Consider the following 57671-nt stretch of genomic DNA (forward strand, 5'->3'; position numbering starts at 1 on the left):
ACAATACACATTTGATTTTTTTAGAAGCATTTGTAAAACCTACGTTCTCCATAAAATGTTTATAAGCAACTTCCTCTTGAATATATTCAAATGATGTTTCAAGTTCGTATAAACTGGGACAAATAACATCAAACCCTTTTTCTGATAATGTACGACAAATATAATTCATATGCTGATTAATTCCGTAAATTTCATGAACTACAATAATTAAAGAATTTGATCTATTTTGTATGTAAATCTAATACATCCCCCTTCTAGACTAAAATTAGCTGTAGCATCTTTTACTAAACTCTATTAAATATTTAAGTAGTAGTTCTCCTTAAACCCAACAAAATCTTTCTTCTAGCAGCCGTCTTCTTAAGACTTTTTTCTATCCTACCAATATTATAGAATATTTGCGATAATATGAAATAATAGTTTAAGAATAGGAGGTAAGAAAGTGCTTGAGATGTTTTTGTATAATTGGCAAATAAGGAATGATTGGTTTGAATGGTGTCTCGATTTATCTTTTGAAGAGCTAACAAAAAAACGTATAGGTGGGATGGGTAGTATTTTACATAATTTATACCATGTAATAGATTGTGAACAACTATGGATCAATCAAATGAATGGTACACCTGTTATAGAGAGTAATATTGACTTAATTACCAACCTTGAAGACGTAATTAATTTTTCGAATGAAACAAAGCAAAATACTTATGATTTTATCCAAAGGTGGATTTCTAATCAGGACAATCAAGTATTAAAAATTACTAATAAAAAGGGTATTACTTATTCATTTTCTTACGATAAAATTTTGCATCATATCATTTCACACGAAACGCATCATATAGGACAATTATCTATTTGGTCTAGGGAAATCGGCATTAAACCTGTATCTAGCGATATATTATTTAGAGAACCAAACTATTGATATGGACCTCTTCTTTGAGTCACTTTTAAAGAAGAGAGTTTACTAGATCTATATTTTCCTGTTTAACTTCTGTACAAAATCTGGTTTTGTTACATATTCCATATAATTTACAGTACCATTAAAATCTAAATAAGCTTGATAACGTGCAAGTATAGCTGGAGCAGTAATTAAATCTAACACTTTATTTTTTGCCACCCAGCCACTTTCTGTTGTTTCATCAGAAGTACAAAGTTCTCCGCTAGTTTGCTTGCACAAAAAATCTACTATCAACTTAGTAGGGACATCCGTTTTATTGTCATACCATTTATGAATACCAGTATTTGAATAAATACCAATCATGCGAGAAACAACTATATCTATTCCGCTTTCTTCTTTTATTTCTCTACATAAGGCATCCATTAGATTTTCGCCTATTTCCACTTGACCGCCAGGAAAAACCCATCCCCCATGAAGTGTTCTCACTAACAGAATATCTCCCTTTTCGTTCTCTACTATTCCCCCAACTGCTAATATATGTGTTGGCATTTTCATTTTAAATTCCTCCTAAAATTTAATATGCTGTAAAAAAACTGTAGACTAAAGCCTACAGTTTTGTTGATTTTTGTTTTTCAGTTTGATGTAGCAAACGCAACTTTTCTTTTAACTGACGTTGATTCCATTCAATTGTGTCATCCGAAACAAATACAGCTTTTCTTCGTTTCGGAATGATTACTTGCCCACTCACTGCTCGCGTATAGCCCTCGATCATAGTGGCAACAGCTAATATAACGAGTGCGAAACAGATTGCTGGAGCAAGGGGCAGCCATGGAACACCTTGTAAATATCGAAACGAAGAACCAAATAGTCCAGCCCATTCATACGCTATCGATTTAGGTGGATCTCCAAACATCGGATCATAGCTCACATTTGTCCCCCCAATAAATAATTGAAGAAGTCCTAAATGTGTAAAAACAACTAATGTTTCAACCACTTGCTGACCATAAAGTACAAACAATTTTTCCCGCATCATTGGAAAGAGATGTCTCGTTATTATTCTTCGACGACTCGCTCCAAGTGTTCTTGCAGCTAAAATGTATTCCTGCTGATAAAGTAAATTCGCTTCATTCCCAATTAAAGCGGACACAATAGGAACGGTTATAATAGCCATTAACACAACTTGAATAACAATACGTTCCCATACCGTTGTAGAGAACCCTTCCATCGGCTCCCATAATACGGGAAACAACATGAGATAGGAAAATATGGTCATTGGCACATAATGTAGCGGATCAATAAAACTATTCAATAATGAACGTTTCTTTTGCCAATACGTACCTATGACAAAACCTAGGGGTACTGCAATAAACATACGGACTGCAGCAACTCCCATTGCAGCAATAATAGTATATTTTGCACCTAGCATAATTTTTGCAAACATATCATAACCGAACTGGTCTGTCCCAAAAGGATTAGCCCAACTAGGTGAAAGTGGGGCTGCTTCTACTAATTTACCTTTTTCGTATATAAAAAATGTTTGCTTAGGATCCGGTCCATTAATCCATTCGAATACAAAACTTCCTATTAAAAAGAATGCAAGAATGATAAATCCAAAAACAAAATAAGGTTGCTTCCAAACAGACTTCATAAGATAGCACCTCCCCGATTCAAACGGCGTAAAAAGTACCACTCACCAAAGCTGTACAGTATGAAAACAGGTAAAAAGAAACTGCAAACTGTAATTAAAAAAAGCTCGCCAGACATGTTTTGGCTCAAGTGAAACATAATACCTGGCATATTGAACATTCGTTCTAAAATAAATAAATTAGAAAGCATAAACCACATCGTCTTTTTCGATTGAAAAAATATACTAACAATTGCATTCCTAAATATATGTATAATTAAAATAATTAATTTATTAAAACCAAGCGACTTTGAAAGTTCTACATACATTTTACGTTCCTCTGCCTCAAATGTCAGCATGCTTAAGCGATACAGCTGTACCATCGGTAAAATCATCAAACAAAAAACAGGAAGCATATAAATCTTTTCTCCACCAGTGACGGCTATTTTAGAAAGAAAAATACCTGTATTTCTATGAATCATAATTACCGTTAACTGAACAAGCAAGATCACTAATATGTCTGGAAAGGATTCCAAAAAGAAAAAGATCGTTTTAATTCGCTGTCTTGTTCGTTCTTTAAACAGCATTGTTAGAATCGTAAATAATAATGCTAAAAATATTGCAACTAGTAATGCCAAAAATAATATCTCTAAGGAATAGGTAATATACTCCCCTATATGTGGACCATAGTATTGATCCATAAAATTAGAAATTGGAAATAGTGCAAGTATATGTTGCGAATATTCCTTTCCCCTAAACTCCCCTTGTTGTATACCTGTGATCAATATAGGTAAGCCACTTATCAGTAAAATACCTATAAAAGCTACCGTCAATTGAAGCAACCATTTTGATAATTTCTTCACAAAAAATCCCCCTGCTGTCTGAAAACTAAGATGAAAATATCATAACATAGTAAAATATAAAAAAAAGAGAATTTTAAGTAATTTGAGACATTTCTCCATTTAATCCAATTTTCAGCCCTCTTAAATCGATTGGAACAAGCGAATATAAAAAAACAGGCTAATGATAGCCTGTTTTTTATGTCTATTAAAATAAACGGCTTAAATTCGCCATTTCAATTGCAGATACTGCTGCATCATAACCTTTGTTACCAGCTTTTGTACCAGAACGTTCAATAGCTTGCTCGATTGTTTCCGTTGTCACAATGCCGAACATAACTGGCACACCCGTTGTTAACCCCACACTTGCAATACCTTTTGCTGTTTCGTTACATACATAATCGTAATGTGTAGTAGAGCCTCGAATAACAGTTCCTAAACCGATAATTGCGTCATACTTTTTTGTTTCCGCCATTTTTTTCGCTAAAAATGGTACTTCAAATGCTCCAGGTACCCATGCTACATCTACATTATCCAAAGAAACACCGTGACGTTTCAACCCGTCCATTGCACCATCTAATAATTTTCCATTGATAAACTCATTAAATCTACCAACTACAATACCTATTTTCAAATCTGTTCCGATTAATTGTGCTTCAAATATTTGTCCCATTCTTTATCTCTCCTAAATTTTTAATTTTATAAGTTAATATTTCCTCTTAATTAAAGCTATTCACCCATCACTAATTTTTCATGTGCATTTCGATAATTTACTAATGCTTCAATAGTGACAAATTTCAATCCATGAAGATTTGCTATTTCTTTTAATTCTGGTACTCTAGCCATTTCCCCATTTTCACTCATAATTTCGCAAATGACACCAGCGGGTTTAACTCCGCAAAGTTTTGCAAAATCAACCGCTGCTTCCGTATGACCCGGACGTTCAAGTACACCATTGTCTTTTGCTATTAGTGGGAACACATGACCAGGTCGACGGAAGTCAGAGCCTACTGACTCAGCATTCAAAAGTTGTAATATCGTTTCAGAACGTTCAAATGCACTAATACCGGTCTCTGTTGTTTTATAATCTATACTAACAGTGAAGGCTGTTTGATGGTTATCCGTATTATTTTCGACCATAGGAGATAAATTTAGATAATCAGCTAAATTCTTCGTAATAGGTGTGCATATTAATCCACGACCATACGTTGCCATAAAGTTAATATTTTCGGGTGTAGCGTAATCTGCCAATACTAGAAAGTCTCCTTCATTTTCTCGACTTTCGTCATCCACTACAATAATGACTTTACCTTTTTTTAAATCATCTATTGCTTCCTCAATTGTATGAAACATAGTAAAAGCCCCTTTATTAAAATCCATTTTGTCTTAAGAAATCCATCGTTATTGTTGAGTTCGTTGATTTCTCTTGTTTTTGATCTAATTGTTGAATAACATATTTCCCCAATAAATCATTTTCAATATTTACAATGTCTTGCTCTCTTTTAATACCTAAGATTGTCTCGCTGAATGTATGTGGAATAAGCGATACTGTTATTTGTGTGGGCTGCACTTCGAAAATAGTTAAACTAATTCCATCGATCGCTACCGAACCTTTTAGCATGCAATATTTACTGAGTTCTCTATCAATACCGATATCTACGTACACCGCATTTTCCAGTTTTCTTTTTCTTAAGATGACACCCGTTCCATCCACATGACCAGAAACAAAATGTCCACCAAACCTTCCATTTGCCGCCATCGCTCTTTCTAAATTGACTTCATGGCCAATTTGCAGTGAACGAATATTTGTTGACTTAACAGTTTCTGGCATTATTTCTACAGTGAAATGATTATTAGAATAAGCAATAACTGTTAAACAAACACCATTAACAGCAATACTGTCACCTAAATGAATGTCTTCAACTATTTTAGAAGATTCCAATGTTAACTTCATACTGTTCGCACCACTTTTAAGGGCCTTAACTTTTCCTAAGTCTTCTATAATTCCAGTAAACAACATAAACACCTCTATTCAGAAATATTTTATTTAATTCAGAAAACCTCCTGTCTTGACAACAAAATTCTCTGATAAACAAAAGAAAACCCCTTAGAAATTAAGGGGTTTTGGGATTATGTAATTTAAGCAATACTTAATAAACCTTTTTAAATCCAGAAAATTTAAAAGGCTTCTTGCTCTTACATCCTTCTCCCATCCAGACTTTAACTGTCGGCTTTGGATTCGCACCAAATCCTGCCTTAAAAAAGGCTCACGGGCTTAGAATTTCTTCATCACCGTCGATTGGGAATTTCACCCGACCCCGAAGGAATATAATATAAAGTTGTAATTGGTTTTTCATTTTAAAAAAAGAAAAACCCATAGAGAATCTCTACGGGGTCGTTAGAAAAGTTATTTTCATCAACAAATAAACCTATAGAAGAAGTTTTTCTCCATAAGTAAATAAAGTTGTTCAAACGTCCTTCTCCCATCCAGACTATACTGTCGGCTTTGGATTCGCACCAAATCCTGCCTTAAAAAGGCTCACGGGCTTAGAATTTCTTCATCACCGTCGATTGGGAATTTCACCCGACCCCGAAGGACTATTCATCTATGCAATTATAATACCACGTAAAGAATAATTATACACGTAACTTGTCTTTCCTATATTTGTTAATATATCAGATTGCTCAATCAGTCAAGTATACACAAGTGTATATTCTGTATTATATCTACTTTAATACCAGTAGAGAATTACTCTATAAGTTGTGTTTTAAACAGTTTCTTATTGGTCTATTTGTTTAAATGTTTAAAGAAGGGATATATTTTTTATTTAAAGAATAATATAAAAGGATTCTGTACATTTACTTCCACTTTACTTATGAGTATTAAAGAAATTAATAATAGCAACATTTTGTATCAGATCTTAGAAAGGAGACCTTATGAAAATGTATAAATCTATAATTTTAGAAAAGGTTTTTAATAAAACTATGGTTAATAAGCGCATTCATGAAGGAATTGTTTATATGGAAGATACAAGAGGTGAATTTTCTTGGTACAAAGGCTATGGTGGTAAGGAATTAGATTCACCATTGCTTATGGCAAGCATAACAAAGCTTTTGACCACTGCTTGTATCTTAATTTTGCAAGAACAAGGAAAGCTATCATTGAGGAATAAAATATCTGAATTTATTGACCAAGAACATTTAAGCGGACTGCATATATACAAGTCAAAGGAATATTCATTTGACTTACTTTTATACGACTTGTTGTTTCAAATTAGCGGATTACCTGATAAATTTGAAGAGAAGAAGAGTTCAACTAAAAGAAAAGTTATTAATCAAGATTTCAGCTTTTCTTTTCATGAACTTTTAAATTGGGCAAAAGAACTAAAACCACATTTCATTCCGCGTACTAATGGAAAAGCCTATTATTCTGACCTCAACTTTGATTTACTTGGTGAAATTATTGAAAACGTAAATGGAACGACACTGGCAGAAGCCTACCAGCAATTAATTTTTATTCCACTAGAGCTTAAGAATACTTATCTTCCACAAAGTGAAAATGATTTTATACCACATATTTACTATAAGGATAAAGTATTGAACCGCCCTATGTTTATTTGTAGTTGTCGTGCGAGTGGCGGTGCTGTTACTACTGCTAGAGAAATGATGATATTTATTAAAGCATTTTTTGGCGGTAAGTTGTTTAATAAAATTGTATTTGACGAACTAGCTAATTATAACAAGCTTCAAATCACAATGGGACCGATTAGCTATGGGGGAGGATATATGAGAATTACTCTTGGTGGATTATTAATGCCGTTTATGGAAAAGGGAGAATTACTGGGTCACTCCGGCTCATCTGGTTCCTTTGCATTTTACTATCCCCAGAAGGACATTTTTTTTGTCGGGGATGTTAATCAATTTGCTAACCCTAGTCTGCCGATTCGACTTTCTATAAAGTTAGCAATGGGAGTAAAGTAAGATATTTCACAAGCACTGATATGCTTAAAAACCAATAAACTGTAGAAAACTCACACGAATGTGAGTGGTTTCTACAGTTATTATTATGCTAAACGATTTTTAGCTTCATTAATTTGTATTTTAACTTGCTCAAATCCAGTTCCACCTAATGAATTTCTTCTTTTTACGGCCGCTAATGGTGAAAGGACATCGTAAATATCAGACTCGATTAGATTGCTTGCTTCTTGTAAATCTTCTAGTGGAAGATCCAATAAGAAATAGCCTCGTTGGATACATAGGAAAACCAACTTTCCTGTCACTTCATGTGCTTCTCTGAATGGAAGCCCTTTTGAAGCAAGATAATCAGCAAGTTCTGTTGCGTTAGAAAAATCTTTATGAACAGTATCGTGAAGTCGCTCTGTATGAACCGTCATTGTACGAACCATACCTTCAAAAATTTTCAACGATCCAACAATTGTATGAACTGTATCGAACATACCTTCCTTATCTTCTTGCATGTCTTTGTTATAAGCAAGGGGTAATCCTTTAATTACAGTCAGCAAGCCCATAAGATTTCCATACACACGCCCTGTTTTTCCCCGGATCAACTCGGCCATATCTGGATTTTTCTTTTGAGGCATAATACTAGAACCAGTAGAGAACGAATCATCCAGTTCAATAAAATTGAATTCTGAACTAGACCATAGAATAATTTCTTCGGCAAATCTTGACAGGTGTGCCATCAGCATCGAGGAGTTACTAAGGAATTCCACGATAAAATCTCGGTCACTTACAGCATCCATACTGTTAGCATATACATTTGAAAAGCCTAAATAATCAGCGGCCAATTTTCGGTCGATTGGAAAAGTAGTACCTGCAAGTGCACCTGCTCCTAGCGGAGAGATATCAATACGTTTAATCGAGTCATGAAAACGATCTTTATCGCGTTCTAGCATCCAGAAATAAGCCATTAAATGATGTGCAAACGAAATTGGTTGCGCTCGTTGTAAATGGGTGTAACCTGGTGCAAGAGTCTCCACATGTTTTTCTGCTTGTTCCACAAGTGTTTTTTGGAAGAGGTCAATTAACTCAATGATTTCACCTACTCTATTTTTCAGGAATAGATGCATATCAGTAGCTACTTGATCGTTTCGACTACGGCCAGTGTGTAGCTTACCGCCAACTGGACCAATTAGATCAATTAACATTTTTTCTAAGTTTAAATGAATATCTTCATTTGCAACAGAAAACTCTAACTCGTTTTCTGCTGCACGTTTTTTTAACTCTTCTAGACCAAACAATATTTGTTGGACATCTTTAGAAGGAAGGATTTTGCAATCTCCAAGCATTTTAACATGCGCGATACTGCCATCTAAGTCTTCCATTACTAGTGTTTGGTCAAAGCCAATGGAAGCACCAAATTCATCTACCCATTGCTCGGCAGATTTTTGGAATCTTCCGCCCCACAATTTGGTCATGATTGCACCTTCTCTGCTCCCTTATTCACCATAGCGTGAACTTTAGTTGGAAGACCCCAAAGTTCGATAAATCCAACTGCAGAAGCATGGTTAAATTCATCATCTTTTGTATATGTTGCAAGCTTTTCATTGTATAGAGAGTTTGGAGATTTACGCCCTTCGACAATTGCATGGCCTTTGAAAAGCTTCACGCGAACTGTACCATTTACATATACTTGTGTTTCTTTTAAGAAAGCCTCTAGTGCAGTTCTTAGTGGAGAGAACCAAAGTCCTTCATAAATAAGCTCTGTTAATTTTTTCTCCATCACTGGTTTGAAGTGAGCCAACTCTTTTACTAGAGTAATATCTTCTAACTCTTTATGGGCAAGTAATAGAGTATGAGCTCCTGGAATTTCATATACTTCACGTGATTTAATCCCAACTAATCGGTTTTCTACATGGTCAATACGTCCAACACCATGTTTACCAGCTAAATCATTTAATTTTAGGATTAACTCATATAATTTATATTCCACACCATTAAGAGCAACTGGGACTCCATTTTTAAACTCAATTTCAATAATATCTGGAGTATCAGGTGCATCCTCTAATGCAACTGTTAAATCATATGCATCAACTGGAGGTGCTGCCCACGGATCTTCTAGAATTCCACATTCATTTGAACGCCCCCAAAGGTTTTGGTCAATAGAAAATGGACTGTCTAAGTTAATAGGAATAGGAATATTTTTCGTCTTTGCATATTCAATTTCTTCCTCACGACTCCAGCTCCATTCACGAACTGGTGCAATTACCTCTAAACTTGGATTCAAAGCTTTAATCGAAACCTCGAAACGTACTTGGTCATTCCCTTTACCTGTACAGCCGTGAGCTACTGCAGTTGCACCTGTTTGTTCTGCAATTTCTACTAATTTTTTCGAAATCAACGGACGCGATAAAGCGGAAACAAGTGGGTATTTATTTTCATACCATGTATGAGCTTGAAGTGCTATAAGAGCGTATTCATTTGCAAATTCTTCTCTTGCATCGATCATATAGCTCTCGATAGCTCCAACTTGTAGGGCTTTGTTTTTAACAAACTCTAAATCTTTTCCTTCACCAACATCTAGACAAACAGCAACAACATCATATCCTTCATCCTTTAACCATGTGATTGCTACAGATGTGTCCAAACCACCTGAATAAGCTAAAACGACTTTTTTGTTCATTTTATATTCCTCCAATGTATGTTTATACGTTTTTTTAGTATTAATATACATAATGTAACATGCTTAATGTATAAATACAACTAATATTTTATGATTATGAGGAATATATTTCATTTTTTTATTTTACTAAAGTATCTTCTATTGTAGGTTTCTATACTTTATTCTTAATCATATTTCAAATAAAAGTATATGTGATTTGAGTTGTATTAAGCTGTCTTTCAATTTCGTCAATTGTATTCTTTATAACTTCTACCTGTGTATGCTAAATAAACTTTTGGATAGCATCTTTATTACCTTCATTTGTAATATACCGGTTATTTCATCTCAAAGTGAATACCCTAGGTTTAGGAAATGATATTATTTTGTATACCCCTAACTTTCCCCTCCATCTAGATATATTAAAATTTAAAAGCACATGATTTGATTACCAGAGAAGAAACAAAGATAATAATACGAAAGGAGTGTGTTAGAATGAGTCATTTATTTTCACCTATAAAGCTAAAAGGGCTTGAAATAAAAAATAGAGTTGTAATGCCACCAATGTGTCAATATTCCGTTGAAGCTAAGGACGGCATTCCAAATGATTGGCATTTTGTTCACTATGTTTCAAGAGCTGTCGGTGGGTCAGGTTTAATAATAGTTGAAATGACTGATGTGGAGCCTGATGGGAGAATTACGGACAATGATTTAGGACTGTGGTCTGATGAACAGATTCCTGCTTATGAAAGAATTGTCTCAGAAGTACATAAATATGGCTCGAAAATAGGTATTCAAATTGCTCATGCCGGCAGAAAAGCAACAGACGCCAAAGAACCTGTTAGTTCATCTGATATTCCAGTAGATAGTAAGTGGAAAAAACCGAGAGCTCTTTCAACTGATGAAGTGAAAGAAATGGTCAATAAGTTTAAAGATGCAGCAAAACGAGCAATTGTAGCCGGTTTCGATACAATTGAAATTCATGGGGCACATGGTTACCTAATTCATCAATTCCATTCACCTGCTATTAACAATAGATCAGATGATTATGGAAAAGATTTATCTAAATTTGGCGTAGAAGTTATTCAAGCAATTCGAAGTGTTATGCCTGATGGAATGCCGTTAATCATGAGAATTTCTGCTGTTGAATATATGGATAATGGATATGGTCTACAACATTCTTTAGAACTTGCTAAAAAATATAAAGAAGCTGGTGTTGATGTTTTCCACGTTTCAAGTGGCGGTGAGGCACCACCCGGTAAAGTAAAACCTGCAAATACACCGGGCTATCAAGTTCCATTTGCTCGTGCATTTAAACAAGCACTGGATTTACCAGTCATTGCTGTTGGTATATTAGAAGATGTTAATCTAGCGGAAAAAGTTATCGAAGAAGGCGATGCAGAATTAGTAGCCATTGGCCGTGGAATGTTGAAGGACCCTTATTGGGCACTTCACGCTGAAGAGTCAATCACAGGAGAAGTAGAGCCTCCTACACCTTATAAAAGAGGTTTTTAAATTGGCTTTCTTATAGAACAGACTTAGAACCTCCCTTTGCATATACATAGTGGAGGTTCTTTCATTTTCATCTTATTTTTTTCTCATTAAGTTGCTGCCATTAACATCTGTTGAAAATCCCCACTTTTCATAATAGGAAACTAATCGATCAGGACAGTAAAGTTCGACTCTATCAACATCTCGTACAAGTGGATGGCTCAAAATAGAATCCATCAAAATCTTGCCTATACCACTATTTCTGTATTCTTCTTTTGCAATTACATCGAATATAAAAGCTCGATAAACAGTATCTGTAATAACTCTTGCAAAACCAATTAATTCATCTGTTTCTTCATGAATAAGCCCAATAACTACATTACTATTTTCTAGCATTTTTTTTATATCTATAGCTTGTCTATTTTTCGTCCACCATTCATTTTTAAACAAAGCAAGTAAATGATTAAGCTGGTTCTCATTTAATTTTTCAATCACTTTATATGTCATTTTTATACTTCCCCTACTCTACTTAAATTAACTTAATAAAAAAATTCCATAGGATCATTACAAAGCTTATATCCATTCCTTTCGTAGTAATTTCTGCTGGCATCACTTGTCCATACGATAATGAATTCATATTTATTTTCTTTCACCCATTCATGTATCGTCTTCATCAATTTACTTCCGATCCCTTTGCTTCTGTATTTTTTAATCGTATATACATTCGTCATATAAGCAAATGGAAAAGTGATTCTTCCTGGACGAGGTACTTTTTGAATTAGTTCGATGTAAATATGGGATACGATTTTTTCGTCCTCCTCAGCGACCCAAATAAACCAATTCCCACTATTCAGCGCATTTTCTAAAAATGTTTGACACTCCAATTTAAACGAATCCATCTCGTTTTCACCGAAAGATTTCGTTTCATAATCTTCAATTGTAAAATCCCATCTCATTTGTATTAATTGGTCAAAGTCTTTTCTCTCTGCAAGTCTTATGTTCATAAGTAAACTCCTTCCACTAACCACACTATTATGCATTCGTAACTATATAATCTATTAACCATGTACCTTCAACGTTGATAAATTCAAAATATATGGTACTATGCCCTTCCAAAAAATATTTAGCGAATCCTATAGTCATCTTGTCATCCTCTAAATCATAAAATCGATACTCCAAGTTTTCTAAATTATGTACAGTTTTATCGGTAAGTTCGAGCCTATAGTTTTGTTGATCAAATAAAATAGAACTGTCTTGTTCATCAATTTGAACATTTGATGAAGCGATGGAGGAGATATATATAAAATCTTTTTTCTCCATAGCTGTTAAAAGTTTAAATGTTAAATTCATTGTCGTCCTTAAAGAATCTCTCTCTTCATCAAGAATCTTTTGCATTTCCGTTACTTGATCTTTCAACTGCTTCTTTTCTATTTCAAGCTGAGTTATTTGCGATTGCAAATCTTTTTCTATTCCATTAACTTCATTAACTTTAGTAGAATCATCCTTACATCCTGATAACAACAGTAAAAAAAGGAGAGGGATAACTAATTTATTCATCCATTTATACCTCCTTTTCCTATCCTCTTTTTAATAATATGTTCTTAACATAAAAGGACTCTACTAATTTTAATGACATGCCTTTTTTATATTAAGCACTTACTATTTTTGAAAAATATACCTGTATTTCATAATATTCTTCATCATGATAACTTAATCCTTCATCTAAAACATGTAAAACAATTACAAATTAAAAAAAGCACTTCTATACTATAAGAAGATGCTTCATACATGGAGTTCCTCCTTTTACTTAGGAACTTAATTCACTAAGTGATTTGTGCAATTATAAAGAGAACAATTCCATTCGTTTTTCATGTGTGTCAGTAAAGTAATCGATGCATTTTCAATATAAGTTGTTGTAAATTTCTCAGGAAGTAAATGTTGTAATGTGAGACCAATTAACGCACCATGACTTACAACTAAAATATGCTTATTTTTATATGTAGTCACTAATTCATCTAAAAATACCGACCCTCGAACAGAAACTTCTTCAAATTTCTCCATTCCGAGCTCCTGTTCTCTCCAATTGTTCCCCCATTTTTTTATCCTTTCTTCTTCCGTAGTTCCTTCGATATCTCCACAGTTAATTTCACGAATTCTTTCGTCAAAAATGCATGTAAGAGCATCTAATTTGCGAGAAATAATTTGAGCAGTTTCCTTAGCACGAAGTAAATCACTTGATACAATTATGTCCCATTTGCCTTCCATAGATAGTCTATCTGCTAGTGCATATGCTTGGTTTTCACCGGATAAATTTAAAGGGATATCAGTTATTCCATGGGCTTTTCCTAATACATTCCATTCTGTCATTCCATGCCTAATTAGTGCAACAGTAGTCAAATTAATCGTCTCCTTTAATTAGACTATACGTCCCAATTTTTTCATCACTTCTTCTAGTGATTCTTGTTTCATGGAATTCAAATGATAATCATGATTATTAAATGGTAGATTACTAGTCACATCATTTGGAACTATCACACATCTTATTCCTGCTTTTTTTGCTGCAGTTAATCCATTTAATGAATCTTCAAAAGCAATAGTCTCTGTCGGTAATAGCTCACAGTCCTTTAAGGTTTTTACATATAACTCAGGATGGGGCTTAACTTTGTTGACATCATCTCTTGTATTAATCACATCAAAATATTGTATAATACCTAGTTGTTCTAAATAAGTAGTTACCCATTGTTTGGATGAACTTGAAGCTAAGCCAATTATTAAGTTGTGGCTTTTTGCTTCCTCCAAATATTCTTTCACACCTTCTCTAAGAACTGGTTCTTGCATTTTATTTGTATATATTAATAATGCATCGTTTTCTATTTGCTCACAGTCTACTGTATTTCCAACCACCTCACGAAAATGTTTATATAAAACTTCATTACCAGTCCCTATACAATTAGCGTACCCTGGTAGCCCTAATTCAACAGAATGACTATTAAACAAAGCTTCTTTAAAAGCCTCATACCAGACTGTCTCTGTATCTACAATTAAACCATCAAAATCAAATATAATCCCTCTGAACATTTACATAACCTCTCTTCACTTCAATATAATTCTTATAAATTTTTTAATCCAATTCTTTCGTTTAAGTATGCCTTAAACATATAGAAAGCACTAGCAGTAAAAAGTTGATTAATTTCACCATTTGTAATCATAGAGTGCATATGATTGATGTCGACTAACTCCACATCTATAAACTCAGTGGTGTCTAGCTCTTGACCAAATGCTTTATATGTATCTTCTAATAAAAACGTCACTACTTTATTCGTTTGAGTAGCTGGATTCACATAAAACTCTCCAATTAAAATAGGATTTTTATCCGTAATATAGCCTGTCTCTTCTCGTACTTCCCTTACTATAGCTTGCTCATATTTTTCCTCCCCCTCTGGTTTGCCTGCAGGAATTTCTAAGAAGAAGTCTTCAGCAGCATACCTATATTGCTTAACAAGAATAATCTTATTCTCTTTTGTAAGAACGATGGCATTGACCCAATCCGCATATTCATTCACGTAATAATTGTTTATGATTTGCCCATCAGGTAATTCACATTGATCCGTTCGTAAATTTCCAAATTCTGTTTTATATACATATTGTGAGTTTAACTTTTTCCACTTTTTCATGAAAATCTCCTTGAAACCTGTATTTTATACTTTCATTTTATTGATCTACCTTTTGCTCTGTTTTCTTCTCTCCTCATGAAATGTATACGTTTATACGGGAAAATTGTTTCATTTACATTTCGGATTTCCAAAATTTTCGCTTCTTCGACTTTTATACATATAACTTATGACAAATTTGTGAACTTTCATTATTTTTCCACAATACGACAAATTTTTTAAATTGGATATAATACAATGTACTAGTTGCTTCCCTACATACTAAAAAAACTCGTCAAGAAATGAAGCGAAATATACTTTATGGAGGAAGAATTGTGAAAACTTTGTTGAAAGGTAATACATTATTAGTTCAGATTGAGATGAAAAGGAAAGTTATGTACAATATGGCTAAGAAGTTCGGATATAGCCATCCACTTGTCGTCTCCTGTAGTCAAGAACTAGACGTGTTACTCAATAAGTATTTTGAAAAAGTGTCTTAAAAACATATATATTATTTTAAAGACAGACGCTCATGTGTAGTGTTTAGCAAGCGCACATCCATGGTTTACTTTATAAGTTGCTTATACACATTAATCAGTGCCTTAATAACCATTTATTAAAACTGATCCGTACTTATTTTGAAATACGGATCAGTTTTGTCATTACTTATTGATAAACGTAGCTTTAGATTCAAAAGTTAAACCAGAAAATGATAGTTGTATTATCTCATGCATAAACATGATCTGGGTTTTCTGATTTCACAAGCGCTTTACTTACTCTTTTCATGATTAATCTAAAGGCATTTGCATCTTTGAAGTTCATGTCTACAAGCGTAAGGATTCGATCTATATGTCTGATATACACATATACAACTTCATGTATCATTACCTCGGCGATCAATATGCTTTCACTATGTTTTACACATTTGAAACAATTCTCATCGAATAAAATGCAAAAAACCTACCATCCCATAAAGAGACGATAGGCTTTCCCTAACGAACATGATCACTCTTCTTAACTTATGAAATAATAAGCCTACTTCTAATTTCTTGCTTACTGAAGTCAGCCGTTTAAACTTACATGACAGTCTAACCATTGTCCAGAAGACTACTCGTAAGCACATTGATTAGTGAATAATTTTTTCTAAATCGGCCCAGTTCTTCAACCTAGGTAGTTCCACCTGTTGGTTATAAGACTGGTCCATTATATACACTTTGGAAGCTACCCCACTTAGGGTTTCCAATACAGCTGGTTTATCATCAAAATAAAAGTCTAGTTCAAGTTCTTGAATTGTTGCTATTTTTTCTGCATCTTGCATCCCACAATAAAAATGCCCATCTTCCACTGGAAAACCTTTAGCTTTCATCCATTCACGTGTTTGCAGACAGTATTTTTTTGGGCGTGAAGTAATATAAAAAATTTCATGTCCATCTTTTTTTAGTTGCTGTAATGTTTCTAGAGCTCCTTCAAAGGCAGGACAATCAGTAAAATAAATTTCCTCCAATAAGTTATTCCACATAGTATTTCCTGCTTCTTTTTCCATCCCAAACGCTTCATGTATTTCCACAGTTTTCAATGCTTGAAATACATCCAAAGCTATATTTTGATTCAATTTTTTGTTATATAAATGAAAGGCATGCTCTCTTAGATTAATTAATGTATCATCAATATCAAAACCAAACTTCACGAATATCCTCCTAAATTAAGCCAAAACGACAAATTGTGAGGCAAATGATTGTTCTTTCTCAATTTGAATCGCTTGAATCTTTTCAACTTCTTTTTTTCTTTGCGTAGCACAACTTGTAAAATCAAGCTGAGATATATAATTTTCATCAATGAGAGATGCCAGTAAATCAGCATCTTTTAATGCACTATTTAAACCAAATGCACCAGTTGGTGTCATCGTGTGAACAGCGTCACCGATCAACACTACGCCTTCTTTACCCCAATTCTCACTTTTACTACTATACACATCTAATAAGACGAAGTCCTGCCAAGATTGAATATGCTGATGAACAGTTTCCTTAAGTTGTGGAAATGCCAGAATAAGCTGTTCAATAAAAGGAGTAAATGGTTGTTTTCTAAGTGAAGAAAATGAACCTTCCTCAATATTCCACCCAATTTGTATATATCCCTGCGCTTGAGTAAAGAGAGAAAGTTGTTTGTCACCAATAAGTGCCATTTTTATCGATGGCTCCCAGCTAGTAGGAGCAGGTATTTTAGCCCAAAGCAAATCATATCCATGTTTACGAAGAGTTGCATCAATTCCCGCTTTTTTTCTCACGGTTGAGTATCGACCATCTGCTCCAACTACTAATTGACTCTCTATGTTAACTTCTTCCCCATCTTTTGTTGCTTTGACACCACAAAAAATTCCTGAATCATCTTTTAATAGCTCCAATACTTTAGTATTCATCATACAGTTAAAAGCTGGATATTGTTGTGCAGCCTGTAATAAAACAGTTAAAAGATGACTTTGAGGAACATGAATACCAAGATGTCCCACTTGTGGGTCAGGTAGTATTGTTTTAAATGGTTTTCCATCATGCCAATACTCTAGCTTTTCCATTCGAAGTAATCCTAATTGTTCCACTGCATCAAAAAGACCGTGTTCTTTTAAAATTGCTTCGCCTTCTTCATTTAAATGTTCACCTCGAAATGCTTTTCCAACTTCGTGTGATCTTTCCAAAAGCACTACCGAAACATTTTTCTTCGCCAGTAAATAGGCAAGCAGCGCACCTCCAGGACCTGCCCCAACTATACAAACATCTACTTTATAATTCACTTCTGATCAACACCCTGATTTGGATACGCAGTAATCCTAATATCTTCACCAAAGATTTGCACTTCATCAAAAGATAAAAGGTGTGCCGCATTCATTGAATCTATATTACTTCCCGTAAAGGGTGTTAGCGAATTTCTTCCGCCTAACACTTTTGGCGCTATATAAACAAAGTATTTATCGATTAAACCTGCTCTTAAAAAAGAAGCATTAACCTCGCCTCCTCCTTCTACGAGCACGTCCGTAATTCCTCTTTCAAAAAGCTTTTTTAACATCTCCAGAATGTTCAATCCTTTGTCATCTTTTGATACAAAAATGAAGGAAACACCTTTTTCTTTATACGGTTTTACTGTTTCTAAATCTACACTATTTGATGTTACAATAATTGTATCGGCCTCATCAGTTTGTAAAACATGTGCATCTAATGGCGTTCTTAATTGACTGTCTAAAACGATACGGATTGGGTTTTTTCCTTGGCCCTCCGGTAATCTAGTTGTTAATGAAGGATTATCTGCCAACACAGTTCCAACCCCAACCAAAATAGCATCTACTTCATCGCGGAGCTTGTGTACATCTGCTCTTGCTTCCTCACCAGTAATCCATTTCGAATGACCTGTATGGGTAGCAAGCTTACCGTCTAACGTCATTGCAAATTTTGAAATGATAAAGGGACGTTGTGTAATCATGTTATGAATGAATCGCTCATTAAGTTTTTTTGCCTCTTCTTCTAGTACACCGACTTCTACTTCAATTCCAGCATCACGCAAAAGCTTTATACCTCTACCAGCAACTTCTGGGTTTGGATCCTGCATTGCAACAACTACACGACTTACATCTGATTCCTTTACAAGGTTTGCACAGGGTGGAGTCTTTCCAAAATGCGAGCAAGGTTCTAACGTTACATAAAGTGTGGCTCCTTTAGAATGCTCACCCGCCATATTAAATGCATGCACTTCCGCATGCGGCTCCCCTGCTTTACGATGTAATCCTGTTCCAACTATGACACCATTCTTCACAATCACAGCTCCGACAATTGGATTTGGGTTCGTATTACCTTTTGCACTTGCAGCTAAATTAAGTGCTAGGCGCATATAATCTTGATCGGTATTCATCGCCATGCACTCCTTAACTATTTATAGTAGATTCTTTGATATGACCTGATTTTTGCACTTTTGTTTCCAAATAAAAACGATTTGTATCTGTCATTCCACCCCATAAAGGTACATGATGATCTGCTAATAACCCGTGAGCTTTTAGTGCGTCAAGCTTCTTAGGATTGTTCGTAATAAGCGTAACTGGCTTTTCTCTTAAAGCTTCTAATACTCGAATAGCCTCTTCATAGGAACGAGTATCATCCTCAAACCCTAAAGCTTGATTTGCTTCCACTGTGTCATACCCATTTTCTTGTAAAAGGTAAGCCAAAGATTTAGAAAAAAGACCAATCCCACGTCCTTCGTGATCAGCCAAATAAAATATCGCCCCACAACCATGTTCTACGATCATCTTCATTGATTCATGTAACTGGTATCCACAATCACAACGCTGGCTTCCAAAAATGTCTCCAGTATGACAAATGCTATGCATACGAATGAGTGCATCATCCTCGTTTGCAAAATCACCATACACTAATGCAGAAGATTGCTGACCAAAAGCTAACCGGGAGTTTGTAATGGAAGCAATAACTTCTTCCTTCGACTCCATCGCATCTACTTTTAGCCAAGAGTACCAATTAAAAGTTGCAGAAAAATCTCCTTGTTTAATAGGTAATTTAACAGGACCAACTAAACATAAATTCTCTTGGTCCGAAATTTTTATCATATCCATTTTATCTTGTAAAACATTTAAAGTATCATTTAATATCGTCATTTCGATCTCACCATTCTTATAGATTAAACATAAGTACATGCTTTACAGTACTGTCTGTTTCATTTTTGTCTTGATAAATTTTATTTAATTCCACTTACCTATCGTAACCTAGTATATAATTACAAGTACCGAGAGTCAAATATTAACTATCATATGCCAAATACGAACAAATTAAAAGGCGCTTCGAATAAAGGGATTCGAAACACCAATGTTCTTCCTTTCATAACCTATTTACCCTTTTTTTAGAATGCTTTGTTTGCCATAGCAATCTGTATAACAAATGGAAAGCACATTCTTTGTAGAGTAACTCAATACTAATGTTTCATCTATTATTGTCGTTTTCATCGTTAATTTGTTTTTTTCCTGTCTAATAGGAATAAGCCCAAACTTATAAACCACACCGTAATCTTTAGGAACTGAGAGGAATAAGCCTTTTTCTTGTGTGATGCGCAATGACAAATGGCCATTATCGCTTTGATAAGTACCGCATATGAAATCCATATTAAATATGTTTATTTGGTTTAATGGTTGAGGAAGTTCAATTGGTTGTTCAAAAATTTTCTTAGCAATATCTCTTGTCAGCTTTTTAACAGGAACAATATTCATATTGGATAAAAAAATAATCGTGAGGTCTTCTTCAAAACAGAGTATTTCATTTACATAACCACTTATATCACCAAAATGAAAGTAGCAATCTCTTTCTGCTACTTGTTTTCTAAACCAACCACAAGCATAGGAGTCCTGATAAGCAGTTAGCATGATTTTAGTGGCTTCCTCACTTATTAATGTGGAAGATCTAATAGCTCTATCCCATATTAGTAGATCACCTGTTGTTGAATAAAGACCATAAGCGCCTAAGGGAAAAGAAAGATCTGCATATGGGGCGTGAACTGGCTTACCATTGTATGAATATCCCGCTGCAAGGTTTGGTACGATTTCTATTCCATTATCACAGCCAGTATTATACATTCCAAGTGGATTCAATATGTTTTCCTTTAAATATTCAGCATACTTAAATCCAGTAACTTCTTCAATAATTGCGGTTAATAACAAATAGCCTGAATTGCTATAATCAAATTGTGAGCCAGGCTCGAATTCTAACGGCTCATTTTTAAAAGAATTAATTATCTCCTCTAAACTGGAAGAAAGGCGCATCGTATTACTCCAAAAATCTGGATAACTTGTGAAATTCTTTATCCCTGCTGTATGTGTTAAGCATTGATAAACAGTGATTTTGTCTCCATTTGGGAAATATGGCAAGTAATTATTTATTGTATTATGTATATTAATCCTGTTTTCCTCATGTAATCGGAAAATAGCCAATGCAGTAAAACTTTTAGTAATAGAACCAATTCTAAATTTGGTTTCAGATGTATTAACTATATCATGTTCAAAGTTTGCCATCCCATACCCATTGTTTAATAACATTTCTCCTTTATATGCAACCAACAATGATCCATGGAGATAATTATTCTGCATGTAAGCTTTTTCCCAATCCTTCAAAAGCTGTTGTAAATAATCTGTCGTCATCAGAACTCCTCCAAAAACCTTCTAGCATTATATGGAATAATCATAAATTGATTGAAAGCATTCTTCAATACTTTATTTCTTCTGACTTAAACTTTTTATTAGGTTTTCCATGATTTCTATATTGTTAAAATATAAAATTGTAATTGCGATCATCATGAAAATAGAAATAACACACATAATTATAAAAATCCCTTTAGATTTCTGCACATAGTTAAAAGCAAGAGAAAGTAGCAATAGTGGAAAAATGATTAATAATATTATGCATATTGTCTTAAATTCTTTCAAAACCGATTTTAACAACACGATTGTTAATTCATTTGCTTCCGTAACCTCTACAGTAAATTCATTACGCAAGATGCCGTTTTCTGAAATCGTAACCTTTCCGTTACCATCTTCTTGTAAAGAATAACCGAAAGGAAAAAACATAAAAAGGATGATAATTATAAATATACCTGATATAGCAGCTACAAGAGCCTTTTTTGGTACTAACCCATTTCGTTTAATCACCAGCTATCTCCTTTCCTTTTAGCAGTTGTTGTATACATCCACTCTATGAGTAAAATAGAATTCATATTAATTTTTCATTTGTTATATTTTTTAGAATTTTTACTTTTATTACAATTATATTAAATAGAACCATTCCTACACAACTAGACAAATTTCGCAATTTATCTATCGTACAATTGGACAAGTTGCTTCATTACTAGTAAAAAATTACCCTCTTGGTGGAAGCTAAATATAAAATATTATTTGGAGGAAGAATAGTGAAAAGTAAATTGGATAAGAAGGCTTTAATGGTTCGAATCGATATTAAGCGTAAAGACATGTATAGAAAAGCAAAAAAATTAGGATTATCGCATCCCCTTGTTGTATCCATTAGCCAAGAGCTAGATCAACTACTAAATAGATATCAAGAAAAATATAATAATCAGAATATAAATTCACTAAAAAACCGATTAGTCTCCTAATAAGGGAACTAATCGGTTTCAATATGTACTTTAAAATTTTTTTCTTTCAATATAAATCATCCCTGGATCTCAGTTATACTTCTTCCACCTAAATAAGCATGTCCCGTTTTGAGCTTTTCTACTGTTTTAAATCCGTATCTTTGATATACTTTTTCAACTCTTTCGTTGATTGGAAAGACCCATAGGTTTTCATAACATCTTTTTTCTATTTCAGTTTGAATAAAATGAATTAGCTCCCCAATCAATCCCCTACCTCTAAACTCTTCTAAAGTTGCTACACTCTCCATACGAGCTTGTTTATCATTTACAAAAATACAGGCAGTGGCACAGGCAATCCCATTATATCGAAGTATATAGTGTTCAAAACTTGGATGATTAAACTCTAGCTCAAATGCTTTTTCTCTCACTTCTTTACCTCCAAGCTCTTTTATACTACATTCAATTTGAAGGGCTTCAAAATAATTATGTTTATCGACACGTTCAATCACTATATTCTCGTTTTTCTCTTTTTCTAAAAGCTTTTTATCCCATAATTGAACTGGACTAATTAACTCCTCATACCCAAAGCTATTCTCAAGTAAAATAGAAATTAGCTCTTTTTGTAGATCTAAATTGTATAGATAAAATCTTGGTATAATATTTTTACTATTATAAAATTTCACTACTTCTTCCATTATGAAGGATGGATTTTCACTTAATTCACTAATATGTGCATGATTTGCATCATAATATGATGGCTGATTCTCATTATAAAATAATGATCCCCATTTAGTATCCTTACGCATAGAAAAAGTTTCTAAATAAGCAAAATCCAAACTAATAATATCTTGTAAATTCATCTCGTTTTCCTCCAGGATTATAAACATAAAAGCTACTTTTTATTAAAAAACCCTTTTCCTAGAGTCTCCACGCTTTTTGGAAAAACTGCATATAGCTTACTAGTCAGGCCCATATACGAAGGCAAGTTAACTTCTCGCACAGGATAATCTATTGTTTTAATAATAGAAGTCACTACTTTTTCTGGTTGTAATAGATGTTTACTAAGTTTCCCTCTATAAGTGCCTGTCTGATCGGCTAAATCGAGGAATGGTGTATCAATTGGACCGGGATTGATCGTAGTTACCTGTATACCGAAATCTTTAAGCTCCATACGAATGGCATTGGCAAAACCGAGTATGGCATGTTTGGAAGCAGCATAAACAGAGGCTTTTGGTGTGGCAACCTTCCCAGCTTGAGATGCGATAAAAATAAAATGGCCGCTACCCTTTTCTTTCATTTTATCTGCAAAGTATTTTGTAAGTAACATCGGAGCAGTAACATTTACATTCATCATTTGTATCATGTTTTTCTCTTCTAAATCAGTTAAATATGCAAATGTTCCAACACCGGCACAATATATGATTGTATCAGGTGTCTCCATTTTCTGAAAAAGTTCCTTAAAAGATTGTTCTTTAGTTAAATCTGCATAGATGGAATGAACTCCAAGTTGATCTAATTCCTCAAGAACATCCATGTTTCGACCAGTTGCCCAAACGTCGTGACCATCAGCTTTCAGTTTTTTTGTGAGTAACAACCCAACCCCACTTGTTGCCCCAGTTATAAAAATTTTTTTAGGCTTGCTCATATAACAATATACCTTTCTCATTTTTTTGTTCCTTGATGTAACCCTCTTCCAATAAATAATCAATTTGACCAATTGTCTCTGACAAAGTCAAACCAAGTTCTTTTTCATATACTTTTGGAAACAGCTGTTGAGTAAGTTCAAAAATAGTTTTTTCTTCCTCTTTCATCATATCTAAAACTTTTAATGCTCTTTCTCTTTGTTTTTCAAGTCTATCCGAAATAAGTTGATGCACGTTAAATACCTCATTTCCGTGACCACTAAAAATCTTTTCAACAGGTAAATCTTGAATTCGTTTTAATGAAGCATTATATTGGATCATTGATTTGGATCGTTCCGAATTTTTATCAAGGGGTGGTTCAATCAATGGATTGGAAGAAATTTTTTCAAGAACTAAGTCCCCTCCGATTAATACTCTATATTTCTCCGACCAAAAAGAGAGATGGCTTTGGGCGTGCCCTAATGTCTCTAAAATTGTGAAATCAGGATGACCTGGAAGAGAATCACCTTCTCTTAAAATCTTTTGTAGAGGTCGATTTCCAATAAAGTGAATAGGTCTTTTCATCTTTTCAACCCAATGAAAGTATCTTTCTGGAACACCCTCTTCCTTTAAACATTGTAGATAAAAATCATCATGAAAGTGAAAGAATTCTTCATCTCTCGTTAGCCATGGTTCGTTATAAGCATGCCCTAATAATGTTGCTTGTTCAAATGCTTCTACCCAACCCGAGTGATCTGGATGATGATGGGTTAGCAGTACTTGCTCGACATCTGAAAGCGAATATCCCGCTTCTTTAATTCCAGCCTTAATGGCTACTAATGCTTCTTCTGTTTTTGGACCCACATCTATTAAAGTGAGTGCATCGCCTTTTAATAAATATGCATTAACATCACCTACAGCAAATGGCGTAGGAATAATAATTTTATGTATAGTCATATGTAAACTCCTTCTAAATGAATGATGATTCATTATAATTGTACATTTTTTTAAAGAAGACGTCACTAAATTCAAGTTGACTTTTAGTTAGAAGAGCCATATAATTTCATTAATTCAGAAAATAAAAGCTAAGATGAAGAATAGTACATATATGATGGAGTCAAGAGAGTGAAATGACCTGCTGCAATTTTCATCTCCCGCTCATATATCGAACCTACTTCGGAGCTACTATGCAAACATAGTCGTGACCTTCACGATATGAAGGGATAAGCTGTGCCGCATTGCGGCAAATCTAGGTGGTACCGCGGAGACATGCGTTTTCGTCCTTATTTATTAGGGACGGGAACGCTTTTTTTATTTTATAAGGAGGAGTTTTTATGACGAAAATTGTATTTGTCGGTGCTGGATCAATGGCAGAGGCTATTATTAATGGACTAACGAAGGAAGAAAAAGTTGCTCCAGAATTCATACATGTAATGAATAAATCAGATGTAGATCAGCTTCAGTTATTAAAAAAAACATACAATGTACAAATTGTATGTGAAGAGAAAAAAGCCCTTACGGATGCAAATATAGTTTTTTTAGCAATGAAACCAAAAGATGCAAAAGTTGCGTTTACTGAAATTGCTCCTTTTATTAATAAAAATGCAACAATTATTTCAGTTATAGCTGGTGTAACCATCCAAACTATTACAAATTATTTAGGGAGACGTCCGATTGCACGTGTAATGCCAAATACATCTGCAGCTATTGGCTTGAGTGCAACCGCCATATGTTGGAATGACTTAGTTACCGAGGAAGAAAAAATATCCATCATACATTTATTAGAATCTATAGGAACAGTAAAAGCTGTAGAGGAAGAGGATTTACATGTAGTTACCGCACTATCAGGTAGTGGTCCTGCCTACTTTTACTACTTTGCAGAACAATTTGAAGCTGCAGCAATAAAGCATGGTATGGATAAATCGGACGCGCGTCATCTATTTGTTCAAACGATGGAAGGCGCTGCTCAAATGCTTAAAACTGGTAATGCAGAACCTTTAGAGTTACGGCGAAGAGTAACTAGCCCAGGCGGAACTACTGAAGCTGGTTTAGAACAATTGATACAACATAATGTAAAAGATGCTATTTTTGCTTGTATCGATGCAGCTCAAAATAAATCCAGAGTGCTTGGTAAACAATATGAATAAGATGAAGAAAGATTCCGATTGATTATTATAATCACTCGGAATCTTTTATTTTTATTAAGGAACCATTTTGCCATTCATATTCAGAAAAATCATCTGCTATAAATACTGGAAAAGAAAAATGATCAACCTGTGCTAACATTTCTTTTATATCTGATGGCATAAATCGCGCACTAATATGATTGATGATTAAATGCTTAGCATTCGCTTCCTTACATACATTTGCAGCATCCAAGATAGTTGAGTGACCATATTCCCTTGCAAGATTAGCCGTTTCATGATCAAACGTTCCTTCATGAATGATAATATCAGAACCATTACTTAGCAAAATAGAATTATCACAAAACCTTGTATCCCCCAAAACAGTTACCTGAAAACCATTTTTTGGTGTACCTGTCACTTCTGCACTCTTCACTATTCGACCATCTTCAAGTTCAATATCTAATCCTGCTTTTAATAACTTTAATAATGGTCCTCTTGGTACACGAAGCGCATCCGTTTTACTGATAAGTAGCTCGGGTGGTAGAGGCTTTTGCGTAATTTTATAACCGAAGCATGGAATGACATGTTCTAGTAATTTTGCTTCCACAATGAATTGCTCGTCCTCAAATACAATCCCTTCCTCTATCTCTATTATCGTTAGTGGATATTTGATATATGTTTTGGAAGTGGTGAGTGTCAACTCTACCCATGCTTTGATACCTGATGGACCATAAATAGTGAGTTCTTCTTCTCCACCAAGGAAAGATCGAGACCCTAGCAACCCTGGGAGTCCATAAATATGGTCACCATGCAAGTGAGTAATAAAGAGTTTCTCTAGTTTTCTCGGTTTAAGAGTAGTTCGTAGAATTTGATGTTGAGTCGCTTCCCCACAATCAAACATCCAAAAAGTTCCTCTTTCTTCTAATAGTTTTAAAACTGTTGATGTTGTGTTGCGTTGTTTAGAGGGCATTCCTGCTCCTGTTCCTAAAAATAATAATTTCATCTATCTCCACCTCAACTTCTATTCCATTCATCATAATGTTTGAATAAAATAACTGCAAACTTTTCCAGCTTTATTAAGTTTTCGTTACATTAAGCTATATCCATAACTTTTTAATTTTATTTCTGTATACTGTTTATTGTTATACATATACAAATTATTCGAAAATTTGTACAAACGACTTAGGAAAAATGAGAATAAGCTACATTATTACTATTGTTAATGCATGTATTTTTTATTTCAGCTAACAATAAATAGACACCTAGAAGGAGCGAACCACCCTTATGAATTTAGATTTATTGTTAAAACCATTAGGTATTACAGTAAGCGACAAGGATCAATCTTTAGTAATTAATGGATTGTCTTTTGATTCTTCCAAGATCGATAAACATTTCATATTTATAGCAATTGCTGGCACGAATACGGATGGTCACCTATTTATAAATGATGCTATTAAAAACGGCGCGGCTGCAATAATAGGGGAAAAAGATATACAAGATTTAGCTGTACCATACTTTAAAGTCCCTAATGCAAGGAAAGCGTTAGCAGTTTTAGCTAGTACTTTTCACCATAATCCAACTCAAAATAAAATAATGATCGGCATAACTGGTACAAATGGAAAGACAACGACCTCTTATATGCTCAAGCATATTCTTGAATCACATGGTATATCCTGTGCGTTGTTTGGAAGTGTATCAACTGTAATAAATGGATTTGAAAACACGTCTACTCATACGACTTTAGATCCTTTAACTTTTCACCAACTATTATCCTTTAGCCATGATGAGGTTGTGATTATGGAAGTATCCTCCCATGGCTTAACACAATTCAGAGTTGAAGGCATTGAATTTGACTATTGTATTTTTACAAACTTAGAACCTGAACACCTTGATTATCACCAAAACATGGAGTCTTACTATTTAGCAAAACAATCCCTATTTGATCATTTAAACTTAAATGGTGTCGCTATCGTAAATTCTGTTACTGAATGGGGCGAAAGATTAAGTTCCTATGTTTCATCTAAAAACAAAAACGTACTAAAAGTTAATGGTAAAGACTCTGCTTATTTTATTTCTGGAGAAGAGCTTTTAACAACTTCAAATTCGGAGACAATATCCTACCCTCTTACAACATGTATGAGAGGTCAGCATAATGTTGAAAATGCCTCTTTAGCTTTTTTAACTTCTATTTCATTAGGTCTTGAACCTTCCTCTATTGTCGAAGCGCTTACTAATTTTGAAGGTGTCCCTGGAAGATTTCAGTTATTCTCTCACCCTTCTGGTGCTAATTTTGTAATAGACTACGCACATACAAGCAATGCTTTTTATCATATTCTGGATACTGTTCATTCTTATAAGCCTCGAAAAATTATACATGTATTTGGATTCAGAGGAAATCGAGATGTCCAGAAGAGAAAAAATATGATTGACATTTCAACAAGCAATTGTGATGTAAGCATACTTACATTCGATGATCTAAATGGTTTAACTCCTGACCAAATGATAAATGAACTAACTCAACTCAATTTACAGAATAAATGCATCGTAATCCCTGATCGTACATTAGCTATTCAACATGCATGGGAACTAGCACATGACCAGGATTGGGTAGTGATTACAGGAAAAGGCATAGAAGATTACCAACAAACGTTCTCTTTACCAACTAAGTCTGATATGGACACACTACATTTTCTAAATCATTCTTTATCCTTCCAAAAGGAGCATTTATAGAATGCTCCTTTACAACTTATGATCATCTAAAAAGTCTTTACTAAAGCTTGTTTTCGATTCTAAAGAAGGATTCTTTTTTAATTTAATCCCTCTCTTGATCGTGTCTTTTCCGAACTTTTCCTGTAGCTGTTCAACTAGCTTCAAGATTGGTTCTTCTTTAGCATGTTCTTCAAAGTTGAAAATCGATAATTGTTCTACATAATCACCTTTATCATGTACATTATTCACTGTCACACCTAAAAGTCGTATAGCCTCCCCATTCCAAGTAGAGTGAAATAAGGACTTTGCTAACTGATATATCTCACGTTCTTCGAATATACGGTTCTGTACAGTTTTGCTTCTCGTCTTATTTTTCCAATCAGCATCGCGAATATGAATGTTAATAGACTGTCCAGCAAGATTTTTAGCTTCTAGTCGGGAAGCCACTTTTTTAGAGAGTTTCAAAATTACCTTGTTTAGCTCGTCCGGATTGGTTTCATCATAAGGTAGGGTAGTGGAATTGCCAACGCTTTTTGTATCAAAAACGGAAGTTGGATCTACATCGCGATTATCTACACCATTTGCTCTTTCCAAAAGTCGCAAACCAACTTTACCTAATCTTTCTTTAATAACTCCAGTTTCGATAGTCGCCAAATCACCAATGGTTTTAATGCCTAACTCTGCAAGTTTGTTTGACGTGCTTTCACCTACCCCATGCATTTCAATAACAGGTAGAGGCCATAGCTTTTCAGCAACTTCTCGTTTACGCAGAACGGTAATACCCATTGGCTTTTTCATATTAGAAGCAGTTTTTGCTAGAAATTTATTTGGAGCTATTCCGATTGAGCTAGGTAAATCCAATTCACTTACCAATCTATTTTGAATGGATTCTGCTAAACTTACTGCGTTTCCTGAAAGATTCAATTCACTTACATCCATATACCCTTCATCAATCGATACAGGTTCCACAAGAGGTGTATATGAACGTAATATATCAAACATAGCTTTAGAAGCAATACGATATCTTTCAAAGTTGGGAGGAAGTAAAATAATCTCCGGGCATTTACGTTTCGCTTCCCAAACGGACATCGTCGTGTAAACACCTTTAGCCCTTGCCTCATAAGAACAAGTTACAAGGATGCCTCTGCGTTCCTTTGGGTTTCCAGCAATTGCGATTGCTTTTCCTTTTAATGAGGGATCATACGCCTGTTCAACAGAAGCATAGAAACTATTCATATCTATATGAAAAATTATTCTATTTTTTCTCTTCAACTAAATACCCCCTTTAAGGAAAAAAAGGCAGCTATAATTAGCTACCTACTTCCTCTTTTTTTGCTGATTCTAAATAGGACTGAATATCTTTGATCCCGTCCAATGTTCGAACTAAAATGGATGGTTCAACAATTGTAATCATTCGATTTTCTAAATTTGCAACACCAGTAAAGTACTGTGTTTTTGTATAGTTTACTAAACCAATTTGCTTAATATCTTCTGATGGAATATCTAGTATTTCTTTGGCTTCCTTCACTAGAAGTCCAATGGACATATCTTGTGTATGCATCGTTATAACTCGTGAAGATTCAAAATCTGCACCATTACGATTATATAAAATTTGCTCAAAATCGATAATTGGCACAAGTTCGCCTCGGATTTTCATTAATCCAATTAAATAATTTGGTAAATGTGGTATTGGATTAATATGCTCTAATTTTTCAATAGAAATAACATGTTCAATAGGTACAGCATAATCTTCATTCCCACATTGAAAGACAACTACTTTCTCACTACTCAATAATAGACACCTCCTGTAAGAATTATTCTGCAGCTACTCTTACAATTTCGACAAGTAAATCTGCAAGCTTTTCTAGCTCTTCTACTGGCATACGCTCGTTAGTTGTATGAATTTCTTCATAACCAACCGACAGTATAACCGTTGGAATACCAAAACCAGCAATTACATTAGCGTCACTACCTCCGCCACTTCTCTTAATATCGGCAGTTCTTCCTATTCTTTCAACTGCTCGTTTCGCAACTTGTACTACATGATGATCTTCCTCAAAGTGGAATCCAGGATACATTAACTGGGTTTCAGTCTCAGCCAAACCACCGTTATTAGCTGCAATCTCAGCAAAAATTTGAACCATATGTGCTACTTGAACATCAAGTTTTTCTTTGTTGATGGAACGTGCCTCGGATAAAATGTGAACTTCATCACAAACGATATTAGTAGCTTGTCCACCTTCAAAACGCCCAATGTTAGCAGTGGTTTCTTCATCAATGCGACCTAGCTTCATTGCTGAAATTGCCTTGGAAGCTAGTGTGATTGCTGATATTCCTTTTTCTGGAGCTACTCCTGCATGTGCAGTTCTACCCTTTATAGTCGTCCAAAGCTTCGATTGAAACGGTGCTGCTGTTACGATACCACCGACAGTTCCATCGCTATCAATTGCATAGCCATATTTGGCTGTTATCATGGATGGATCCAATTCTTTTGCACCAACTAAACCGCTTTCTTCTCCAGCAGTAATAACTACTTGAATATCTCCGTGTGCGATGTTTTCCTCTTTTAATCGTTTGATTGCTTCAAATAGAGCAGCGATTCCTGCTTTGTCATCAGCCCCTAAAATCGTAGTTCCATCTGAATAGATATAGCCATCTTCTTTTAAAACTGGTTGAATTCCTTTACCAGGTACAACTGTATCCATATGAACGGTGAAATATATACTATCTACTTCTGATTTTTGACCTTTTAAAGTTGCTATTAAATTTCCTGCACCGTGTCCATTTCTAGTGTGGGCATCGTCTTGGACAACGGAAAATCCAAGTTTCTCTAATTTATCAATTAAAACAGGTGCTATAATTTCTTCGTGTTTTGTTTCTGAGTCAATTTTAACTAGTTCAAAAAATTCTTCTATTAAACGATTCATCTTGTATTTAGACTCCTTTATAATGGTATATTTCCATGCTTTTTCTTCGGTCTAGTTTCTTTTTTATTTCGCATCATTTCTAATGCTTGAATAAGTTTAATACGAGTTTCACGAGGATCAATTACATCATCTACCATTCCCATCGATGCCGCAACATATGGATTCGCAAATTTGGAACGATATTCCTCTATTTTCTCTGCGCGAACTTGTTCTGGATCTTTGCTATTTGCAATTTCCCTAGCAAAAATAATATTTGCTGCTCCCTGTGGCCCCATAACTGCAATTTCAGCATTTGGCCATGCATACACTACATCAGCACCAATTGATTTGGAGTTTAACGCAACATAAGCACCACCATAAGCTTTACGTAGAATAACTGTCATTTTCGGGACAGTTGCTTCTGAATAAGCAAAGAGTATTTTAGCACCGTGACGTATTATCCCACCATGCTCTTGTTTAATGCCTGGGAAAAACCCTGTCACATCTTCGAAGGTAATAATCGGAATATTAAATGCATCACAGAAACGAATAAAGCGTGCTGCTTTATCAGATGAATCTATATCCAGACCACCAGCCATTACTTTTGGTTGGTTACAAACAAGACCAACTACTTCCCCTTTAATACGAGCTAAACCGACTACGATATTTTTAGCAAATTCTTTTTGAACCTCTAAAAAAGAGTCAGTATCTACTACTTGCTCAATCACTTTTCGAATATCATATGGACGAATTGCTTCAAATGAGACGATATCAGCTAAATCAGGTCTGTCATCATTTTCACTAGTTACTTCCACTATTGCTGGTTTCTCTTCAAAATTTTGCGGTAAATAACTTAGAAGTAAACGGACACTTTCTAATACTTCTTCTTCCGTTTTCCCACGGAAATGCGCATTACCACTAATTGTATTATGTACTTTAGAACCTCCAAGATTTTCTGCTGAAATCTTTTCACCGGTAACCGTTTCAATCACTTTTGGCCCTGTAATAAACATTTGACTTGTTTCATCCGTCATGAAAACAAAGTCTGTAATTGCTGGAGAGTAAACTGCTCCACCTGCACACGGGCCAAGAATAACGGAAATTTGAGGGATTACACCAGAATAAATAGCATTCCGATAAAAGATTTGTCCATATCCATCTAAGGAAACAACACCTTCTTGAATACGAGCTCCACCTGAATCGTTTAGACCAATAAACGGCGCACCATTTTTTGCAGCTAAATCCATTACATTCGCAATTTTTAATGCATGCATTTCTCCGAGTGCCCCACCGAAAACAGTAAAGTCTTGGGAGAATAAATAAACTGGTCGACCATTAACTTTTCCATAGCCAGTAACTACCCCATCACCTGGGCCTTCCAGCTTGTCCATACCAAAATCAACCGTTCTGTGTTGTATAAAAGGATTTAACTCCACAAAAGAATCTTTATCAACGAGTAAGTCTATTCGTTCTCTTGCAGTGAGTTTCCCTTTTTCGTGTTGCTTTTTAATGCGAGCGTCTCCGCCACCTAATTCAATTTTTCGTTTGCGATCATATAAATCATTAATTTTATCATAAATATCCATATCTTTATTTCGCTCCCCCTGTTTTATCACATAATTCATATAAAACGCCACTTGAAGCTTTCGGATGTATAAAAGCTACTTGTGCCCCATGAGCACCGGCTTTAGGTGTTTCTTGAATAAGCCTTACCCCTTTTTCTTTTAGCTCATTTAAACGTTCTTGAATATTGGATACACCGAAAGCAATGTGATGTATTCCTTCTCCTTTTTTCTCAATAAAGGAATGAATTGTGCTTGTTTCATCTAATGGTTGAAGTAATTCTAGATTTACATTACCACTATCAATGAAAGCAACACGAACCTTTTCAGTAGGAACTTCTTCAATATGTAATAGTTTTAACCCCAGTGTTTCTGTATAATATGGTAGAGTTGCTTCTATACTCTTAACAGCAATACCAATATGATCTACTTTCTCCATTGTCTCACACCCCATATTTTGACTATATAATCTATTGTACATATTTCAATAAGAAAAGCGCAAGCGCATATGTTGCCCCGACAAGCAACGTTCTTCTGCTACGAGCTTTGCATAGGAACAAATGGTGAATGGTGAGGAGGCAGCTTATCAACCAACATTGCCTATTAAGATTTTACCTCGAGGTGCAATGTGCTGAAGACTGGACATTTACTAAATAGAAAAGTTTTGCCTTCTCATCGGTAAATTAAACGCTACCTCTTGTGATTTTTTTCGAATTTGTTAAAATATAAGTAATTGTAAAAGGAGAGAAGTTCATGCGTAATCAAACATTTCGTAAAATCGTAATCTATTTAATGATCTTTGCAATGGTCGCTTCATCACTACTTTTTGGATTAAGTTTTATCTTATAATGTTCATAAAAAAGAGCGGAGGCAATCAATTGCTCCGCTCTTTTCGATGACATTATTAAATTTCTTCGCAGTGCTCTTCAAACAATGCTTGAATATGAGTGATAACAGACATTGGATCATGTCCTTCTATTTCATGGCGGCCTACTTCAGCTACTGCCTGACCATCTTTTAATAAAACAAACGATGGAGAAGATGGTAAATGATCTTCACCAAATAGATTGCGGGCTTGTTGAGTTGCTAATTTATCTTGTCCTGCAAAAACTGTTACTAAATGATCCGGTCTTTTATCGTAATGAATTGCGTTTGCTGCTGCAGGACGAGCGATACCTCCAGCACATCCACAAACCGAATTCACCATAACTAGTGTTGTTCCTGGGCGCGCAAAAGCAGAATCAACTTCTTCTGGAGAAGTTAGTTGCTCATATCCGCTAGCTTCCATTTCTCCACGAGCCTGCTGAACCATATCATTCATTAATAAATTAAAATCCATCATATTCATATCAAAACACTCCTTTTCAATTAATTTTATATTAGCAGATTATTGCTTAGAATTCGAGGAAAATAACTCTTCAACTGCTTGCGAAACTGTTACTTGCCCATCCCTTACTAAACCTTCTAATTTAGCCATATTTTGTTTTTTATCGGTAGAAGAAAAAAAGTCATCATATAATCGATCCACAATCATTGTTTTAAACCAAGCGACTGTTTGTTCTTTTCTACGATTTTGCCAAACATAATTCGAAAGCATTTCTTTCTTAAACGTTTGGATGGTTTCCCAAACTGTTTCTAAGCCTGTTTTGTACAACGAAGAGACTGCTAAAGCTGGTGTCGTCCAGTTAGGTGAAGCTGGTGCTAAAAAATGCAGGATTTGTTTATATTCCGATACAGTCTTTTTAGCTAGTTTTTCATTTGACCCATCTGCCTTATTTACTACAATGGCATCAGCCAGCTCCATTATTCCTTTTTTCATCCCTTGCAACTCATCACCAGCACCAGTTAATGCAAGTAGTAAAAAGAAATCTACCATCCCTCGAACGATTGTCTCGCTTTGACCAACACCTACTGTTTCTACTAAAATTACATCGTATCCTGCAGCCTCACATATTAACATCGTTTCTCTAGATTTCTTATGAACCCCTCCCAATGTACCAGCAGATGGAGAAGGACGAATAAAGGCATTTGGATGTTTTGCAAGCTCTTCCATTCTAGTTTTATCTCCCAGTATACTACCTCCTGTCAAAGAGGAACTTGGATCAATAGCTAGCACGGCGACTTTATATCCTTGGTCACATAGCAATTTTCCAAAAGCTTCGATAAATGTACTCTTCCCTGCACCAGGCACACCTGTAATACCTATACGAATCGTATTTCCCGTATAGGGGAGTAGTTCTTTCAAAAGTTGTTGTCCTATTGTTTGTTGGTCAGCCACAGTGCTTTCAATGAGAGTAATCGTTTTTGCTAAATGTAATCTGGAGCCATTTAGAACTTCTTGAACATATTCTGCTTGATCTATGACAAATGGTTTCTTCTTTGAAAATTTTTTTACAGAAGCTTTTCCCATTCCATCGTGCTGTGACTTTATACCACCCATCACATGCATTGCCGATTGGTTTGTCTTATCCGTTTCAGCCATTAGCCCTCCACTTCCTCATAACCCAATCTTTTATAGATTTCTTCAATTACTTTTTGAGCAGCAACTGGAATTACAGTACCTGGTCCAAAAATAGCTGAAGCTCCGTTTTCACGTAAGAATGCATAGTCCTGTGCAGGTATTACGCCTCCTACTACGATCAATATATCTTCCCGACCAAGCTTAGCAAGTTCCTCTTTCAAAGCAGGAACTAACGTCATATGGCCAGCTGCCAATGAGCTAACGCCAACTACATGGACATCATTTTCAACTGCTTGTTGCGCAGTTTCAGCTGGAGTTTGAAATAAAGGACTAATATCTACATCAAATCCTAAATCAGCAAATGCAGTAGCTATAACTTTTGCACCTCGGTCATGTCCATCTTGACCCATTTTTGCGATTAAAATTCGAGGTCGTCTTCCTTCATTTTCTCGGAAATCTTCAGCCATTTGTTTAACAGCTTCAATTTCCTCGGCATCATTAAAGTTTGCACTATATACACCACTCACGGAACGGATCACCGCCTTATGTCTTCCTGCTACAACTTCTATGGCATCTGAAATTTCTCCAATTGTTGCACGATATCTAGCAGCAATTACCGCGGCAGCTAGCAAGTTATCGTTTCCAGTTCGAGCAGCTTCGGTTAATGCCAAAAGTGCCTCTTTTACAGCATTTTCGTCACGTTTTTCTTTTAACTGAGCAAGTCGTTCCATTTGCTTTTGGCGTACGACTGTATTATCAATGTTTAATATGTCGATTGCATCTTCTTGTTCTAATCTATATTTGTTAACGCCAATAATTATTTCTTTGGAAGAATCTATTTGTGCTTGCTTTTTTGCTGCTGCTTCTTCTATTTTCATTTTAGGGAGGCCAGTTTCAATAGCTTTTGCCATTCCACCAAGCTCTTCTATTTCTTCAATTAGTGCCCAAGCTTTCTCCATCAGTTCATTTGTCAATGTTTCTACATAGTAAGAACCGCCCCAAGGATCTATAACTTTGGTCATATTCGTTTCTTCTTGTAAGAATAGCTGAGTATTACGCGCTATTCGTGCTGAGAAATCAGTCGGAAGTGCAATCGCTTCATCTAATGCATTCGTGTGTAGGGACTGTGTATGTCCCATTGCTGCAGCATTTGCTTCTACTAATGTTCTTGTTACATTATTAAATGGATCTTGTTCAGTTAAACTCCATCCAGAAGTCTGAGAATGTGTACGTAATGCTAAAGATTTCGGGTTTTTCGGATCAAAACTCGACATCATTTGTGCCCAAATTCTACGGGCTGCTCGCATTTTTGCCACTTCCATAAAATAATTCATCCCAATAGCCCAAAAGAATGAGAGTCTAGGTGCGAAAGCATCAATGTCTATTCCTGCATTCAGGCCCGTTCTTACATACTCCAAACCATCAGCTAAAGTATAGGCAAGTTCAATATCCGCAGTAGCTCCCGCCTCTTGCATATGATAACCAGAAATAGAAATGGAATTGAACTTTGGCATGTTTTTAGCAGTGTAAGAAAAGATATCTGCAATTATTTTCATCGACATTTCAGGTGTATAAATGTATGTGTTACGAACCATATATTCTTTTAAAATGTCATTTTGAATTGTGCCTGCAAGTTGTTCTGGTGTTACCCCTTGCTCCTCTGCTGTTACGATATAAAAAGCTAATATTGGCAGTACTGCACCATTCATTGTCATAGAAACAGACATCTGATCAAGCGGAATTCCGTCAAACAATATCTTCATATCTTCTACTGAATCTATAGCAACCCCAGCTTTCCCAACGTCACCTGTTACTCGATCATGGTCAGAATCATAACCGCGATGCGTAGCCAAATCAAATGCAACTGATAATCCTTTTTGCCCCATTGCCAAGTTACGTCTATAAAAAGCGTTACTTTCTTCTGCTGTAGAAAACCCTGCATATTGGCGTACTGTCCATGGTTTCGCTACATACATCGTTGGATAAGGTCCACGTGTATTCGGAGCTATCCCCGGAAGATCTTGAATGTGCACTAAGTTTTCTATATCTGATTCATTATAAGTTTGTTTTAATTCAATACCTTCGTTCGTCAAAAAGTATATTGATTCATTTTTAAATTGCTTCGTTGTTCTTTCTAGAACTTTTACGATGTTCACATCTGAGTATTTAGGCATTTTCATGTGAAACCTCCTGTTTAGCAAGTGCTAACAATTCATTACCTTTTTCCAGTAGTGATTGTCCAGCATAAATTCTTCCAAAGAGTCCTACTTCTAACCAATCTTCATATTCTTCAAATTTTCCTGCAACATCGATAGGAACAGATAACTTCTCGTTTAATAATGCTGGAACTAGACCAGTAGTTTGCTCATCGTTTCCTACAAATACAACATAATCTATGTTCTGTTCATCAATCCACTGTTGCAAATCGAATGGTTTTAAGTTTTCCGGTGCTATCAAAGGTGAAATACCAATTGCTATTAAAAATCCACTTACAAAATCCATTCGAGCTTTGTATTCCTTGAGGATTCCGTATGGGATAATTGCTGTTTTCAAACTGTTTTGAAGGAAAGCTTTTCTCAATAATTCGAAAGGCTCTGCTAGGCGTAAATAATCCGTAGGTTTAATTGGATTTTCCAATGAATCATCTGGATTAGCATACACGTTTGTTCCAATGAGAGATTTTTTGCGAGTAGATAAGTTTTCTATTTGCTGATTCCATTTAGCCTCCGCTCTTTCTTTTAACTTTTGATTTCTTTCATTTAATGTATCTTCAGACATTAGCTCTAAGAAATATGCCCAGCTTTTTTCTACTAGTTCATGCGTAAGCTTTTCTATATAGTAAGAGCCTCCTGAAGCATCTAATACTCGATTAATGTGAGTCTCTTCTTTTAGAACTAATTGCATATTACGTGCAATACGTTTTGACGTTGATTTTGCTCCAGTCAAATAATCATGTGGATAAGTGGTAATACTGTCTGAACCTCCAAGAACTGCAGAAAGTGCACTATTTCCTACCCGAAGAATGTTCACATTAGAATCTAATGCCGAAAATGAACGTAGAGAAGTTTCGGAATGAATAGGAATCGGATCGATATCTAAAATTCCATGTGCTTCTCCAAAGGCTTTCCAAAGAATACGAAATGCACGAAGTTTTGCAATTTCCATAAAGAAATTTGTATCCACAGAAAATTGGACAAAAGCTTTTTCGCTAAGTTTATCTATGTCTATTGAGGCTACAAATGTATCTGCTTGTACTAGAACACTCGCAAGCTCACTTATAGCATCTCCACCTTGTTTGTGAACAGTAGAGGCATCCAAAAAATAAGTTCGAGCATTTGGAAAATCTTTTTCTTTTCCATCTGCACCTTTAATCATTCCATTTAAATCAGTAAAGTTATGTAAAAAAGATGGATTACTCGTAACATCGAGTAAAACAGTATGTTCCTTAAACAAGAGCTTTAGTTCCTCTAGTTCTGAACCTTCCCAACTATGTTGAGTATCTACTGTATAAAAAATTATTTCATTACCCTTTGAGATCGATTCTTTCAGGTCCTCTAGTATCTCCTTACTCGTATTACCTGTAACTGCTTGTGCAATCAGCCAGTCAGAGGAAATCTTAGAATCTCTTATTATAGAAGTTTGATTTGAAGGAATATTAGTTAAATCAGCTAAAGTATAAAGCGGTTTCAAAATGATATCTTCCAACGTTTTAGTTGATAAAGATTCAAATGGTTTATTTTTTAATGTTTTAATTGCTGCTTGTTCCCAATCCGTAATTGTAGCAGGATTAAATGTAGTTTCTTTCATTTTTTGTATTGTCATATAATCGCTTACGCTTCCCCCTTTGCAATCTAAACATTGCTATATATATTTTAACTGACTACCAGGGCATTATAAAGAAGAACTTCCTTAGTGATCACAAAACAGCTCTTCTCTATAGAAGAGCTGAAGTAAATCACTCGATTGTTCCTGTACTTTTTAATGCGACATCAACAGTTACATCAAAAGGTAATGTGGGATAAGCCTCTTCCCACTTTTTAAATGTATCTTTATGGTTAAGCTGCATTGTTCTATACCTCAGGCCAAAACCAAAAGGATCTAGGTTTTCTTTTTGAAGAGTAGTAAATAATTTCTCTAGTTCCTTTTTTATTTCTTTCGCAGCCAATTTATTATAGTTGTCTAAATTTTTTAGAGATAAATTTTTATTTGACTGGCTTATTACACCAGACATTTTAACATTAATCTTAATAGATGTAGGTTGTCCATTTTCCTTCATTATTTTATATTTCATCTTAGTGGAACGCATATTTAATACTAAATTTAACCCGTCAGTAGTTATTTTAAAACTATATCCAGATATACTGTTTGCAAGTGAATTGAAATCTCTTGTAAAGCTTGACGACAATTCTAATGGCTTAGTTTGTTCTTTTACTATCATTGATTTATTTACTATTAGTTGAGTACCTGTTTCGTTTGCTTCTACTACTGGCAAAATTGAATCAACACCTTTTCCAAAAAAATCCCTTCTAAATTCATAAAGATATGTTGAAACAATGTATGGACTTTCATTGCCAGTATTACCGAAAAATTTTATAAGTGGAGATGCTACCGGAGCTTCCCCTTTTGGCTCTGTTCGAAGAATTTCTTCTGCAGTAGGTTTAGCTGCCGCTATCCAAGCGATGAATTGTATATCACCTCTTCTAACTAAATAGTCCATAAAATCCTTTAATTCCTCTTCTAAGAGTGACTCATTTATTAATATTATTTTTGCGTGTCCAAACTCTAAAACTTTATCAGTATGTGTTTCTAATATTCGAATAGCTTCTTCTAGATTTTCACCATCATGAACTAAATATTGATAGCTTGGTTCTTTTTCTTGTTTGATTTGAGAAACAGGAATAGCTAATTTTAGGGTGATTCTATATTTACCATTTTCTTTCTCGGAAGGGTCAATTCCAATCCCAGTTACAAATATTCGATTATCAATATCTTTAAAGCCGCAGCCTGAAAGAAAGATTGTAACGACAAATATTATTGCTAGAAATTTTATATGTGCCATTAAGAATTTGACCTCCGTTTAGCAAATAGCAAAATACTGATTAATATGACATAAAAAATTGGTAAAGTGTTATAAAAATAACTGGAGTATTTAAATAATTGATATTCACTTATTTGTCGCGTGGAAATGATTCCCATCACACCAAATAAAAAAACAAATAAATAGGATGTAAGGTTCTTGCTTTTCCATTTTAACTTTTTAAAATGAAATATACTCTCAAACAATTTAAGAGAAACATGCCAGTGTATCAATAGGCTGATAAATGCAACCCCTAAAAATACAATGACAAACACGAAAATCACTCGTTCAATTATTCCATATCTCAAACGTATAGAATCACTAGTAGATACCCAAGGAAAGTTAAGATTTTCGATTTGTTCGAAGCCATTAAAACCAATTGGAATGAAATACGTTGTAAATAAACTAAAAATACCTATCAAGCCTAAAAATATTATTTGTTTTATGCCAATTCTTTGGGTGATATTCATAAACTTGTTAAAAATTATTATATTCACAGCCCCTATAAAAACATATGTAGACGCTGAAAAAGCAGTATAACTTGGTTCTTTATTGATGTTCATGATAGCTACTTTTACAAAATCCCATTCTAACTGAGGATCTGAATAAGCTTTTATTAACAAAATGAAAATGACAGGTAAAAATAAGACCAATACTAGCTCAGTTGTATAAAGAACGCTTTTTTCTTTCATTAACACACCAAAAGAGGCAATCAATATGAATGCAAGAGTGGTAATTGTGATGGAAGTTTCAAATGACAAAAACGTATTGAACAAAAACACATAAGTAATAAGTGTTATGAGACCTGCTAAATACCAAGAAACAGCAAAATAAAATAATACTGGATAATAAACCCATTTAGAAGTTCTTTGCTTTAATATTTCAGGTAAAGTCATACTAGGAAAATAGCTAAACAAGTTAATTACTACAGTTGTTAGGATAACTCCAGCGATGACCGCCATAATCATGGAGATTATTACTCCATTTTTACTCTCACTCATTAAAATTTTAGGTACAGAGGCTATGATATTCGTAACCATTGTGACAATAATTAAGTAATAGAGATAGCGGCTCATCCTGTTGTTTTCACCTCTTTTTCCTTCTTCTCACTCTTCCAATTCATTTTTAAGTAAGGTTCTCCAAAACTTCTTTTGTTTGTCAAGAACATTAATATCCCAAGAGAGCCTAACATTAACCCTATAGTTCCAAAAAACGTTGTAAAAATAAGCAACATATATCTGCAGATTCTAATAGAAAAACTCATTTCACTAATTGGAATGACAAAGCTCGTAATAGCAACAGCAGACACAATAATAATCATTATGTTAGAGGTTAATGCAGCTTCTGTAGCAGCAGTACCTAAGATTAATCCACCAACCGTTGTAGCAGTTGCACTAATAGCTTTAGGCAACCGTATACTTGCCTCAACAAGAAACTCCATAAATATAAGCATTAATAATACCTCAATAAAAGACGGATAAGGTATCCCAATTCTACTCCCTGCAACTGTCAGTGCTAATTCGGTCCTCAAAATGTCAGGAGTATAAGACGTCACTGCTACATACAAGGCAGGCAAAATTAGGCAAGCAATCAAACCAATATATCGGAGAATCGAAGTAAACGTAGTTATCCAAAAAGTATGATAATTATCTTCCATTGAAAGCATAAAATCGAAAAATACTACTGGTGCTATTAAAGCGTGAGGACTCCCATTTACCAAAAGAACAACTTTACCCGCAGCAAGATTATAGGATATCCGATCAGGCCGCTCCGTTAAAATGAGTGTTGGAAAAAGGGAAATCTTTGAACCATTTAGGTGTAGCTGTAAATCTCCTGCGGATTGAATAAGAGATACATCTATGCCTTTTAATCTTTTTTGAATATTTTGTAGGACCGATTGATTTACTGTCTTTTCATCATAAATAATTGCTACCGGTTGATGAGATTTATCCTTTAATTGATGTAATTCAAACTTTAAGGAAGGCTCGTGATAACGATGTCTGATAATGTTCAGATTTGTTTCTATATCCTCACTTAGAGCTAATTGTGGACCATAAACAGTTGGCTCCATTAATGTTTGTTGTACAACATTCGAATTAACAAATTTAATATCTAAAAGATAAAAATTATCCTGAATTGCAACTAAAACATGTCCTTTCGTTATTTCAATCATTAGTTCTTCCCCTGATTTCATTTCAATTAAGTCAGGTAAAGATTTAATATACGAATTATAATTTGTACATGATTTAATCTCAAAAAAAGGTTTAATGATCATTTCATGTAGTTTAATTCCATTGACAACTGTTTTTAAATAGAAAATGTATACTATATTTCCTTCCATTTGCAAAGGTATTAACATAATATCAATGGAAGGACTAAACTTATCTGATAACTGCTTCATTAACTCTGGCGGATTCGTTTTCTCATTTGTATTCAATTTATACACCTCAATTAATGAGAATCTGTAATACGTATAGGTTATCCGAAAGAACAAAATCCTATCCAAGTTATGAAATTTATTAAAGCAATAAATAGTAAGAAATCGTCGATTTCCGTTTCAGGCGCTACGCTTTCCACGGGCACGGCCTTCTCCCTAGCTCCTGCGCAAGCTCGTCGCAGAAAAAACGTTGCTCCTGCGCAAGCTCGTCGCAGAAAAAACGCTGCTCCTGCGCAAGCTCGTCGCAGAAAAAACGTTGCTCCTGCGCGAGCTCGTCGCAGAAAAAAATTGCTCCTGCGCGAGCTCGTCGCAAAAAAAAACGTTGCTCCTGCGCAAGCTCGTCGCAGAAAAAAATTGCTCCTGCGCAAGCTCGTCGCAAAAATTAATTTCGATACGCTCAGTCCGGGTGCTTCGGCTCGTGCTGTTGCCGTAGGAGTCTTTGCGCATTACACTCCAATCGACTAGTGTTGGCTAATTTAAAAAGTGTTGAGTTTCTAAATCTTCTAATACGTTGAGGTGTTGAATATCATTCTGACTAAAAACCAAATTAATGAACGTGAACAATTTGAAAAACGAAGCTGATTCAACGACACATTTGGGAAGGTTATGTGGAGGAAGCGGAACATCTACGTATTATGTGGAAGTTAAAGAGATATATGCTAAACGCAAAGAAACAATTGAACGAACGCGTCTTTGCTAATGTGAAAGAAAAGCATGGTATGCGTTGGACAACCTTACAGACCCTTAAAAAATTGTCAATGCAAGCGATGCTTACTTTTGTGCGATGAATTTGAAAAAGCTCGCCACTTTGATATGGCAAGCTGCCTAATGCGAGTTGAAAACGTCTCGTAGAGACGACTCACACATAAAATTCAGGGGAAATTTGCAACTTAAACCTTCAAAATTGACAAAGTACCCCGAAAGAACTCTCGGGGTACTTTGTCTACAGTCTGAACCCACTTCGAAAGAAATGGGTTAGTAATATAGTTCTTAACTAATATAATTCAAGTTTTTTTCATAAATAACCCTGCGTATACTAACAGAGTTCCAAACATAATTAAAATGCCAATATATACAGACATCATGGTAGGTATTAAAAACGCCCCTATGATTATTGTGGAACGGGCAATCAGATCTGCACCGCTAAAAGAAAAGTTCGTGAACGCAGAATAAGAACCTCTTTTGTCTGATGGAATCATATTCGCTTGCTCAGCGTTTCTAACTGGAGAATAGATTAATTCTCCCATAGTCGCTATCAAATTAAACAAGATTAGCACATAAAAGGTATTAGCTGAAGTAACTGTTACATAACCGATACCATATATGATCAAGCCAATCAATAAAACGTTTTTATTACTAAACTTATCCGTTAGTTTATTGATCAGAAACGTAAAACATACGACAAGAAGCATATTCTCAATATTAAGTATGCTTAACATTCGAACACCAGCAATTTCAAAGTTTCCTATATGTACAGTTTCAAACGTCTCTGCTAATCGAACACCTATATAACTGTTTAACGAAAACTCCGCTGCAAAAATGAACATGGATCCTATAACTACTTTCACAAAGGGTCTGTCTTGAAAAGCAACTTTGTAGTTTTGAATTAAATCCAAAAACACATTTTGATGCTGCTTTTCTCTTCTAATGGTATGTTCATCAATTAACCAAATTTGATAAGCAATTGGTAATATCGTTGAAGTAATCGTTAGCAATACAAATAATTCTATTTGATGATGCAAATATAACAAACCGCCTAATGCAGCACCTATAGCCATTGATAAATTTACGAGCCAGTAATCGAGTGCATACACCTCTTTTCTGTTTTCAGGAGTGGTCGAATCGATAATTATCGCGTGCATCGCTGGACGTCCAAGGCTACTTGTCACTATGTATAATGTGTAAGCAAAGGCAAAAATCGAAATGATGTTGTCTCCAGGATATAAACTAATTGTCATCAACAAAAAAAGGAATGCACTTATAGATGAAGTTAGTACTAATACTCTTTTTCGTGGAAAACGATCCGAAATATAGCCCCCGATAAGATTCACAAAAAAACTAATGATTACAGTAAAAACTAGAAAAAGTCCTGCCCATACCTTATTCATTTCTTGTGCAAAAAATAGTGCCATAAAAGGCATTACTGCGGAGGATACCGCGCGATTAAAAAATGAAGTAATGAGACGAACCTTAATATTTTGCGGATAGTTCTTCCAACCCATATTGTCCCCCTCCTCTGTCTTTAGTATATTAAACTAGACTAAGAAAAATAAAAACGGACAAATTATTAATCTATGTCCACTTTAATAGGAGTATAGAATGGATAAGAATTTATTAAAGCTTTGGCATTCAGTGTCTTCAGGACCAATAAAACAAGAAGAATTAGCAGATGTCCTCCAATTAAGCACAAAACAAACCACACGTAATATACAGAAATGGTCTAAAGAAGGATGGCTCACTTATACTTCTGGACGTGGACGTGGCAAGGTATCTAACCTACAATGGCTAAAAGATGTGGAAAGTATTTTTGAAGAACATGCTTTGAAGATCATTGATGAGGAAGCTGTTGATATAAGTAGCAAATATTTGTTATTCGAATGGTCATTGGAAAGTAAACTGCGGTTAATGAATAAATTTCGGTCAAATTTCGGTTATGTTCAAAATACAAATGATAAACTTGTCGTCCCAAGAAAATTTCCATTTTTAACAAAGCATCCTCTTGAAGCTGCTGATGTACATAGCGCAAATATTGTCGCAACAATTTATAACCGATTAGTTTTTGTGGATGAAGAAGGAATTGTATACCCGGAACTAGCTCATAGCTGGGACATAGGTGAAACTAAGCTTCGAATATATTTAAAAAAAGATATTAAATTCCATGATGGTTCCATATTAACTGCAGAAGATGTTACAGACTGTTTGGAAAGGATACGAAAGCATGATTGTTATAAAGATTTGTGGGAGCCAGTACAAAAAATTGTTGTAGCTGCTCCATTAGTTGTAGATATACATTTTCCGAGAGGTTGCAGCTATTGTTTACAAATGCTCGGTACAATGAATGCTAGTATTTATAAAGAAATCAAAGGAAACTTAATAGGGACTGGTTGCTTTTATCTCGAGGAGAACAATGATCACAAAACAAAATTAGTCGCGTTTAAAGAGTTTTACGGAGAAAGACCTTTATTAGACATAATTGAGTTTGTCCAATTACCAGTCGGATTTGAGATAGTGTATCGTTCTTCAACAGAAAATCAGCCTACATTTCAAGTGGAAAGTGATTCTGGCTTTGGATTGGTTGTCATGAATGTAAACCGTAACTCTGCTATTCAAAGAAAAGAAGTACGTGATTATTTACATTTTATAATCGCAAAGTATAGACATTCAATTGGTAAAGTGGATCAGAGAATTCTACCTAATCCTCATGGTTGCCTTATTGGTCATAGTAAGAAATACATGTTGTCAGAAGTGGAACGCCCATCATTTTCAGAACCACTTATAATAAAGTTAGTAAATTACACGGAAAATACTACTAATTGGTTGAAAACTATATTTGAAAGAGAAGGAGTTCCAGTTCATATAAAATGGGTCTCTTTTAAAGATACGATAGCAAATAATGTGAAGAACGAAGAAGTAGATCTCTTTATTCATGGTGAAGTTTTTGAAATGAATCAAAACTTTTCATTCTTTTATTTCTTAAGAAATGGTTTTTCTCCATTAGCATCTGTTTTGAAAGAAAATAATAAATGGATGGACTATTTAGAGGAATACGTAAACACTCCATTTGAAGAGTGGACATCATTAAATTTAAAGGTAGAGAAAGCATTGATTGACGAATCTATTTTTGTTCCACTTTATTATGCGAAACGTCAAATTCCTTTCTCCGTAGATTTAATGAATATTAATATAAAACATTTTGGGTATGTAGACTTTTCAAAGCTTTGGGTTAGACCTACTTGTAATTAAATTTATAGCACCGAATTTTCGGTGCTATATACAATATTTTTGGGGAAGTTACTTTTTAAAGTGCCTGACACATTTAATTTCTTAACTCGAAGTTTATAAGTACCCTTAAATCATCAATGACTATATCTGCTTTTTCTAATTCAATCGATTGAGCAAAATCAAAATTCACTCCTATAGAAACTAACCCGTTGTCCTTGGCTGCGTTAATATCCGATAAACGGTCACCAACAACTGATCCAGTACTAATATTATTTTCCTGTAGTACCTTCTTTACTAAATCAGATTTATGTCCTGAAGGTATTGACTGAATACTGTATATCTTTTTAATATACTTGTCTAATGTATATGTATGAACAATTGCTTGTAAGTAATCTTCTTGTCCATTGCTAGCTATGTAGAGATTATACTTCTTACTTAACAATTCCAGCACCATCTCCGAATAAGGATATAATGAACCCTTTCCTTTTTTAATTAATTCAATTAACTTTTCTTGGAAGAACTCATTGCTTTTTTCTCTTATCTCAATAGAGTGGTTTGGACATAATGTTTTCCAAACCTCTGGTAACGGCACACCCATAATTTCACGATACTTATTAATAGGTGTTTCTCCAGTCCATAAATTTTCCTTTCTTAGCATATTAAACGTTTTTTCTAATGCAGGCTCTAAAATTAAATTAGTTCGAAATAATGTACCATCCATATCAAATATAATTGCTTGCTCCATACACACCCACCTTTTAAATATAAGACGATTAGCAAAAGATTAAGTTCTTAGAAAAAATATTTTTCATAAAAAAGGACCAATAAATGATCCTTTTTCCTCACTCATCCATGTATATATTACTCAGTTATATATGTTTAATAACTGCCATTTCTTTTCCAAATCTATCACCATGATCAATAAATCCCAAACTGGCATACAAATTATGTGCCCCCAAATTTTCTGGATGATAACCAACTACGATTTTCTTTACATTTGGTAATTTAGCCATCTCATTAATCATTAGCATAGTTGCAGCTTTACCAATACCTTGACCCTGGAATTGCTTATCCACCATTATTCTATATACCCAATGTCCCTCAAGTTCTTCTGGAACAGAGTTATACATTAAAAAACCAACAACTTTTTCTTCTAAGTAAATACCATATAGCACTAATGTAGGTTCGAACTTAGACTGAGCTATAGATATGGCATTTGGTTCAATATAATTTCTTTGTTCTTCTGAAATCTCTAATTGACAACATTCATACCAGTTATCTTCATTTAATTCTACCAATCTTACATTCTTTGTTCTCATAAAACTTCCCCTTTTTTGTTTTGGGGAAACGCGTGTATTTTAAAAAAGCGTAATCCCCTTAATGTCATTTACAATATAAAGTCTTTTGTTTACCATAATGAACGCCCCCCTAGCAATAATACCTATCAACAAAATATAAGAATAATTGAATTTTTAGGCAAAATAAATTATACCATACTATTCCAAAATTAATTTCTCCCTAACAGTTATATTATGTAAATTCAGGACAAACTCGTTGTTTTGTTGCTTGTTCAAAAGCATAAGCAAGCTTTATTAATACGCCCTCACTAAATGCGGTACCTGCAAAAGTTACACCAAATGGTCTTCCACTATCTATGTAGCCAGCAGGAACTGCTATAGATGGATAGCCAGCTTTAGCACTTATTGTTGATCCTATATAAGATGGAAAAAGAATTGCTTCAAGGTTATATTTTTTTAAAGTATAGTCGATTCCCATCTCCTGTGAAAAATACAAATCTTCTAATTTTGCATTTAAATATTCAGGGTTTCTTAATGTGTTTGGCAGGCTTTCTCTAAATTCCAACTTATTTTGCCCATACTTTAATGTTTTCTGCTCATTTTGTTTATTGAATTGAATTAATTCGGTATCTGAATGGACTGGTATGTAGTGTGGAAGCTGTGATAAATAATTTCCTAAACTATGCTTCAGTTCATATATAGGAACTCCCCAACTCCAATCCCTTTTAAAAGAAGGAATTTCGATATTTTCAACAATTTCTGCTCCTTCTTCGTTTAATGTCTGAATAACTTTTAAAAACAGTTTTTCATCGTATTCCCCTGATGTATAAAAATCTTCAAATGCATTGTTAAATACTCCGATTCTTGCTCCTTTCAATCCTTTAGAATCTAGGAATACAGTATAATCATGCTTTGAAATACCTTCACTTTTAAGCGAAGCTGCATCCAATTTATCGACTCCTGTCATGGCACCCAATAAAATTGCTGCATCCGTAACTGATCTTGCAAAAGGTCCTGCAGTATCTTGAGAATATGTAAATGGTACGATTCCTGTTCGACTAATTAATCCAACTGTAGGTTTAATTCCAACTACTGAATTTTGAATGGCAGGACTGAGTATAGAAGCATCTGTCTCAGTACCAACAGATACTACCGTAAAATTGGAAGCAACCGCCACAGCAGAACCCGAGCTAGAACCACCGACAAATAGATCACTCCCATATGGATTTAATACTTGTCCACCTCTAGAACTATAACCTGCCCACATAGTAGAGGACATTCCATTAGCCAATTCAGTCATATTTGATTTACCTAAAATAATTGCACCTGATACGCGTAGTTTTTCAACAAGAAATGCGTCATGCTTACTAAGATGATTTTCTAAAGCGAGTGTTCCGGCACTTGTATGCATGAAATCATTTGTTTCAATATTGTCTTTAAGCAATACAGGTATTCCATGTAAAAGCCCTCTAGCTCCTTTTGTCTTTCTTTCATGATCAAGTGCTTCGGCTATAAAAATAGCATCTGGATTTATCTCAAGGACAGAATTTATCATCGGACCTTCTTGGTCAAACTTCGCTATTCTATCAAGGTAATACATAACTAACTCTTTGGAGGTTATTTCCCCTTCTTCTAATGCATCCTGTATTTCATGTATCGTTAATTCCTCTTTAAAAAAATGTTTGAACTTGATTTTCATTTAGATCCCCTTAAATTTTTCTAAATTTTTTTGCTATGCATTCGTTAAAAACTTCCACAACTAAAATGATTCATAAAATACGAATATGTGAGTTCAACAGGTTTAATCAATATTAACCGTGTCCAATAGCTCTACATCCACATTTTCTGTATCATTCCAACTATGAAACCTCTCTAAATGCCATTTATCCAATTGTCTTTCATACCCGTTTGCTTCCATCCAAGAATGTAAACGTTCGTAAGCATCTCTGATTTTAAGGTTTGGTCCCTTATGTCTCCACACAATATATTTTTGAGGTGGAACAGTTAAAGTAACCATCCCTTCTGGAATCTCCTCATACTCTTTAACCTGCATACATACCCAGTAGCCATCTTGATTTTCGGAAAGACTATCAACAACAAATGCTCCAAATTGTACAAATGGATTTAGAACATTTTTAATCTCACTTAATCGTTCATTTAGATGGTTAGCTACCTTGGGTATTTCGTTTACATATTGAGTACCCTCACATAATATACGAAAGCCAACTAACTTAATTTCATCAAGGCATTCAATAGATGGATTCTGTAAGAATTGTTTTGTCATAAATTTTCCCCCTTATCTATTAACACTCTTTATAAACTTCTATAAACACTAGAAATATTCCTGTTCATGAAGTAAAACTAAAATTTTTAACCGCTATTTCTTCGCGGAAACATCATCGTATTCAGAGCTTAGAAAAGGGTATATATCGAGAACATTTTACACTTATAAAAAATCCTATTTACAAGTTAAATTTATAGGAGTATTATTACTTGCAGTTTCATATTTCTAATTCGCTTAATTCAATAGAAACGGGGGAACCATTTGTGGCATTTATGCCGCGTGGGGTGAATCCTATGAATGTAGGTAGGGCTACTCTATTGGCCCAAATCCGACAGCTAACCTCGTAAGCGTTCTGAGAGAGGAATTGGAGCTAGTGAGAATGAAATAATGTCCACTAGGCTATTACCTATGCCTTGTGGACTTTTTTTGTACTTATTTTTCATTTTGTAATGTTATGTAATGAAAAGATTTTCGAGTTTTGTTTCTAAATTTACTCTTTGGGGAGTGTTCGCATGCGTGGAATGAAAAAGAAAAGAATTGTAGTATCACCTCCTGTTATTATTGCTGGAAGTTTCTTATTTTTAATAATGATTGGGACACTCTGTTTAAAGCTCCCCTTTGCTACAACGACGTATATATCATGGACGGATGCGTTATTTGTAGCAACGTCAGCAACTACAGTTACTGGGCTCAGTGTTTTTGACCCTGGTACTACGCTCACTTTGTTTGGGGAAATTGTATTAATGATTTTAATACAATGTGGCGGTATCGGCTTGATGACATTTGCAGTAGCTATACTAATTCTTCTTAAAAAGAAAATTGGGCTACAAAATCGTATTTATATGCAAGAATCTTTTAATCAAGAGTCAATAGGTGGCATTATCAAATTAGTTAAGCTGATATTATCATTTGTTTTATCGGTTCAACTTTTTGCAATAATCATATTGAGCATACACTGGATTCCTACTTTTGGCTTTAAGGATGCCGTGTATATAAGTATTTTCCATGTTATTTCTGCCTTTAATAATGCAGGTTTTTCCTTATTTCCAGATAACTTAATCGGATTTGCAAATGATCCTATTGTGAATATTGTGATAACAGCTCTTTTTATAATTGGTGGAATCGGTTTTACCGTTTTATATGATATTCATCAGAAAAAATCATTCAAGGAATGGTCGCTTCATACGAAAATGATGATTATCGGCACAATTATCATTAATGTTGTAGCTGTCTGCATAGTTTTCATACTCGAATATGATAATCCAGCAACTCTCGGCAATATACCTTTATATGAGAAAGTGATGGTTTCCTACTTTCAAGGCGTATCCCCTCGTACTGCAGGGTTTAATACGTTAAATTATGGTGATATGGAAGATCCTACAATTCTTTTGACGATGGTCTTAATGTTTATTGGTGCTGGAAGTGCATCAACAGCTTCGGGGATAAAGCTAACAACTTTTATTGTTATTATTCTTGCTACACTGGCATTCTTGCGTCAACGTGAAGAACCAGAATTATTTGGACGATCTATTCGTCTCGATATAGTAATACGATCTTTAGCGATTGCAACAATTGGGTTATTCATCGTCCTTTCATTTATCTTTTTGTTAACCATTACCGAAAATATTCCCTTCCTTCCACTTGCGTTTGAAGTGGTGTCAGCTTTCGGCACTGTTGGATTGTCAATGGGGATAACAGCTCAACTAAGCGACATAGGTGAAGTCCTTTTATGTATGGTTATGTTCGTAGGAAGAATTGGTCCATTAACTTTATTTTTCTTGCTGATGAAACCCAAAAAGGTTCATTATCGCTATCCATATGACCAAGTATTTACTGGATAAATTACCTTTTAGGTTACTATATATATCATGTTAGTCCCTATTAACTTTGTGATTGCGAATAATCAAATAACATTTTTTAGATGTCGACATATGAAAAGAGGAGGTAACAAAATGCCAAAACAAGAGAAACTATTTGCTGTTATTGGATTAGGAAGATTTGGAGGAAGTGTATGTAGAGAGTTATATACGCTTGGTCATGAAGTGTTGGCAATAGATCGTGACCTAGACAGAGTTGAAAACTTTATACAGTATTCAACCCATGCAATTCATGGAAACTCCACAGATGAGGCTTTTCTTAAGTCGATCGGGATAAGGAATTTTGACCATGTTGTAGTAGCAATCGGAGAGAATATTCAAGATAGTGTACTCACGACTCTCAATTTAAAGGAATTTGGGGTCCATACCGTATGGGTCAAAGCCCAAAATACGTACCATCAAAAGGTTTTAGAGAAAATTGGAGCCGATCGTGTTATACATCCTGAAGTGGAAATGGGAATTCGAACTGCTCAATCTATGTCCTCGGATCGATTATTAGATTATATTAACTTGTCCAAAGAATATAGTGTAGTAGAACTTCGAGCTACAAATCAAATACATAATCGATCATTGCTTGATTTAGATGTACGGGCAAAATTCGGCATTACAATTCTAGCAATTATTAGAAATGAACAAATTAACGTTTCTCCATTACCTACTGATATTATTCGAGAAAACGACGTACTAGTTGCAATGGGAAATAATAATGACTTAAAACGCTTTGAAGAAAAGATGTTGTAAACTATATTAATCGAAAAATTTAAAGAGATGATGAGCTTTGTTCTAATGAAAAATTCAGCAGCTCCCTTAAAATTTTATGCACTGTCTTCTTCAACTAAAACATTCTTTAGTTGAAGAAGACAGAACTGTTCTGTCAAAAGCCGAATGCTATCAACTAAACTATATTCTTCATTACTGAGGGACTATTAGTTTTTTATCATTTTATACTATAAGAATTAATCTATTATTACACTTTTTTGAAATTTACTATGACCGTCTTCTATCCCCACTAGTTCAAAGCCATTGCTCTTATAAAAATTATTTAGTTTTACATTGTCAGCAACACAATCTAGTTTTATACATTCTATATCTCTTCTAATATTCTTTTGAATCCACTCTAAAATACTAGATCCTATTCCTTTTTTCATATAATTGGGCTGGATTGCGAGTCTATGTAAATATAGCGAAGTTGATGTTTGATCATCCCCCCAAATATTCCTATCCCATTCACTTTGTTTGGATAGAAGTGTGAATGTTGCTACGATTTCATCATCTTTTAAAACAATATATGTGTTTCGATTATTTATGTCTTGCTCAATTTCTTTATCTTCACCGCTATCTAACAGAAATCTCCATTGGTTAATTTCTTTTTTTTTCAGCCATAGAGCAACTTGCTTTAACATGTCAATAAGAGTCATGCATTTATCGTTAGTAGCAATTATTATTTTAAAATCTTCCAAGTTATCGTACTGCATTTAATACCTCCTATAATACATTAATGTTTGCTTTCATTTATAAAAGTATTGGCAAGTATATCTCTACCTTCTCTTCATAATTTTCATTTTGATGATATGTTTCAACAATATAAGATTCTAAATCCCTTTGAAATCCTTGTTCATCTGCCCATTTTAATAATTCTTTATGTAGTTTTCCAATATCAGAAATTTTACCTCTCACATTAACGTAGTCCTGTGTAGTTTCAATATATTCCATACCGGTTGGAACTTCATTTAGAGTACCATTAACAATTAACCCCACATAATACTGACCCTCTAGATGGTTATCATTTCTTTTTGGTTCATATAGTGCAATTTCAGTTTCTGAACTATTTTTTATTTCATATGCTCGTCTCAAAAATTGCTGTGCAAACTTGGGAACCTCAGTCTCATAATCAGCAAAAACACCACTATTTTTCATACCTACTACTTTAAAATTCTTTTTTATCTGTTTGAACTCCATTTCCTCTTAGCCCCCTAATTGTATTTACAAACAACAATCCCAAGCACCTTTAATTCTTCTATCATGCAAGAGTAAAGATAAGCTTAACATCTTACAGTTACACTAAATGTAAAAATTTTGGACTTAATTCACTCCAAACATCAAACTTGTTACCGTCCAGATCATAAAATACAAAGTTCCTTCCTGCATGACCTCTGTTTTCAATTCCACCTACTTTTATCTCATTTTCTAAAAAGTCTTTATGAATAGTTTCTAAAGCAACTAAACCATTCACTTCAAATGTCATTGAAAAACGTTCTTCCCCGTTAATATCAAGGAAGTTGGAACTTTGGCCATCTTTTGCTCGAACAAGAAATAAACTTTGGTTAGCAATTTAGAATTGCTTTATCCTCATCCTTATAGCTAAGCTCTGCACCTAATTTATTTATATACCATTCTGATGAAAGCTCTACATTTGATACTGGTATATAAGTAGTTCCTACTCTTAACAATTTTTTATTCAAATCATTTGCCTCCCCCTTGTTAAATGTCACTAAATATATTCTATGTTTCTATGTTTATATCCTCTTTGAAAACGCTAAAAATTTTAAACATTTCCGAAAAGTTGATACCTTTCAAATGATGGTATAAATAGAAAACTAATATTTCCTATTTTTTCTTTAAACTGTTGCTATTAATTTATTTCTTTTTGGAATACCTAGAAAAAATGACTTTGAAAAGGTTCTGGCGAAGTATGAAACGAAGAGATCTTCCAACTGGAATTATTATTGCAGTGTGCAATTTTAGATGAAGGACGAAGGTAATGATTTTTTTAGGTGGATATCCTGTAGGTGGCTATGCATGAGAAGTATACAATATGCAATTGCTGGATGATTTTATTTCTACTAAAGGAAGGAAAGCTTGATGTTTACATTCTCATTTAAATAACGTGAAGTGCCATATACTTTAACATTATGACTTTGTGAAGCCATATAAAATAGAGTAGAACCTAAAAATCCAGTTGCTCCTAATATAAGTATTTTCAATATTCAACTCTCCGTACTATTTTTATGTAACCTATTTACTCCCTTATTCTACTGTTCAGTTGAGCTATAGTCTTTATCCATTAAATCTTCCCATAACTACCGTATTGTAAAATTCACCGTCTGAAAGGATTTTGTCATTTTGTAAAATTCCTTCGGTTCTAAAACCATATTTTTTATATAGATTGATCGCTTTTTCGTTTGCTTCCAAAACATTTAAGGATATTTTTTTTAGTCCATTTGCATCTGCCCAAGCAATAGATTCTTTTAATAGATTTGTTCCAATCTTGAACCCCCAGTAGTCTTTTAATACACAAACCCCAAATTCTACTTTATGCGCAAAGCGTTTCAAGGGATTACCCTCACACCTTGAAAAAGCAACAATCCGATTATTCACCACTCCAACTAAAAAAAGATTACACTTACTTTCTGTATCAGTTTTGATTAATTTTTCAAAACCAAGCGTATCTATGAAAGCTTCTCCTTTTTCTCTGTCCATATTTTCTGTCTCACTATCAATCTGTAATCTTAGTTCAGACAATTCTTTTGCATCCTGAACCATTGCTGATCTAACAATATAATATTTCCCATTAACATTAAACTCCTGTTTTTTTATAATCATTGTATATTCCTCCGTAGTAAATAGTTTTTAGAACAATTTAACACTCTACCATTATATTCCTTCAAGTTGAGTAAGAATATGAAACTCATAAATAGATCAATATCCCATATTATTATTTCTTTCTATTTTTATAACGAACTCATCTTTCATGCTGATAAAAGTACGATTTGAAGATAGATACCTTCTTTTGTAATGGGATGTATTTTGACAAAGAAAATGTCTACCAAATCTTTTACAATTTGATAGACAATGTGACCGTTATTGGTTCAGGTCGGTATAGTAATGGTAAAAGTTGTTCCTACTCCTTTTTTGCTTTGTACATCAATTTTCCCCTTCATCTTGCTTAGAGTTCCATAGACCATTAACATTCCAAGCCCGGTTCCCTCTTTTTTATTTGAAAAATACGGTTTTCCTAATTGAAGAATTTCATCTTTAGTCATTCCTACACCGCAATCTTTTATACAAATGATAATATTACTGCCTTGCTCCATTATTTCAACGTTTAAAATACCACCTTCTCCCTTCATTGCTTCAATTCCATTTTTCATCAAGTTGATAAAACATTGCTTTATTTGATTTTGATCATATTCCTTTTTTAATGTGTTCGAAAATTTAGTGACAATCTCAACTTTATTGTATAGAGCATAAGGACTTAAAACATTTTGGACATATTCCAGCTCTTCTTTTAAATTTGAGTAAACCATATGCTCCGATTGTGGTTTAGAAAATGCTAAATAATCATTTATAATATTTTCTGCTCGTAACAATTCTTTTAAAGAGTAATCTATGCATTTCTTATCTTGAGCTGAAATAGTTTTGGAGACATTCAATAACTGAAGAAACCCTTTTGTAACAGTGAGCGGATTACGTATTTCATGGGATACACTTGCAGAAAGTTCGCTCATAACATGTAAACGCTCTGTTCGTAGGAGGTTCTCCCGATTTTTGATGTTGGAAATTATCTTTTCAATCATCAGCATATTTAGCCCCATCACCATAATTGAAGTGATCAACATAAAAAACGCTGATGACCAATATTCATTCGTTAATACATCAAAATAATTAGACAATGCAATCAGATATATAATAACATTCAAGGATGCAACCATTATAGCTGTAATAATACGCCTTTTTGGACTATATTCATTGAACTGTTTAGATAATAAAGGTATAACAATAAAAGCCAAAGTCGAATGAATTAAAGATTGTAATGTACCTTCTCCTCCAATAATAAATCGATATATATTCAGTACTAGGTAAAGTGGAAATAATCCTCTATATCCACCATAAAGTCCAACAATTATAAATGCAATATAGCGCAAATCAATATTAAATCCCAGTTCCAATTCGATCGGATATAGCATGCAAAGAATCATTGATATAGAGAAAGAAAATATAACGAGAGAATAGCTATATTCCTTTTTATAATTATCAAAGAAAATCACAAACAATAGCACAGGAAAAATCATAAATAATATATTTATCAAAAAAGTTTCTAGCAATAGATATCCTCCTCTCTTCTGCATTAGC

General features: G+C 34.4%; 58 protein-coding genes, 3 pseudogenes, 3 riboswitches and 1 other annotated feature (1 of these 65 cut by a window edge). Of the genes and pseudogenes, 12 read left to right on the forward strand and 49 right to left on the reverse strand.

Annotation, left to right across the window (positions count from 1 at the left end; translation table 11 throughout):
* On the reverse strand, positions 1–238 hold the 5' portion of the coding sequence (locus PGC35_RS11200; RefSeq protein WP_375219385.1) for a dienelactone hydrolase family protein. The gene continues 356 nt to the left of window position 1, outside the view; only the first 238 of its 594 coding nucleotides appear in the window; it begins with the start codon at positions 236–238; the stop codon falls past the left edge of the window.
* Positions 239–448: 210 nt separating this feature from the next.
* On the opposite strand from PGC35_RS11200, the gene PGC35_RS11205 reads away from it, so the two are divergent.
* A complete protein-coding gene (locus PGC35_RS11205; RefSeq protein WP_375219386.1) occupies positions 449–913 on the forward strand; it encodes a DinB family protein in 465 nt (154 codons plus the stop codon).
* Positions 914–961: 48 nt separating this feature from the next.
* Here the strand turns inward: PGC35_RS11205 and PGC35_RS11210 are convergent, their stop codons facing one another.
* The 6 genes and pseudogenes from PGC35_RS11210 to ribE all read right to left on the reverse strand — a co-directional run bounded on the left by PGC35_RS11210 (position 962) and on the right by ribE (position 5369).
* On the reverse strand, positions 962–1444 hold the full coding sequence (locus PGC35_RS11210; protein ID WP_375219243.1) for an NUDIX hydrolase: 483 nt from the start codon (positions 1442–1444) through the stop codon (positions 962–964).
* Positions 1445–1496: 52 nt separating this feature from the next.
* Entirely contained in the window at positions 1497–2537 is a 1041-nt protein-coding gene (locus PGC35_RS11215; RefSeq protein WP_053588982.1) for an ABC transporter permease, read from the reverse strand.
* Positions 2534–3376 carry an ABC transporter permease subunit gene (locus tag PGC35_RS11220; RefSeq protein WP_375219244.1) on the reverse strand — a complete coding sequence of 281 codons (843 nt, stop codon included), beginning with the start codon at positions 3374–3376 and terminating at the stop codon, positions 2534–2536. The genes PGC35_RS11215 and PGC35_RS11220 overlap by 4 nt, the downstream gene beginning before the upstream one ends.
* A gap of 184 nt (positions 3377–3560) precedes the next feature.
* Complete coding sequence (gene ribH, locus PGC35_RS11225; protein WP_053588980.1) at positions 3561–4025, reverse strand: 6,7-dimethyl-8-ribityllumazine synthase; 465 nt, start codon at positions 4023–4025, stop codon at positions 3561–3563.
* Positions 4026–4084: 59 nt separating this feature from the next.
* A pseudogene (gene ribB, locus PGC35_RS11230) lies at positions 4085–4705 on the reverse strand (3,4-dihydroxy-2-butanone-4-phosphate synthase); the annotation flags it as partial.
* A gap of 16 nt (positions 4706–4721) precedes the next feature.
* Positions 4722–5369, reverse strand: a complete 648-nt coding sequence (gene ribE, locus PGC35_RS11235) for a riboflavin synthase (protein WP_375219387.1) — start codon at positions 5367–5369, stop codon at positions 4722–4724.
* A gap of 180 nt (positions 5370–5549) precedes the next feature.
* A riboswitch (FMN riboswitch) is annotated at positions 5550–5682 on the reverse strand.
* Positions 5683–5823: 141 nt separating this feature from the next.
* Positions 5824–5954: riboswitch (FMN riboswitch) on the reverse strand.
* A 335-nt stretch (positions 5955–6289) separates the two neighbouring features.
* Between ribE and PGC35_RS11240 the strand changes: the two genes are divergently transcribed.
* On the forward strand, positions 6290–7333 hold the full coding sequence (locus tag PGC35_RS11240) for a serine hydrolase domain-containing protein (RefSeq protein WP_375219245.1): 1044 nt from the start codon (positions 6290–6292) through the stop codon (positions 7331–7333).
* An 83-nt stretch (positions 7334–7416) separates the two neighbouring features.
* Here PGC35_RS11240 and argH read toward each other — a convergent pair whose 3' ends face one another.
* Both argH and PGC35_RS11250 read right to left on the reverse strand, forming a co-directional pair.
* Entirely contained in the window at positions 7417–8790 is a 1374-nt protein-coding gene (gene argH, locus PGC35_RS11245) for an argininosuccinate lyase (RefSeq protein ID WP_375219246.1), read from the reverse strand.
* The gene (locus tag PGC35_RS11250; RefSeq protein ID WP_375219247.1) at positions 8787–9995 is read right to left on the reverse strand and encodes an argininosuccinate synthase; all 1209 of its coding nucleotides are present in this window, start codon (positions 9993–9995) and stop codon (positions 8787–8789) included. Before PGC35_RS11250 ends, argH begins: the two co-directional genes overlap by 4 nt.
* A 471-nt stretch (positions 9996–10466) precedes the next feature.
* Here PGC35_RS11250 and PGC35_RS11255 point away from each other — a divergent pair, with 471 nt between their 5' ends.
* Positions 10467–11486, forward strand: a complete 1020-nt coding sequence (locus tag PGC35_RS11255; RefSeq protein WP_375219248.1) for an NADH:flavin oxidoreductase/NADH oxidase — start codon at positions 10467–10469, stop codon at positions 11484–11486.
* A gap of 72 nt (positions 11487–11558) precedes the next feature.
* Here PGC35_RS11255 and PGC35_RS11260 read toward each other — a convergent pair whose 3' ends face one another.
* The 6 genes from PGC35_RS11260 to PGC35_RS11285 all read right to left on the reverse strand — a co-directional run bounded on the left by PGC35_RS11260 (position 11559) and on the right by PGC35_RS11285 (position 15136).
* On the reverse strand, positions 11559–11969 hold the full coding sequence (locus PGC35_RS11260; protein ID WP_375219249.1) for a GNAT family N-acetyltransferase: 411 nt from the start codon (positions 11967–11969) through the stop codon (positions 11559–11561).
* Between the two features lie 32 nt (positions 11970–12001).
* Positions 12002–12466 (reverse strand): GNAT family N-acetyltransferase, encoded by a 465-nt coding sequence (locus tag PGC35_RS11265; protein ID WP_375219250.1) that lies wholly within the window; start codon positions 12464–12466, stop codon positions 12002–12004.
* A 28-nt stretch (positions 12467–12494) separates the two neighbouring features.
* A complete protein-coding gene (locus tag PGC35_RS11270) occupies positions 12495–13019 on the reverse strand; it encodes a hypothetical protein (protein ID WP_375219251.1) in 525 nt (174 codons plus the stop codon).
* A gap of 258 nt (positions 13020–13277) precedes the next feature.
* On the reverse strand, positions 13278–13859 hold the full coding sequence (locus PGC35_RS11275) for a histidine phosphatase family protein (protein ID WP_375219252.1): 582 nt from the start codon (positions 13857–13859) through the stop codon (positions 13278–13280).
* A gap of 18 nt (positions 13860–13877) precedes the next feature.
* Positions 13878–14540: an HAD family hydrolase gene (locus PGC35_RS11280; RefSeq protein WP_056831820.1), complete on the reverse strand. Its 663-nt coding sequence runs from the start codon at positions 14538–14540 to the stop codon at positions 13878–13880.
* A gap of 32 nt (positions 14541–14572) precedes the next feature.
* Positions 14573–15136: an NUDIX hydrolase gene (locus PGC35_RS11285; RefSeq protein ID WP_056831818.1), complete on the reverse strand. Its 564-nt coding sequence runs from the start codon at positions 15134–15136 to the stop codon at positions 14573–14575.
* 311 nt (positions 15137–15447) lie between these two features.
* Between PGC35_RS11285 and PGC35_RS11290 the strand changes: the two genes are divergently transcribed.
* The gene (locus PGC35_RS11290) at positions 15448–15612 is read left to right on the forward strand and encodes an aspartyl-phosphate phosphatase Spo0E family protein (protein ID WP_256363929.1); all 165 of its coding nucleotides are present in this window, start codon (positions 15448–15450) and stop codon (positions 15610–15612) included.
* A gap of 226 nt (positions 15613–15838) precedes the next feature.
* Here PGC35_RS11290 and PGC35_RS11295 read toward each other — a convergent pair whose 3' ends face one another.
* The 7 genes from PGC35_RS11295 to PGC35_RS11325 form a co-directional block, all read right to left on the reverse strand.
* A complete protein-coding gene (locus PGC35_RS11295) occupies positions 15839–15976 on the reverse strand; it encodes a hypothetical protein (protein ID WP_375219253.1) in 138 nt (45 codons plus the stop codon).
* A 262-nt stretch (positions 15977–16238) separates the two neighbouring features.
* A complete protein-coding gene (locus tag PGC35_RS11300; protein ID WP_056831816.1) occupies positions 16239–16799 on the reverse strand; it encodes a 5' nucleotidase, NT5C type in 561 nt (186 codons plus the stop codon).
* A 15-nt stretch (positions 16800–16814) separates the two neighbouring features.
* A complete protein-coding gene (locus PGC35_RS11305; protein ID WP_375219254.1) occupies positions 16815–17897 on the reverse strand; it encodes an FAD-dependent monooxygenase in 1083 nt (360 codons plus the stop codon).
* A complete protein-coding gene (ribD, locus tag PGC35_RS11310; RefSeq protein ID WP_375219255.1) occupies positions 17894–19006 on the reverse strand; it encodes a bifunctional diaminohydroxyphosphoribosylaminopyrimidine deaminase/5-amino-6-(5-phosphoribosylamino)uracil reductase RibD in 1113 nt (370 codons plus the stop codon). The genes PGC35_RS11305 and ribD overlap by 4 nt, the downstream gene beginning before the upstream one ends.
* Before the next feature lie 13 nt (positions 19007–19019).
* Positions 19020–19760 (reverse strand): GTP cyclohydrolase II, encoded by a 741-nt coding sequence (locus PGC35_RS11315; RefSeq protein ID WP_375219256.1) that lies wholly within the window; start codon positions 19758–19760, stop codon positions 19020–19022.
* Positions 19761–19991: 231 nt separating this feature from the next.
* Positions 19992–21290 (reverse strand): serine hydrolase domain-containing protein, encoded by a 1299-nt coding sequence (locus tag PGC35_RS11320; protein WP_375219257.1) that lies wholly within the window; start codon positions 21288–21290, stop codon positions 19992–19994.
* A 72-nt stretch (positions 21291–21362) separates the two neighbouring features.
* Positions 21363–21797, reverse strand: a complete 435-nt coding sequence (locus PGC35_RS11325; protein ID WP_375219258.1) for a hypothetical protein — start codon at positions 21795–21797, stop codon at positions 21363–21365.
* Positions 21798–22054: 257 nt separating this feature from the next.
* Here PGC35_RS11325 and PGC35_RS11330 point away from each other — a divergent pair, with 257 nt between their 5' ends.
* The gene (locus PGC35_RS11330; protein ID WP_375219259.1) at positions 22055–22258 is read left to right on the forward strand and encodes a Spo0E family sporulation regulatory protein-aspartic acid phosphatase; all 204 of its coding nucleotides are present in this window, start codon (positions 22055–22057) and stop codon (positions 22256–22258) included.
* A gap of 56 nt (positions 22259–22314) precedes the next feature.
* On the opposite strand, the gene PGC35_RS11335 is transcribed toward PGC35_RS11330, so the two are convergent.
* The 3 genes from PGC35_RS11335 to PGC35_RS11345 are packed head-to-tail and all read right to left on the reverse strand — an operon-like array spanning position 22315 to position 24816.
* Positions 22315–23097 (reverse strand): GNAT family N-acetyltransferase, encoded by a 783-nt coding sequence (locus PGC35_RS11335; RefSeq protein WP_375219260.1) that lies wholly within the window; start codon positions 23095–23097, stop codon positions 22315–22317.
* Positions 23098–23129: 32 nt separating this feature from the next.
* Positions 23130–23882 (reverse strand): SDR family NAD(P)-dependent oxidoreductase, encoded by a 753-nt coding sequence (locus PGC35_RS11340; protein ID WP_375219261.1) that lies wholly within the window; start codon positions 23880–23882, stop codon positions 23130–23132.
* Positions 23869–24816, reverse strand: coding sequence for an MBL fold metallo-hydrolase (locus PGC35_RS11345; protein WP_375219262.1), 948 nt, complete (start codon positions 24814–24816; stop codon positions 23869–23871). The genes PGC35_RS11340 and PGC35_RS11345 overlap by 14 nt, the downstream gene beginning before the upstream one ends.
* Before the next feature lie 121 nt (positions 24817–24937).
* Positions 24938–25147: a binding site (T-box leader), on the forward strand.
* Between the two features lie 46 nt (positions 25148–25193).
* Here PGC35_RS11345 and proC point away from each other — a divergent pair.
* On the forward strand, positions 25194–26006 hold the full coding sequence (gene proC / locus PGC35_RS11350; RefSeq protein WP_375219263.1) for a pyrroline-5-carboxylate reductase: 813 nt from the start codon (positions 25194–25196) through the stop codon (positions 26004–26006).
* A gap of 31 nt (positions 26007–26037) precedes the next feature.
* Here proC and rnz read toward each other — a convergent pair whose 3' ends face one another.
* Entirely contained in the window at positions 26038–26988 is a 951-nt protein-coding gene (rnz, locus tag PGC35_RS11355; RefSeq protein ID WP_375219264.1) for a ribonuclease Z, read from the reverse strand.
* A gap of 281 nt (positions 26989–27269) precedes the next feature.
* On the opposite strand from rnz, the gene PGC35_RS11360 reads away from it, so the two are divergent.
* Positions 27270–28715: a UDP-N-acetylmuramoyl-L-alanyl-D-glutamate--2,6-diaminopimelate ligase gene (locus PGC35_RS11360; RefSeq protein ID WP_375219265.1), complete on the forward strand. Its 1446-nt coding sequence runs from the start codon at positions 27270–27272 to the stop codon at positions 28713–28715.
* 9 nt (positions 28716–28724) lie between these two features.
* Here PGC35_RS11360 and PGC35_RS11365 read toward each other — a convergent pair whose 3' ends face one another.
* From PGC35_RS11365 to mce, 5 genes are read right to left on the reverse strand one after another with little or no spacing between them, the layout of a single operon-like run.
* Positions 28725–29966, reverse strand: a complete 1242-nt coding sequence (locus PGC35_RS11365; RefSeq protein WP_375219266.1) for a DNA polymerase IV — start codon at positions 29964–29966, stop codon at positions 28725–28727.
* 37 nt (positions 29967–30003) lie between these two features.
* A complete protein-coding gene (locus PGC35_RS11370; RefSeq protein ID WP_375219267.1) occupies positions 30004–30486 on the reverse strand; it encodes a chemotaxis protein CheW in 483 nt (160 codons plus the stop codon).
* Between the two features lie 22 nt (positions 30487–30508).
* Entirely contained in the window at positions 30509–31621 is a 1113-nt protein-coding gene (locus tag PGC35_RS11375; RefSeq protein ID WP_375219268.1) for a M20/M25/M40 family metallo-hydrolase, read from the reverse strand.
* Between the two features lie 17 nt (positions 31622–31638).
* Positions 31639–33186 carry an acyl-CoA carboxylase subunit beta gene (locus PGC35_RS11380; protein ID WP_375219269.1) on the reverse strand — a complete coding sequence of 516 codons (1548 nt, stop codon included), beginning with the start codon at positions 33184–33186 and terminating at the stop codon, positions 31639–31641.
* 4 nt (positions 33187–33190) lie between these two features.
* Complete coding sequence (mce, locus tag PGC35_RS11385; protein WP_053588954.1) at positions 33191–33601, reverse strand: methylmalonyl-CoA epimerase; 411 nt, start codon at positions 33599–33601, stop codon at positions 33191–33193.
* 314 nt (positions 33602–33915) lie between these two features.
* Here mce and prli42 point away from each other — a divergent pair, with 314 nt between their 5' ends.
* Positions 33916–34011, forward strand: coding sequence for a stressosome-associated protein Prli42 (gene prli42 / locus PGC35_RS11390; RefSeq protein WP_156316738.1), 96 nt, complete (start codon positions 33916–33918; stop codon positions 34009–34011).
* A 55-nt stretch (positions 34012–34066) separates the two neighbouring features.
* Here prli42 and PGC35_RS11395 read toward each other — a convergent pair whose 3' ends face one another.
* From PGC35_RS11395 to PGC35_RS11425, 7 genes are all read right to left on the reverse strand, one after another.
* Complete coding sequence (locus tag PGC35_RS11395) at positions 34067–34510, reverse strand: BrxA/BrxB family bacilliredoxin (protein ID WP_053588953.1); 444 nt, start codon at positions 34508–34510, stop codon at positions 34067–34069.
* Positions 34511–34549: 39 nt separating this feature from the next.
* A complete protein-coding gene (gene meaB, locus PGC35_RS11400; RefSeq protein ID WP_375219270.1) occupies positions 34550–35644 on the reverse strand; it encodes a methylmalonyl Co-A mutase-associated GTPase MeaB in 1095 nt (364 codons plus the stop codon).
* Complete coding sequence (gene scpA / locus PGC35_RS11405; protein ID WP_375219271.1) at positions 35644–37803, reverse strand: methylmalonyl-CoA mutase; 2160 nt, start codon at positions 37801–37803, stop codon at positions 35644–35646. The genes meaB and scpA overlap by 1 nt, the downstream gene beginning before the upstream one ends.
* Entirely contained in the window at positions 37790–39445 is a 1656-nt protein-coding gene (locus PGC35_RS11410) for a methylmalonyl-CoA mutase family protein (RefSeq protein ID WP_375219272.1), read from the reverse strand. Before PGC35_RS11410 ends, scpA begins: the two co-directional genes overlap by 14 nt.
* 133 nt (positions 39446–39578) lie before the next feature.
* Complete coding sequence (locus tag PGC35_RS11415; RefSeq protein ID WP_375219273.1) at positions 39579–40682, reverse strand: Ger(x)C family spore germination protein; 1104 nt, start codon at positions 40680–40682, stop codon at positions 39579–39581.
* Complete coding sequence (locus PGC35_RS11420; protein WP_375219274.1) at positions 40682–41776, reverse strand: GerAB/ArcD/ProY family transporter; 1095 nt, start codon at positions 41774–41776, stop codon at positions 40682–40684. The genes PGC35_RS11415 and PGC35_RS11420 overlap by 1 nt, the downstream gene beginning before the upstream one ends.
* Entirely contained in the window at positions 41773–43137 is a 1365-nt protein-coding gene (locus PGC35_RS11425) for a spore germination protein (protein WP_375219275.1), read from the reverse strand. The genes PGC35_RS11420 and PGC35_RS11425 overlap by 4 nt, the downstream gene beginning before the upstream one ends.
* Positions 43138–43712: 575 nt before the next feature.
* On the opposite strand from PGC35_RS11425, the pseudogene PGC35_RS11430 reads away from it, so the two are divergent.
* Positions 43713–43966, forward strand: a pseudogene (locus PGC35_RS11430) (transposase); the annotation flags it as partial.
* 175 nt (positions 43967–44141) lie between these two features.
* On the opposite strand, the gene PGC35_RS11435 reads toward PGC35_RS11430, so the two are convergent.
* Positions 44142–45359, reverse strand: coding sequence for an MDR family MFS transporter (locus tag PGC35_RS11435; RefSeq protein WP_375219277.1), 1218 nt, complete (start codon positions 45357–45359; stop codon positions 44142–44144).
* A gap of 97 nt (positions 45360–45456) precedes the next feature.
* Here PGC35_RS11435 and PGC35_RS11440 point away from each other — a divergent pair, with 97 nt between their 5' ends.
* Entirely contained in the window at positions 45457–47100 is a 1644-nt protein-coding gene (locus PGC35_RS11440; protein ID WP_375219278.1) for an ABC transporter substrate-binding protein, read from the forward strand.
* A 73-nt stretch (positions 47101–47173) separates the two neighbouring features.
* On the opposite strand, the gene PGC35_RS11445 is transcribed toward PGC35_RS11440, so the two are convergent.
* The 4 genes from PGC35_RS11445 to PGC35_RS11460 form a co-directional block, all read right to left on the reverse strand.
* Positions 47174–47824: an HAD hydrolase-like protein gene (locus PGC35_RS11445; RefSeq protein ID WP_375219279.1), complete on the reverse strand. Its 651-nt coding sequence runs from the start codon at positions 47822–47824 to the stop codon at positions 47174–47176.
* 124 nt (positions 47825–47948) lie between these two features.
* Complete coding sequence (locus PGC35_RS11450; RefSeq protein ID WP_375219280.1) at positions 47949–48398, reverse strand: GNAT family N-acetyltransferase; 450 nt, start codon at positions 48396–48398, stop codon at positions 47949–47951.
* Positions 48399–48609: 211 nt separating this feature from the next.
* A complete protein-coding gene (locus PGC35_RS11455; RefSeq protein ID WP_375219281.1) occupies positions 48610–50076 on the reverse strand; it encodes an amidase family protein in 1467 nt (488 codons plus the stop codon).
* Positions 50077–50178: 102 nt separating this feature from the next.
* On the reverse strand, positions 50179–50661 hold the full coding sequence (locus tag PGC35_RS11460) for a GyrI-like domain-containing protein (protein WP_375219282.1): 483 nt from the start codon (positions 50659–50661) through the stop codon (positions 50179–50181).
* 221 nt (positions 50662–50882) lie between these two features.
* Positions 50883–51027: riboswitch (cyclic di-AMP (ydaO/yuaA leader) on the forward strand.
* A 146-nt stretch (positions 51028–51173) separates the two neighbouring features.
* Between PGC35_RS11460 and PGC35_RS11465 the strand changes: the two genes are divergently transcribed.
* Both PGC35_RS11465 and PGC35_RS11470 read left to right on the forward strand, forming a co-directional pair.
* A complete protein-coding gene (locus PGC35_RS11465; RefSeq protein ID WP_375219283.1) occupies positions 51174–52502 on the forward strand; it encodes a TrkH family potassium uptake protein in 1329 nt (442 codons plus the stop codon).
* A 111-nt stretch (positions 52503–52613) separates the two neighbouring features.
* Positions 52614–53279 carry a potassium channel family protein gene (locus tag PGC35_RS11470; RefSeq protein ID WP_375219284.1) on the forward strand — a complete coding sequence of 222 codons (666 nt, stop codon included), beginning with the start codon at positions 52614–52616 and terminating at the stop codon, positions 53277–53279.
* A 215-nt stretch (positions 53280–53494) separates the two neighbouring features.
* Here the strand turns inward: PGC35_RS11470 and PGC35_RS11475 are convergent, their stop codons facing one another.
* The 6 genes and pseudogenes from PGC35_RS11475 to PGC35_RS11500 all read right to left on the reverse strand — a co-directional run bounded on the left by PGC35_RS11475 (position 53495) and on the right by PGC35_RS11500 (position 57643).
* Positions 53495–54013, reverse strand: coding sequence for a GNAT family N-acetyltransferase (locus PGC35_RS11475; protein ID WP_375219285.1), 519 nt, complete (start codon positions 54011–54013; stop codon positions 53495–53497).
* 37 nt (positions 54014–54050) lie between these two features.
* The gene (locus PGC35_RS11480) at positions 54051–54497 is read right to left on the reverse strand and encodes a GyrI-like domain-containing protein (protein ID WP_375219286.1); all 447 of its coding nucleotides are present in this window, start codon (positions 54495–54497) and stop codon (positions 54051–54053) included.
* Positions 54498–54594: 97 nt separating this feature from the next.
* Positions 54595–55000, reverse strand: a pseudogene (locus PGC35_RS11485) (VOC family protein).
* A gap of 381 nt (positions 55001–55381) precedes the next feature.
* Positions 55382–55522 (reverse strand): hypothetical protein, encoded by a 141-nt coding sequence (locus PGC35_RS11490; RefSeq protein WP_375219287.1) that lies wholly within the window; start codon positions 55520–55522, stop codon positions 55382–55384.
* Positions 55523–55595: 73 nt separating this feature from the next.
* Positions 55596–56141, reverse strand: coding sequence for a GNAT family N-acetyltransferase (locus PGC35_RS11495; protein WP_375219288.1), 546 nt, complete (start codon positions 56139–56141; stop codon positions 55596–55598).
* A gap of 266 nt (positions 56142–56407) precedes the next feature.
* Positions 56408–57643 (reverse strand): ATP-binding protein, encoded by a 1236-nt coding sequence (locus PGC35_RS11500; RefSeq protein ID WP_375219289.1) that lies wholly within the window; start codon positions 57641–57643, stop codon positions 56408–56410.
* Positions 57644–57671 lie beyond the last annotated feature (28 nt).

This window comes from Psychrobacillus sp. PGGUH221, from assembly GCF_042055255.1.
Classification (GTDB): Bacteria; Bacillota; Bacilli; order Bacillales_A; family Planococcaceae; genus Psychrobacillus.

Coding starts and splice junctions, on each gene's coding strand:
- PGC35_RS11480 (WP_375219286.1), bottom strand. CDS start 54,497: ATGGAGTTCAAACAGATAAAAAAGAATTTTAAAGTAGTAGGTATGAAA.
- PGC35_RS11215 (WP_053588982.1), bottom strand. CDS start 2,537: ATGAAGTCTGTTTGGAAGCAACCTTATTTTGTTTTTGGATTTATCATT.
- PGC35_RS11340 (WP_375219261.1), bottom strand. CDS start 23,882: ATGAGCAAGCCTAAAAAAATTTTTATAACTGGGGCAACAAGTGGGGTT.
- PGC35_RS11455 (WP_375219281.1), bottom strand. CDS start 50,076: ATGAAAATCAAGTTCAAACATTTTTTTAAAGAGGAATTAACGATACAT.
- PGC35_RS11260 (WP_375219249.1), bottom strand. CDS start 11,969: ATGACATATAAAGTGATTGAAAAATTAAATGAGAACCAGCTTAATCAT.
- PGC35_RS11255 (WP_375219248.1), top strand. CDS start 10,467: ATGAGTCATTTATTTTCACCTATAAAGCTAAAAGGGCTTGAAATAAAA.
- PGC35_RS11445 (WP_375219279.1), bottom strand. CDS start 47,824: ATGGAGCAAGCAATTATATTTGATATGGATGGTACATTATTTCGAACT.
- PGC35_RS11465 (WP_375219283.1), top strand. CDS start 51,174: ATGCGTGGAATGAAAAAGAAAAGAATTGTAGTATCACCTCCTGTTATT.
- PGC35_RS11270 (WP_375219251.1), bottom strand. CDS start 13,019: ATGAATAAATTAGTTATCCCTCTCCTTTTTTTACTGTTGTTATCAGGA.
- ribD (WP_375219255.1), bottom strand. CDS start 19,006: ATGAATACCGATCAAGATTATATGCGCCTAGCACTTAATTTAGCTGCA.
- PGC35_RS11265 (WP_375219250.1), bottom strand. CDS start 12,466: ATGAACATAAGACTTGCAGAGAGAAAAGACTTTGACCAATTAATACAA.
- PGC35_RS11210 (WP_375219243.1), bottom strand. CDS start 1,444: ATGAAAATGCCAACACATATATTAGCAGTTGGGGGAATAGTAGAGAAC.
- mce (WP_053588954.1), bottom strand. CDS start 33,601: ATGGAGAAAGTAGATCATATTGGTATTGCTGTTAAGAGTATAGAAGCA.
- PGC35_RS11495 (WP_375219288.1), bottom strand. CDS start 56,141: ATGATTATAAAAAAACAGGAGTTTAATGTTAATGGGAAATATTATATT.
- rnz (WP_375219264.1), bottom strand. CDS start 26,988: ATGAAATTATTATTTTTAGGAACAGGAGCAGGAATGCCCTCTAAACAA.
- scpA (WP_375219271.1), bottom strand. CDS start 37,803: ATGAAAATGCCTAAATACTCAGATGTGAACATCGTAAAAGTTCTAGAA.
- PGC35_RS11240 (WP_375219245.1), top strand. CDS start 6,290: ATGAAAATGTATAAATCTATAATTTTAGAAAAGGTTTTTAATAAAACT.
- PGC35_RS11360 (WP_375219265.1), top strand. CDS start 27,270: ATGAATTTAGATTTATTGTTAAAACCATTAGGTATTACAGTAAGCGAC.
- PGC35_RS11205 (WP_375219386.1), top strand. CDS start 449: ATGTTTTTGTATAATTGGCAAATAAGGAATGATTGGTTTGAATGGTGT.
- PGC35_RS11475 (WP_375219285.1), bottom strand. CDS start 54,013: ATGCAGTACGATAACTTGGAAGATTTTAAAATAATAATTGCTACTAAC.
- PGC35_RS11460 (WP_375219282.1), bottom strand. CDS start 50,661: ATGACAAAACAATTCTTACAGAATCCATCTATTGAATGCCTTGATGAA.
- PGC35_RS11440 (WP_375219278.1), top strand. CDS start 45,457: ATGGATAAGAATTTATTAAAGCTTTGGCATTCAGTGTCTTCAGGACCA.
- prli42 (WP_156316738.1), top strand. CDS start 33,916: ATGCGTAATCAAACATTTCGTAAAATCGTAATCTATTTAATGATCTTT.
- PGC35_RS11410 (WP_375219272.1), bottom strand. CDS start 39,445: ATGACAATACAAAAAATGAAAGAAACTACATTTAATCCTGCTACAATT.
- ribH (WP_053588980.1), bottom strand. CDS start 4,025: ATGGGACAAATATTTGAAGCACAATTAATCGGAACAGATTTGAAAATA.
- PGC35_RS11285 (WP_056831818.1), bottom strand. CDS start 15,136: ATGAAAAAGTGGAAAAAGTTAAACTCACAATATGTATATAAAACAGAA.
- PGC35_RS11250 (WP_375219247.1), bottom strand. CDS start 9,995: ATGAACAAAAAAGTCGTTTTAGCTTATTCAGGTGGTTTGGACACATCT.
- PGC35_RS11415 (WP_375219273.1), bottom strand. CDS start 40,682: ATGGCACATATAAAATTTCTAGCAATAATATTTGTCGTTACAATCTTT.
- argH (WP_375219246.1), bottom strand. CDS start 8,790: ATGACCAAATTGTGGGGCGGAAGATTCCAAAAATCTGCCGAGCAATGG.
- PGC35_RS11435 (WP_375219277.1), bottom strand. CDS start 45,359: ATGGGTTGGAAGAACTATCCGCAAAATATTAAGGTTCGTCTCATTACT.
- PGC35_RS11345 (WP_375219262.1), bottom strand. CDS start 24,816: ATGACTATACATAAAATTATTATTCCTACGCCATTTGCTGTAGGTGAT.
- PGC35_RS11420 (WP_375219274.1), bottom strand. CDS start 41,776: ATGAGCCGCTATCTCTATTACTTAATTATTGTCACAATGGTTACGAAT.
- PGC35_RS11470 (WP_375219284.1), top strand. CDS start 52,614: ATGCCAAAACAAGAGAAACTATTTGCTGTTATTGGATTAGGAAGATTT.
- PGC35_RS11320 (WP_375219257.1), bottom strand. CDS start 21,290: ATGACGACAGATTATTTACAACAGCTTTTGAAGGATTGGGAAAAAGCT.
- proC (WP_375219263.1), top strand. CDS start 25,194: ATGACGAAAATTGTATTTGTCGGTGCTGGATCAATGGCAGAGGCTATT.
- PGC35_RS11375 (WP_375219268.1), bottom strand. CDS start 31,621: ATGAATCGTTTAATAGAAGAATTTTTTGAACTAGTTAAAATTGACTCA.
- PGC35_RS11335 (WP_375219260.1), bottom strand. CDS start 23,097: ATGAATTTACAAGATATTATTAGTTTGGATTTTGCTTATTTAGAAACT.
- PGC35_RS11280 (WP_056831820.1), bottom strand. CDS start 14,540: ATGTTCAGAGGGATTATATTTGATTTTGATGGTTTAATTGTAGATACA.
- PGC35_RS11450 (WP_375219280.1), bottom strand. CDS start 48,398: ATGAGAACAAAGAATGTAAGATTGGTAGAATTAAATGAAGATAACTGG.
- PGC35_RS11395 (WP_053588953.1), bottom strand. CDS start 34,510: ATGAATATGATGGATTTTAATTTATTAATGAATGATATGGTTCAGCAG.
- meaB (WP_375219270.1), bottom strand. CDS start 35,644: ATGGCTGAAACGGATAAGACAAACCAATCGGCAATGCATGTGATGGGT.
- PGC35_RS11315 (WP_375219256.1), bottom strand. CDS start 19,760: ATGACGATATTAAATGATACTTTAAATGTTTTACAAGATAAAATGGAT.
- PGC35_RS11380 (WP_375219269.1), bottom strand. CDS start 33,186: ATGGATATTTATGATAAAATTAATGATTTATATGATCGCAAACGAAAA.